The sequence below is a fragment of the Roseovarius gahaiensis genome (assembly GCF_011601345.1).
In the GTDB taxonomy this organism is placed as follows: domain Bacteria; phylum Pseudomonadota; class Alphaproteobacteria; order Rhodobacterales; family Rhodobacteraceae; genus Roseovarius; species Roseovarius gahaiensis.
In genome coordinates this window covers 1-56,741 of record NZ_JAAORB010000008.1, presented here as the reverse complement: position 1 = coordinate 56,741, position 56,741 = coordinate 1, and the positions used below count along the sequence as shown (strand labels likewise).

Here is a 56,741-nt window from a genome sequence, read left to right as displayed (position 1 = left end):
ATCAGCGGCCTGATCGGCGCTTTCATCTTCCAGCCAATCCTGCCACTCCATCGTGCCTTCGCCCTCGGAGCCGACCGTAGCGTTCAGCGAAGCATCGCCGCCCGACATGCGCCGGTTCATCGAAATCACCTCAGTCTCGGTGACGCCGAGATCATGGGCAATCTGCTTGACGTTCTCAGGGCGCAGGTCGCCCTCTTCCAAAGCGCCAATCTTGGCCTTCGCCTTGCGAAGGTTGAAGAACAGTTTTTTCTGGCCCGAGGTGGTGCCAAGTTTCACCATCGACCAACTGCGCAGGATGTATTCCTGAATGCTGGCGCGGATCCACCACATGGCATAGGTGGCAAGGCGAAAGCCTTTTTCAGGGTCAAACCGCTTGACCGCCTGCATCAGGCCAACATTCGCCTCGGAAATCACCTCGGCTGTGGGCAGGCCATAGCCGCGGTAGCCCATGGCAATCTTGGCCGCCAACCGCAGGTGGCTGGTGACCATCTTGTGTGCGGCCTCGGTGTCTTGTTCCTCGGCCCAACGTTTGGCCAGCATGTATTCCTCTTCCGGTTGCAGAAGAGGAAACTTGCGGATTTCCTGCATATAGCGGTTCAAGCCGCCTTCCGGCGTGGGGGCCGGTAGATTTGCGTAATTACTCACCAATGTCCCTCCCGATGTTTAGGATGTTAACATTCATCTGGGCGTCTAACGACCTGTTTTCAAGGGTCATGCCTTATGGATGTTAACGGAAAATGACGGGACTTGGGTTAATTTAGGATAAATGTGACAGGTCTTCACGCATCCGTGCGCGCAGCGCCGTCGCCCAGATAGCTTAGCAAATTTGCCATATCATCGGGCAAAGGGGCCTCAAACCTAAGGTTTTCGCCGGAAACCGGGTGTTCAAATCCCAAAACAGCGGCATGCAATGCTTGTCGTGAAAACCGGCCAACAGCATCCAGCGCCGTCTGCGGCAAAGCCCGCAGAGGCAGTTTGCGTCGCCCGCCATAGACCGGATCACCGATCAGGCCATGGCCCGCATGGGCCATATGCACCCTGATCTGATGGGTGCGCCCGGTTTCCAGCCAGCATTCCACCAGCGACGCGGCAGGCGGCTTGCCAAAACTTTGCACCACGCGCGCCCGGGTCACGGCATGGCGTCCGCCCTCGAAGGTCACGGCCTGTTTCTGCCGGTCGGTGCGATGGCGCGCCAGCCCGGTGGTGATTTTCATGATATTGCCTGCCTCAAAGCTGACGCCGCGCACACCGCGCAGGCGCGGGTCAGCGGCATTCGGCACACCATAAACCGCCGCCCGATAATAGCGTTCGACGCTGTGTTTTTCGAACTGCACCGCCAAGCCATGATGCGCACGATCAGATTTGGCCACCACCAGCAGGCCCGATGTGTCCTTGTCGATGCGATGCACGATGCCGGGGCGCTTGGCCCCGCCCACACCCGACAAACTATCACCGCAGTGATGCAGCAGCGCATTAACCAAGGTGCCGCCGGGGCTGCCGGGGGCGGGGTGCACGACCATGCCGGGGGGTTTATTGATGACGATCAGGTCGTCATCCTCGAACACAACGTTCAGCGTGATATCTTCGGGGGCGATATGGCTGTCTTGGGCTTGCGGCACGGTGATGTCGATCTGGTCGCCCTCAGTCACACGCGCCTTGGGGTCGGCCATGGCGGCACCGTTGACCTGCACCGCGCCCTCGGAAATCAGCCGGGCAAGCCGGGTGCGTGACAGTGCGGCCGCCTCTGGCACATCGCGGGCCAAAGCCTTATCAAGGCGCGGTGGCGGATCGGCAGCGATCCGAAAAGAAACAAGGGTAGACCCCATGGAAAACAGCCCCGAGCCTCAGCCGGAGATCGACCCGGCGATGATACGTTATCTGCGCCTATTGGTCACGATCCTGACGGGCACGATGATTGCTGGCCTTCTAGTGATCATCTTTCTGTTTGTCACCCGCTTCAGCAACACAGGCCCGGAGTTGCCCGGCACGATCACCCTGCCTGACGGGGCAAGCGCAGCAGCCTTTACCCAAGGCAACGGCTGGTATGCGGTTGTCACTGACGATGACCGGATATTGATCTACGACCGCGACAGCGGCGCGCTGCGGCAGACCATTACAATCGAAAAGTGATGGTACCGCCTCCCTGGCTTGAACAGGGGACCTCTGGATCCACAATCCAGCGCTCTAACCAACTGAGCTAAGGCGGCACTGCAGCGCGATTTAACTTTCCGCGCGGGCGATTGCAAGCCTGTTGATGGTTGAATTTTCACAAGTCACGGCGGGCGGGGGCCGCGACACGGCGGTCTGGCGCACAGCTTGCCTTTCGCGGCAGGCCAGAGTATCCCCAAAGCGCTTGAACAGGAGGCCGTTATGGGCATCAACACCGAACGCGACATCGAGGCGAACCTTCAGATCGGACCGACCGATCAGGGCATGGTGCGCCTGTTCATCGAGGCGGATGGCCTTGAGATTCCGATGGATTTCTCACCCGAGGAAGCCGAAGACATCGCCAGCGAGATCATGGCCGCTGTCAAAGCGGCACAGGCTAAGGGCTAAACCCGCCCGGATCGCGCAGCCCCTGCAAACGCAAGGCCGCATGGCGGGCAAATCGGCGGATCACAGCGTTGCGGCGCGCGCCTGCCAGCCGGGTTTCCGGCCCCCTTCGCAGAATTTCGGCGTCATACGCATCGGCGATGATCAGCCCGGTCTCGTCAGGCAACAGATCGGTCGGGAAATCCGCATCGACCGCCCAGAAAAATCGATCCGCCCATTCCAGATAGCCTTGCCATTTCGCATCGGATGTAAAATCGGCGCGCGAAGATTTGCATTCGATCACCCAGAGCTGGCCTTTTGGGCCAAGCGCCATGACATCAACACGCTTGCCGCGTTCGGGGCTGAATTCTTCAATACAAACAAAGTCATGGCCCAGTAAATGCCGGCAGACCCCACGCGCCAAAAGCTGTCCGGGTTGCAAAGTAGGATCGGTCGGCATAGTCATGCACCCAATATGAACAAAAGCAGAACGCATGCAACCCCTTGTCCGGTGCCACGATAAGCCCTACCTAGGGTCTGTGGCGGGTGCTGCCCTTCTCGTGATCGGTTGCATTCCGGTGGCCTTAAGCAATTCCGAGGGAGTTGGCTCTGGCCAGGCCCTGGTCTGGTTAATTCCGACACCCACCTGTATATACAGGTCCTCGGGAATGAGAGAACCAAACGGCCGCGTGCGGGCCCGTCACACCTTTCCATCTAGCACTGTCATTAACGCAAACTGAAACGGGCCGTGCGGTTGGCACGACCCGATCTATTCGTCATGTTTGGACCTCGCGCTTAGCGCTTTCCGAACAGGCTTTTGCGCTCTTCGTCCGCCGGGACAGGAATCGTCGCGTGTTCGGGGCGCATTACATGCTGGCGCAGCCCACCGCGCGGACCCTCGTCGTCATCGTCTTTCAGGCGCATCACGGCGATACCGAACTGCACCCCGGCAAAAATGACGCCGTTGGAAATCCACAGGATCACCACCGCCAATAGGCCCTTGTCGGATGTGCTGACCAGATGCCACAGGGTGGCAACATTAAAATACAGCAACATGCCCACAAAGGCCGCCGCGATACCAAAGCCGATGGCAACGTGAGTGATGTAAAGGCGGATGAGTTTTGGCATGTCTAAGACTCCCCTTGTTCACGTCCAAACGTAGCATGTTTGAGAACAGGCTCAAGCCCAGTGACCCGATCAGGGGCGCGACCGGCTGTCACCCGCCGATCCCGGCTGGGCAACATTTCGACGCTCAGACAACCCGTCTAGGCCTTATGCTAGACGCCCAGATACCGGTCGGTCACATCCGGGGTCAGAGCACCGAACGCGCCTTGCCAAACGCTGCGGCCTTTTTCAAGGATCACGGCGCTGTCGGCCACGTTCGACAGTTCGCGAATCGACTTGTCGATCACGATCAGCGCCATCCCGGTGTCCGCCTTGAGCAGCCGGATGGCAGCCCAGATTTCCTGACGCACCACGGGGGCCAGCCCCTCGGTCGCCTCGTCAAGGATCAAAAGCCGCGGGTTGGTCATCAGGGCGCGGCCAATGGCCAGCATCTGTTGCTCGCCCCCCGAAAGCGACGCCGCCCCCTGACCCGCCCGATCAATAAGCCGCGGAAAAAGACGACCCACGGCGGCCATATCCCAAGGGCCGGGCCGGGCCGCTGCGATCAGGTTTTCCTGCACCGTCAGGTTGGTGAAACAGCGCCGCCCCTCGGGCACAAGGCCGATCCCTGCCCGCGCCGCGCGATGCGCGGGCACGCGCGCCAGATCGCGCCCGTCGAACACCACAGTGCCGCCCTTGTGCGACAACAAGCGACAGATCACCTTGACCGTGGTCGATTTGCCCATGCCGTTTCGCCCCATCAGCGCCAGCACCTGCCCTTCGTCCAGCGACAGGTTCACGTCAAACAGCGCTTGGCTGGGGCCGTAAAAGGCCGATATGCGCGACAGGGTCAGAAAGCTCATGCGTCCTCCTCCTCGCCCAGATAGGCGGTGCGCACGTCGCGGTTGGCGCGGATTTCATCGACCGTGCCGGTGGCGATGATCTGGCCATAGACCAGCACGCTGATCCGGTCGGCCAAGGCAAACACCGCATCCATATCGTGTTCGATCAGCAAAATGGGCGCCTCTGCGCGCAGACCGTCCAGCAAATCCATCAACCGGCGCGACCCCTCGGCACCAAGCCCGGCCATGGGTTCATCCATTAGGAACACGCGGGGCGACAAGGTCAGGGCAACGGCGACTTCAAGCTGGCGGCGTTGGCCGTGCGACAGCTCGGAGGTGCGCAGCGCCTCAAACTCGTCCAAGCCCACGGTTGTCAGCGCCACGCGCGCCTGTGCCAGCAAATCTGCGTCGCGCATGACGGGGCGGAAAAAGCGAAACACATCGCCGCGCGCGCCAAGCGCGCCAAGCACCGCGTTTTGAAGCACGGTGTAGTCCATCGCCAGTGACGATATCTGAAACGTGCGCCCCATCCCAAGCCGCGCCCGCGCGGCGGTGCTGAGGCTGGTCACATCGCATCCGTCAAAAAGGACACGCCCTGCATCGGGGCGCAGCCCGCCCGCGATCTGCTGGATCAAGGTGGATTTCCCCGCGCCGTTGGGACCGATCAGCGCGTGAATCTCACCCGGCCGCACTGTCAGGTCGATATCCTGACTGGCCTGAAGCGCGCCAAAGGCTTTGCAGACCCCGCGAATATCAAGAATCGGGTCAGTCATGCGCACGCTCCCGCCCGGCCAGAAGGCCATACAGCCCACCACGCGCAAACAGCACCACACCCAGAAGGATTGCGCCAAGATAGATGTGCCAAAACTCGCTAAGGCCCCCAAGGCTGTGTTCCAGCACGATGAACAGGGCCGCGCCGGCAACGGGGCCGAACACGCGCCCCACCCCGCCAAGGATCACGAACACCATGATTTCCCCCGAGGTTTGCCACGAAAACATCGTTGGGCTGACAAAGCGGTTGAGATCAGCAAACAGCGCCCCCGCCAGCCCGGTGATCGCGCCCGAGATCACAAAGGCGGTCAGATACAGACGATACGGCACTTGCCCCAATGCTTGCGCGCGCGCCTGCGATTGCCGCGCCGCGCCCAGCATCAACCCAAAGGGCGACCGGGCAATGCGCCAGACGATGAACAGCACCAACAGCAATAACCCATAGCACAGACCGAAAAACTGGATCGGGTCCATGGTGTTCAGCCCCGGAAAGCCGTTTCGCACATAGATCGACATGCCGTCTTCGCCGCCATAGGCGGGCCATGAGATTGCGAAGAAATAGAACATTTGCGCAAAGGCCAGCGTGATCATGATGAAATACACGCCCGTCGTGCGCAGCGACAGCGCCCCGATCCCAAGCGCCGCGATGGCCGAGGCAACAACCGCCACCAGCCAGATCACCGGCATGGATTTTGTGCCCTCGATGGTCATGGGCCAGTCGATCAACGGCGCGTAGGTTTGGGCGTGAAAGGCCAAAATGCCCATGGCATAGCCGCCCACACCGAAAAACAGGGCATGCCCAAGGCTGACAAGCCCGCCCAGCCCAAGCGCCACGTTCAGCCCCACACCGGCGATGGCGAAAATCACCGCCCGAGTGGCCAGCGTGATGGTAAACGGCTCGTCCGTGAGATGCGCCCATAGTGGCACGGCCAGCAAAAGCACCATAAGGACCGCATTCAGGATGGGTTCACGCCTCATGTCGCGCGCGCCCCGAACAGACCCTGCGGGCGAAACAGCAAGACACCAGCCATCAGGATGTATATCGCCATCGACGCCAGCGAGGCCCCGACCGTGGTGGCAGCTGACGGCTCCATCACCAGACCGAACAGGACAGGCAGCAGAAAGCGGCCCAGTGTGTCGGTCAGCCCCACAAGGATCGCGCCAATAAACGCCCCCTTGATCGAACCGATCCCGCCGATCACGATCACCACGAAGGCAAGGATCAGCACCGGTTCCCCCATACCAACCTGCACCGTCTGGATCGCACCGATCAGCGCCCCTGCAAACCCCGCCAGCGCCGCGCCCAGCGCAAAGACAAGCGTGTAAAGCCGCGAAATATTGACGCCAAGCGCGCCGATCATCTCGCGGTCGTTTTCACCGGCGCGGATGCGAATGCCGATACGGGTGCGCGCAATCATCCAGAACAATCCAGCCGCCACCGCCAAACCGACCAGAATGATCGCCAGCCGGTAGCGCGAATATTCGATGCCAAAGGGCAGCATCACCGTGCCCGACAACCAGTCTGGCGTGTCAAGAAACAGCGGGAACGAGCCAAACACCCATCGCGTGCCTTCGGAAAAAATCAGGATCAGCGCGAAGGTGGCCAGCACCTGATCAAGGTGATCGCGATCATATAGCCGCCGGATCACCAGCATTTCCACGATCACCCCGGCCAGTGCCGCCGCGATCAGGCTGGCCGCCAAAGCCAACAGAAACGAGCCCGTCCACGCCGCCACGCCAGCGGCGGCAAAGGCCCCCACCATGTAAAGCGAGCCATGCGCGAGGTTGATCAACCCCATCACGCCAAAGATCAGCGTCAATCCGGCGGCCATCAGGAACAGCATGACGCCGAATTGCAGCCCGTTCAGCGTCTGCTCGATCAAAAGGATGGTGGACATCGTTTTGTTTGCCTGTTGTTGCCTGCCCCGGTGCCCCGCCCGCGCGGATGACCCCGTTTAGCACGCAAATGCAAAGGCCGGAAAGACCGGCCTTGCGTGGCGCAACCCTAACGGGATCAGAACGCCTCGGGCTTGGCCTCACGCGCCATGTGATCCAGCACGGCATTGACGAACTTGGGCTCGCGCCCCTCGGGGTAAAAGCTTTTGGCGATATCGACGAATTCCATGATCACCACCTTGGGGGGCGTGTCGGATTGCGTCATTTCTGCGCCTGCGGCCCGGAACAGCGCGCGCAGCGTCGGGTCGATCCGGCCAATGGGCCATTTGGCCACCAGTGCGCGGTCGGTCATCTGGTCAATGCTGGCCTGCCAATTGACCGCGTCGCGCATCAGCGACTCAAACAGATCGACATCACCCTCCTGCATGTCGCCTTCGTCGTAATGCGCGCCAAAGCGGTGATCTTCGAATTCGCGGATCACGGAATCAACGGTCTGCTGCCCCGCCTCCATCTGGAACAGCGCCTGCACGGCATAAAGCCGTGACGCCGAGCGCATCTTGCGCCGCTGGTTGCCGGAAACGGGTGTGTCGTCGGTCATCATGCCTTGGGGTTGTCCTTAAGCTCGCCTGCCAGCTTGTATTCCTCGGCGGCGGGCATAAAGCCCACGCCTTTGCGCTGGCCGCCCCACTTACGGCCGAGCGCGACCAGATGCAAGGCCGCAGCCGCCGCGCCCGCGCCTTTGTTCATCTGCCCCGGATCGGCACGCACTTCGGCCTGATTACGGTTTTCGACGGTCAGGATACCATTGCCGATGCAAAGCCCCTGAAGCCCCAACAGGGTGATCCCGCGCGAGCTGTCGTTGCAGACAGTTTCATAATGCGTGGTTTCCCCGCGGATGACGCAGCCAAGCGCAACATACCCGTCAAAGTTCGACATTCGGGCCGCGATGGTGATGGCCGTGGGGATTTCCAGTGCGCCGGGCACCTCGACCAATTCGAACGTGCCGCCCGCGGCCTCGATCTCGGCGGTGGCGCCGGCAATCAGGTTGTCAGCGATGTCACGGTAGAACGGCGCCACGACGACCAGCAATTTGACCGGCTCGGCAAACTCGGGGCGCGACAGGGTGTATTCTTTTTCGGCCATGGGTTTATCCTTCGCTTAAGGGGCGGGTGCCGGTGATGGAAATGCCATAGGCATCCAGCCCCAGATAGCGCGTGTCGGGGCTGTCTGTCAGCAAGATCAGGTCATAAAGCCCCATGGTTGACATGATCTGCGCCCCAAGGCCCGTCTGCTTGATGGTGCGCGGCGCGTCGTCATCTTCAAGCTCCTTGGCAATGCTGGGCCGCGGCTGGCGGAACAAAAAAACCGCGCCGCGCCCTTCGCGGGCGATGGCATTCATCGCCTTGGGAATTTTCGAGGTCGGACCACTTTCGGCAGGGCTCAGCCCGACGCCCAGCACGTCCTCCATCACGTTCAGCGCATGCGTCCGCGCCAAAACGGGCTGCCCGTCAAAGATATCGCCCTTGATCAGCACAACATGTTCGGTGCCGGTGATCTGATCGGCAAACAAGCGCATTTCCCATGCGCCACCATGGCTGGAATGCACGGTGTCGCGGCGCACTTCGCGCACAAGGTTGTCGTGCTTGTGGCGATAGGCGATTAGATCGGAAATCGTCCCGATCTTGAGGTTATGGGTTTGCGCAAACTCGACCAGATCGGGCAGACGCGCCATGGTGCCGTCATCCTTCATGATCTCGCAGATCACGCCCGCGGGCTTGCAGCCCGCCAGACGCGCGATATCGACGGCCGCCTCGGTATGGCCCGCGCGCACCAGCACGCCGCCGTTGCGCGCGCGCAGCGGGAACACATGGCCCGGCGTCGCGATCGACGCGGCGGTGTTCTGTTCGTTGATCGCCACGGCCACGGTGTGGGCGCGGTCCCCGGCGGAAATGCCGGTGGTCACGCCTTCGCGCGCCTCGATCGAGACGGTAAAGGCAGTTTCCATGCGCGACGAGTTGTTGACCGCCATCATCGGCAGGCCAAGCTGACCAATGCGCTCCTCCGTCATCGGCAGGCAAATCAGGCCGCGCCCATGGGTGGCCATGAAATTGATCACTTCGGGCGTCGCAAACTCGGCGGCAATCACCAGATCGCCCTCATTCTCGCGGTCTTCGTGATCGACAAGGATGAACATCCGGCCGACGCGGGCCTCGGCGATGATCTCTTCGGTCGGCGCGATATGCGCACTCAGGCTTTGTTCAACCTCGCCCGGTTTTTCAAAAGGGATCGTATCGGACATGGCAGTATTTCCTTGGGCTTTGATGAGGGGCGGGATAGCGCAGCGCACCTGCATTGGCCAGAGCCGATGTCGCAGAGGGTGTCAGTGCATCCGCTTTCGGATACGATGCACCATCCACCACACGGCCGCCACAACGGGAGGCGTGGCCATGGCCGTCAGCATGCCCTTGCTCACCTCTAGTGGCGCAGCCATAGGATACAGCAGATAGCCCACCAACGACACCGCGTAATAGCTGATGGCAACCACCGACAGGCCTTCGACCGTGCGTTGCAGGCGCAACTGCATGTCGGCGCGGCGGTCCATGCTTTCCAGCAGGGCCTGATTCTGCGCGCTGCGTTCCACATCGACGCGGGTGCGCAACAATTCGCCCGCCCGCATCGCACGGTCGGCCATGGCGTTCAGCCGCTCCTGACTGGATTGGACAGTGCGCATCGCCGGATCATAACGGCGCATCATGAATTCCGAGAAAGTCTGTCGCCCTTCGAACCGCTGTTCGCGCAGCACCTCGATTCGCTGCTGGACGATACTCTTGTAAGCCTCAGTTGCGCCGAACCGGAACGAGGATTGCGCCACCATGGCTTCCAGTTCCGCCGAGATCGACAAAAGGCTTGTCAGCGTATCCTCGGCGCGGGTCGTCTGGCCCGTCATGTCTCCGATCATCGCGCTCAACTGTGCGTCCAACTCGCCCATGCGCGCGCTTAGGTCGCGGGCCCGCGAAAAGCCCAACATCGACATCGCCTTGTAGGTCTCAATCTCGCACAAGCGCTGCACCACCCGGCCAATCCGGCGCTGGCCGGTATCCGGCGCAATCGTGACCGCAAAGCGCAAATGGCCGGCCGGGTCGATGCGAAAATCACCGGCCACCACGGCAGCATCATCCAGCACGCGGGCCACGGCCACGCTTTCGGCGACAAACCATTCCTTGATCTGTTCGCAGGTCGTGGCCTTGTCCGTCCACGGGGTGATGCGGATCAGGGCGGATGTCATCCGCACGCCCGGCGCATCGTTCAACCAATCCTCGGGGAACACCTCGAAATCCGCCGGATCAAAAGGCCGCGCGCTCAGCCCGTCGGTATAGGCGGTGTAGGTCACAAACTCGGTATGGCTTTCCCATTTCAGCATATGCCGCCCAATGCGGCCAAAATAATGCGTGGCGCCGGGCTGTGGATGCGGAGCGCCGTGGCGATCCAGCAGCGCCAGCAGGTGGTCCATATCCGCCGCCCGATCCCGAGCCGCCGCACCATCGGCCCGCTTGATCGCCAGATAGGCCGCTGTTGACGGGGCTTGCATCGTAGGAAACGGCCGCGCATGCAGCTCATTGGCAAGGCGATAACGCAGCGGATGGTCTTCGATAGGCGGCATGGGCGGGATCCTCTTGTTGGCCGCAATCTATCCTTTGCGACCCCGGCAAGAAAGGGAATTCTTGTTAAAAGGCAGATGCTTAGCTGCACACAGTCGCATACTGCACGCCCCACACCTTCATTGTTCCAAAAATACTCATATCACGACGGTCTGCCGCAGCCACAGACCAAAGAAAAAGGGCGCAGCCTTGCAACTGCGCCCTCTTCACGTGTCATATCAAACCCCAATCACTCGATCTTGCCCAAAAGGGCCGACATGCTGTCCTTGGCGTCGCCATAGAACATGCGCGTATTCTCCTTGAAGAACAGCGGGTTTTCGATGCCGGAATAGCCCGTTCCCTGCCCGCGCTTGGACACGAAGACCTGTTTCGCTTTCCAGACCTCCAGCACCGGCATACCGGCGATGGGGCTGTTGGGGTCGTCCTGTGCGGCCGGGTTCACGATGTCGTTCGAGCCGATGACGATGACAACATCCGTTTCGGGGAAGTCGTCGTTGATCTCGTCCATCTCCATGACGATGTCATAGGGCACCTTGGCTTCGGCCAGCAGCACGTTCATGTGCCCCGGCAAACGGCCCGCCACGGGGTGGATGGCGAAACGCACATTTTTGCCCTGTCCACGCAGTTTGTTGGTCAACTCGCTGACCGACTGCTGCGCCTGCGCCACCGCCATACCGTAGCCCGGCACGATGATCACGCTGTCGGCCTCGTTCAGGGCCTGCGCCACACCGTCGGCGTCGATGGCGATCTGTTCGCCCTCGACCTCGGCCGCCGGGCCGGTCGCGCCGCCAAAGCCGCCCAAGATCACGCTGATGAACGACCGGTTCATCGCCTTGCACATGATATAAGACAGGATCGCACCGGAAGAGCCGACAAGCGCGCCCACCACGATCAGCAGGTCATTGCCAAGGCTAAAGCCGATGGCCGCCGCCGCCCAACCCGAGTAGCTGTTAAGCATTGAGACCACCACGGGCATGTCGGCACCACCGATGCCCATGATCAGGTGATAGCCGATAAACAGCGCCAGCAGCGTCAACAAGATCAGCGTCCAGGTGCCCGCACCGCCCAGATACATCGCGGCAAAGATCACCGAAAGCGCCACGGCACTGGCGTTCAGTACATGCCCGCCCGGCAGCTTTTTCGCCGCCGAGTCGACCTTGCCCGCCAGTTTGCCATAGGCGATCACCGAGCCGGTAAAGGTCACAGCCCCGATCCAGACGCCCAGCACCAGTTCGACCTTGAGAATCCCCACCTCAACGGCGGTTTTCTTGGCCACGATGGCAGCAAAGCCCGAGAAGGTTTTGGCAAAGGCCGCAGCCTCGGCTGTTACCTCTTCGGGGCGGGGAAAGGCAAAGCCTTCACCGATGAATTGCGCGGCCACCCGGCCCAGTTCGATATGCGCGTTGAAGCCCACGAAAACCGCCGCAAGCCCCACAAGGCTGTGCATGATCGCCACAAGCTCGGGCATTTGGGTCATTTGCACCCGCGTGGCCAGTTGATAGCCAATCGCGCCGCCACCAGCGATCAGGACCAGCGACAAAAGCCACAGCCCCTGCCCCGGCCCGATCAACGTGGCGACAATCGCAATTGCCATGCCCACAATGCCATACCAGACGGCGCGTTTCGCGCTTTCCTGCCCTGACAGCCCGCCAAGGCTGAGGATGAAAAGAACGGCTGCGACCACGTAGGCCGCAATGGTAAATCCGTAGTCCATTGGTGCCTACCTCCTTAAGATTTCTGGAACATGGCGAGCATGCGCCGTGTCACGAGGAAGCCGCCGAAAATGTTGATCGCGGCCATGAAGACCGACAGGGCGGCCAATATTGTGATCAGGAACGAGCTTGACCCGATCTGCATCAGCGCGCCCAGAATGATGATCGACGAAATCGCGTTCGTGACCGCCATCAGCGGCGTGTGCAAGCTGTGGCTGACGCCCCAGATCACTTGGAAGCCGACAAAGACCGACAGGACGAAGACGATAAAGTGCTGCATAAAGCTGGCGGGCGCAATCAGGCCCACAGCCAGAACCAGCAGCGCGCCGACGCCCAAAAGCGTGACTTGGTTTTTGGTCTGCTGCTTGAAGGCCGCGATTTCCTGCGCGCGTTTTTCTTCCGGCGTCAGCTCTTTCGGCGCTTCTTTCTTGGGTTGCGCCGCGATTGCAGCCACCTTGGGCGGCGGCGGCGGGAAGGTCACGTCACCGCCATGCGCCACAGTGGCCCCGCGGATCACGTCATCTTCCATGTCGTGATTGACCTGCCCGTCTTTTTCCGGCGTCAGGTCGGTCATCATGTGGCGGATGTTGGTGGCGTAAAGCGAGCTGGCCTGCGTGGCCATCCGGCTGGGGAAGTCAGTGTAGCCGATGATCGTCACGCCGTTATCGGTGACGATCTTGTCGTCCATCACGGTCAGTTTGCAGTTGCCGCCCTTTTCAGCCGCCAGATCGACAATCACGCTGCCGCGCTTCATCGCCTTGACCATATCCTCGGTCCAAAGCTCGGGCGCTTCGCGGTTGGGGATCAGGGCCGTGGTGATGACGATATCCACCTCGGGCGCCAGTTCGCGGAACTTGGCCAGTTGCGCTTCCCGGAATTCCGGGCTGGAGGGGGCTGCATAGCCACCCGATGCCGCGCCGTCCTGGGTTTCTTCCTCGAAATCCAGATAGACGAATTCAGCGCCCATGGATTCGACCTGCTCGGCCACTTCGGGGCGCACGTCGAACGCGTAGGTGATCGCCCCCAGCGAGGTCGAGGTGCCGATCGCGGCAAGCCCCGCCACACCGGCACCGACAACCAGAACCTTGGCCGGCGGCACTTTACCCGCCGCAGTGATCTGTCCGGTGAAGAAGCGACCAAAGTTGTTGCCCGCCTCGATCACCGCGCGGTAGCCCGCGATATTGGCCATCGACGACAGCGCATCCATCTTTTGCGCGCGGCTGATGCGCGGCACCATGTCCATCGCGATGACAGAGGTGCCTTTCTTGGCCAATTGCTCCATCTGCGCTTCGTTCTGGGCGGGCCAGAAGAAGGAGATCAGCAATTGATCGGCACGCAGGCGCTTGGCCTCGGTTTCCGTCGGCGGGCGCACCTTGGCCACGATATCGCAGGCCTTGTATAGCGCTGCCGCCGATTTAATCACTTCGACGCCAGCCTCTTCATAGGCGGCGTCCGCGAAACCTGCCGCCTTGCCTGCGCCGCTTTCGATGGCGCAGTCATAACCCAGTTTCTGTAGCTGAAGCGCAGAGTCGGGCGTCATGGCAACCCGCGCCTCGCCCTCCATCACTTCTGTTGGTGTTCCGATTTTCAACGTCGCTTCCCCCGTTTTTCGTTTATTCTACTGCAAAGCCATAACGGCCAGATGCCCGTTCAGACTGCTATCTGACGGTTTATTTCATACTTTTCCACCGGTTTCGATGCCCGGAATGTCGCATTCGCTCAAATCCAACGCCGTGTCTTTTCGCAATAGCGTGCAAATTCCATACGAAAAGTGCGGCGCATGCGGTTTTCTTCCGGCTCGACAAAGCGCTTTTCGATGATCCAGAGAAAGACCGGCACCAAAGGCAGCGCCAAAACCGCGTCCCAACGCAGAATCAACCCCAGAAGAATCAGCGTATCACCCAGATAGATAGGGTTGCGCGTGCGGCTGAAGATGCCCGATTGCACCAGATGCTGCGGCACTTCGTGCGGGATGATGGTGGTCCGGTGGCGGCGCATTTCATAGACGGCCAGCAGCATCAGCAACAGCCCACCGCCCACCAGAACGCCACCCGCAAAATCGGACCATGCCCCGCCAAAGGACAAGCCCGCCGGGTAATACATGGCTTGCACCCATGCGATCACCAGACAGGCCACAAGCCACACAGGCGGAATATCAACCCATTTCAACATGGCTTATCCCGGTGCACTGGCGGTCACTCCCATTCCATTTCCTCGAACACGCGGCCGGCGTTTTTGGTGGCCAGTTCCTCGAACGTATCCATATACTCCCACTGCGACTGATCAACGTAATAGGCATCGGACAAGTCACCGCCATTGTCGATATGTTCGCCAATCTTGGCGCGCAGATCCTTCAGATAGCCGGTGGTGCCCTTGGTCACGGTCCCCATGTTGGTCGGATGACCGTGGCCGGGAATCACATAGGTGGCCCCCAGATCGGTAAATGGCCCATCAAAGGTTTCGATCCAGGCGTCCGTGTCAGCGCCGGGAAAGATCGGCGGCATGCGTTCATGAAAGGCGATGTCGCCCGCGATCACGATCTCCCATTGCGGAATCCAGACCTGCGTGTCGCCGGGGCCATGGGCCGGGCCAAGGTGCAGGACATGAAAGGTCACGCCACCCATCTCGATGATCTTTTCACCCTCGAAAGACATGTTGGGCACGACAACGGTGGTGCCTTCGGCCTTGTCCTCATTGTAGCGCTGCATGCCTTGGAGGATGAAATCGCCCTCTTCCTCGATCTCGTGAATCGCATCGACATGCGCCAAAATATCCACGCCCTGCGCGGCCCAATAGGAATTTCCCAACATGGCATGGCCTTGGCCGTTTTCGTTGATCACCAGCTTGACCGGCTGATCGGTGACGGCCTTGATCTCATCATGCAGGGCGTTGGCAAGGCGATAGGACGCGCCACCATTGATCACGACAACGCCATCCTGCGTGACGATGAAAGATAGATTGTTGTTATGGCCTGAGTTTTCATAGGTGGGTGGGGCCGTGGCCCCGATGGCCGAATAGACATTCGGGATGAATTCATAGGGTTTGGCATATAATTCGGACTGCGGGTATTGGTCCGCGATATCCTCAAAGGCCAAGGCGGGAGCCGCAAGGCTGGCGGCCACAAGAGCTGTAACAAACGGTTTCATCGTATCCTCCCTGAAAACGGTTGCGCGATCCTACGCATTCACCTTCGTGAATGTCTAGGGGGCGCCTCGGCATGGCTTGCCAACGGTAGACCAAATTATAGGCTAGCGTAGCAGTGAACGTTACAGGCACAAGGGAGGATCGGGCATGGAGCCTATGTTGAACGCCGCGCATGCGCTTGTCACCGGTGGGGGCACGGGGATTGGGCTGGCCATCGCGCAACGGCTGGCCGCACAAGGGGCCAAAGTAACCATCACCGGACGCCGTGCCGACGTGCTGGACGCCGCCGCCGCCGACACGCCCGGCCTGCACCCGCTGGTGATGGATGTCACCGACGAAGCCCAAGTGCAAAACGGGATCGCGCAGGCCGTGGCGGCGCGCGGGGCGGTGCAAATCTGCATTCCGAACGCCGGGATCGCCGAAGGCCGCGCCGTGCACAAGACCGATATGGCGTTCTGGCGGCGGATCATGGACACCAATCTTGACGGGGCGTTCCTGACGATCCGCGAATGCCTGCCCGCCATGCGGCAAGCCGATTGGGGCCGCGTTGTGGCGATATCTTCAATCGCAGGGCTGCGCGGATTGCAGGGCGCGGCGGCCTATTCGGCGTCGAAACACGGGCTAATCGGGCTGATCCGTGGCCTGAGCGAAGATTACATGGGCCGCCCGATGACCTTTAATGCGGTGTGCCCCGGCTATGTGGACACCGAGATTGTCAGCCGCAACACCGCCGCCATCCGCGAGCGTGCAGGCGTCAGCGAAGAAGACGCGCGGCAAATGATGATCAACCAGAACCGTCATCAGCGCTTGATCGCCCCTGACGAGGTGGCGCAAGCGGTCTTGTGGCTGTGCGGCCCCGGATCGAGCAGCGTAAACGGCCAATGCATTGAAATCGCGGGCGGTCAGGTTTGATCGTCCGCTTGTCGGCCCGCATGGGCCGCCGCGCAAGGCCTCGCAAAACACAGCCCGCCTTGAGATAAACGCCCCATCAGCGAGCGGTCGCATAATCGCCTCAATTCATCGCGAATTTGCCTAAAATCACTCCGTTTTCAGCCACACACAGTTTGTATCCATTTGGGAAACAACGGGCGCAAATCGTGCCCCACCGACCCAAAGCGGCGCAAGACCGCAAACGCGTATGAGTGCAGGGGGCACCCCCCAAACAGGCTGGAGTGAGAGATATGCCCGACGGGTATCTGGTACAACTTGGCGACACGTCGCTGGATCCAAACGACAGCATCGTTGATCCGCTGACATCCTTCACCACCGATACCATCATCGGCACGGGCGACTGGATCTGGTCTGGCACGTGGAATGGCCAAACTTTCACCAACACGTCCGCACCGGGCGTCTATTATCTGGCCACCAATGACAATGTCTATTTCGTGCCCGATTACGGCCCTGTGAATACGATCACCTCGGCCAGTGTCGAAACCGCGCCAAGTTTCTCGACCAATGACGGCATCGTGTCCGGCACAGCAGGCGACGACATCATTGATGACACCTATACCGACAGCGACGGCGACGTTATCGACGGCGGCGATGGCACCGGACCGGCGGGCAACGAAGATCTGGTTGAAGCCGGGGACGGGAATGACAGCGTGGCGTCCGGGCTGGGCAATGACACGGTGTACGGCGAAGCCGGGATGGACACGCTGGATGGCGGCGATGGCGACGACCTGTTGATCGGCGGCAGCGGCAACGATTCGGTTCTGGGTGGCGATGGCAATGACACGCTTTACGGCGATGACGCCCCGCAACAAGGGCAGTGGGACTACCAAGTTTTCAACTACGACTTTGACAGTAGCAACTTTCAGGCCTTCGACATTGAAAACGGAACTTTGGTCGGCGACGGGCAAACTGACGAGTTCGATTCAACCACGCTGGTCAATGACGCGCGCGGCACAACAGGCGACCCAAATGATTTTGGTGTGATCTATTCGTCGCAGCTTTTGGCATCAGAAGACGGCACCTACACATTTTCAACCACATCCGACGATGGCTCGACCATCCAGATATTCGACGAGAACGGCACGCCCCTGACTTGGACGAATCAGGGCGGCGGGACCGCCGATTTCATGGACAATGACCGCCATCAGGCCGCCACGAGCCGGTCTGGTGAAGTTACCCTTGAGGCTGGGCGGCTTTATACGATTGAGGTGCGCCATTGGGAAAACCTTGGCGGTCAGGAGATCTCGGGCACCGTGACATCGCCAAGCGGCACGACCGAAAACCTTGCCGACAGTGCGCTGGTGATCGGCCCCGAAAGTAATGCGGTAGGCGATGACGTGATCGACGGTGGGGCCGGTGATGACCTCCTGTTCGGCAACGGCGGCAACGACACGCTGATCGGCGGCACCGGGGCTGATACGTTGTATGGTGGATTAGGCGATGACGAGATGTATCTGGCCGAAGGTGACGTGGCCTTTGGCGGCGATGGCGATGACCTGTTTGTTCTGGGCAACCTGAACGAGATCGGCAGCAGCACCATCACGATCACCGGTGGCGAAACCGGTGAAACAAACGGCGACACCCTGCAACTCAACGCTGAAGTCACGCCGGACGACATCACCTTTACCAACACCGACGACGCGGCGGGCGGGTTGTCTGGGACATTCACCATGACGGACGGCACGGTGGTGAATTTCAGCGAGATCGAGAACATCATCTGCTTTACCCCCGGCACACGTATCCTGACCGAGCACGGAGACCGCGCGATCGAAACCTTGCGGGCGGGCGACCGCGTGCTGACCCGTGACCGGGGCTTGCAACCGATTCGCTGGATTGGTCACAGCACGGTCGAGGGACAGGGCAAGTTCGCGCCAATCGCGATCAATTCCAACGTTTTGGACGGCGCGCGGCGGCCCTTGCTGGTGTCACCGCAGCACCGGATGCTGTTCAGCGGATACAAAGCCGAGCTGCTGTTTGGCGACCCCGAGGTTCTGGTGGCTGCCAAGCACCTTGTCGATGGCCGGGCTGTGCGCGTGGCCCCGCGCCGCCGCGTGACCTATTTTCACCTGATGTTGGACCGGCACGAAGTGATTTTTGCCGAAGGTGCCGCGACCGAAAGCTTTCATGCCAACGATCTGGGCGTCGCCGCCATTGCGCAGCCTGCGCGCGAAGAAATGTTCAACGCCTTCCCGCATCTGCGTGCCGATCTAAATGCCTATGGCGACACAGTGCGCCAATGCCTGAAAGCACACGAAGCGCGCCTCTTGCTTGAGTCCAAGAACAGTTTTGCCCTTGCGGCCTGATTATTTCGCGTGCAGCGGGTAGCCAGACACAGCTTTGCCTAAATCACCTCGAAATTACGCCGTATGACTCGGTTAACCTAGGATGAAGGGATGGTGCCCGAGCAGTGTGTGCAAACCCATCCTTAACAAGATGATGAGACAATCCGCCCTGAGCAGTGTGCGTTTTGCCGGGGTGAAAAGGAGTGTGAGTGATGGCAACTGGATATCTGGTAACGCTTGGCGACGAATCGCTTGACGCTGGCGATTACATCTCGGGAACGCAGTCCACCTTTGCCATCGACTCCACCCTTGGCACAGGCCAGTGGAGCTGGAGCGGCGTCTTCGAGGGCGACGGTCGGTTTTATTCCGGCGTCACAGACACTGGCACCTATTACACGGGCACCGACGGCAACGTCTATTTCATTCCTGACACGTGGTTCACCACCAGCGGCGACGCCAGCGTGGTCAGCGCCCCGGCCTATACGTCCGGTCCTGTGACGGTGGATGGGACAACTGGCGACGACTTGATCAATAGCGATTATATCGACGCGCAAGGCGATCAGATCAGCAATCAGGCAGAATCCGTTTCGACCAGCGATGGCGACGATACAATCACAGGCAGCGGCGGTGCCGACACAATCAACGGCGGTGCCGGTCTTGATGTCGTGGATTATGCCGACTCGGACGCGGGCGTAGATGTCAATCTGGACACCAACAGCTTTTCGGGGGGTGATGCCACTGGCGACACGGCGACCGGGCTTGACGGAATCATCGGCTCTGCCTTCAACGATACGCTGACAGGTTTTGACCGCGAGTGGCTGACCGGCGGATCTGACGACTACACCAACATCCTTGACGGTGGTGCGGGCGATGACGTCATCGACGGCATGGCGGGACGCGACAGCCTGTATGGCGGTGTTGGCGACGACACGATCCTTGGCGGCGACGGGGCTGATTATATCGAGGGCGACGGCATGTCGTCCGTGTTCAACCCGGCGGCCCACCCAAGCGCAAGCAGTCTCACAGAGTCCAGTTTTGATCTTGTGAACGACAGCAACATCACGGTCGAACTGTTCTGGATCAACGAAAGCGGGACACCCGTCAGCTATGGCACCATTGCCCCCGGCGAGACGGTCACGCAGCCCACTTTTGTCGGGCATACATGGTATATCGCGGATGCCAATACCGGCGCGCCGCTGCAATATCTGGGCGCGCCTGCCGATGGCAGCACCATCACCTATGCCCAAGGCAATGACAGCATTGATGGCGGCGATGGCGATGACACCATCCTTGCGGGCGGCGGCGATGACACAGTCGATGGCGGCACCGGCAATGACAGCATTGATGGCGGCGCGGGCAATGATCTGATCGACGGCGGCACAGGTCAGGACACGCTGTTTGGCGGCGCGGGGCAAGACACGCTTGTCAGCACCGGCTTCAACGACAGTCTGGATGGCGGCGCCGATGCCGACCTGTTCGACATTGATCAATTGGACCCGGCAGGATCAATGAACCTGACGATTGATGGCGGGTCGACCGGCGACGACAATGATACGCTTGATATCTCGGGGCTGCTCGCCGATGGCTGGACCATCACCAATTTGACGCAGAACCCCGAAACCGCGGGCAACCCCGGGTTCAGCGGTCAGGTCCAGCTGTCACGCGGCTCTGACCCGGAGACGATCTGGGCGACGATCAATTACACGGATATCGAGAAACTGATCCTCGCGCCCAGCAACGATCTGGTCGAAGGCACCGAAGATGCCGACCTGATCGACGTCGATTACACAGGCGATCCCGAAGGCGACCGGGTGGATGCGGGCGACAACCTTGCCGGCAACGACGATGACGAGATCCTCGCAGGCGGCGGGGATGACACGGTTTTCAGCGGCGCAGGCGATGACATCGTCTATGGCGGGGCCGGCGAGGACAGCATTGACGGCGGCGACGGTGCCGACCTGCTTTACGGTGACGATATTCTGGCCGACCCGGTCACGGTGCAGAATTCCGGGTTCGATTCCGGGGCTACGGGCTGGACCGTCACGGGCGACGGCACATTTGTCTATGGCGTAGACGGTGACGATGCCATGGCGTTCAACGCCAATGATCAAGGCACCGGCGGCACGGTCGAACAGACCATCACCATGCAGGCGGGCCGGGACTACGAGCTTTCGCTGGACGCGTCTGAATACGATATCGCTGGCGGCGAAGGCGAAGAAGACGGAGAGGGCGAAGAAGACGGCGGGGGCGGCGTCGGGGACCACACGCTGTTGGTAGAGGTCATCGACAGCAACGGCACTGTCATCGCGACCCAGACGCAGGTCATCGCAGATGATACCGAACAGACAGTCACGCTTCCTTTCACCGCGACCACCGATGATGTCACACTGCGGTTCACCAATCCCACCTCAACCGCGACCGTGAATACAGATCTTATGATCGACAACATCACGGTCACCCCGGTTGAACCCACAGATGCGGGCAATGACAGCATCGACGGCGGCGCAGGCGATGATACCGTCTTTGGCGGGGATGGCACCGACACGATCTCGGGCGGCGACGGTGCCGATAGCATTGACGGCGGCGCGGGCGATGACACGATCATCGTCGATCAGGGCGACACGGCCCTTGGTGGCGATGGCGACGATACCTTTATCTTGCAGGATCTGGATACCACCGGCACCGGCAATGACCCGATCACCATTGTCGGCGGCGAAGGCGGCGAAACCAATGGCGACACGCTGATCCTGACACCGGATGTCACCCAGTCGGACATCACCTTCAGCAGCGAAGACGATGCCACAGGTGGCCTGTCGGGCAGCTTTACGATGGCCGATGGCACATTCGTGCAGTTCTCGGAGATTGAGAATATCATCTGCTTCACGCCCGGCACCAACATCCTGACCCAACATGGCGAACGCCCAATCGAAACCCTGCGCCTCGGCGACATGGTCGTGACCCGCGATCATGGGCTGCGCCCAATCCGCTGGATTGGAAAACGCAGCGTGCGTGGGCACGGCGATTTTGCCCCGGTGCGCATTGGCATCAATGCAATGGATGGGGCACGCTGCGGCCTGCTGGTTTCCCCGCAACACCGCATCCTTTTCACCGGCTACCGGGCCGAGCTTTTGTTTGGTGAATCCGAAGTGCTGGTGCCCGCAAAACACCTGATCGACGGGCAGGAGGTGGTGCAGGAAGATCACGATGAGGTGACATATATCCACATCATGTTCGACTCTCACGAGGTGATCTATGCAGACGGTATCGCCACCGAAAGTTTCCATGCAGGCGATGTGGGTCTGTCGGCGATCTGTGAAGCGGCCCGCGAAGAACTGTTCGCGATCTTCCCCGAGCTGCGCAGCGCGCCGGGCCACCATCTGGAAACCGCACGCACCTGCCTGAAGCGGCACGAAGCGCGGCTGTTGGTGCACCAAACCGGCAAGGATACCTTCCGTGAGCGTTGATCCGATTAGTCGCGCGATCGCATAACAGAAAATAGCGGCCGCGGTGGGTTAGGCCCCGCGACCGATCCGCCCAGCCCAATCCAGAACAAGCCCGCGCAACGCCGTCCAATCTGTGAATTCTGTGTCGGAGTGCGGGTCGATATCCTGCCCCTTGCGCAACGCGATCCATCGCATCGCCCATGACTTCAGAAAATCATACTGCGTAAAGCGAAACGCCCCGGCCACCTGCGCCACCTGCCCCGGCGTCCATCCTGTATCTTCGATGAACCGCGCAGTGATATCATCGAGATCGGCCAGTTCCTCTGGATCTTGGCCTACAATCGCCAGCGAGACCGACAAAAACAGCGTCGGGCGCGCGTTCAACGCATCTGCGTGGGTGACGGCAAAATGCGCCAGATCGGCCTGATAAGCCCCCATATGCACCGATCCGGCACCAATCGCCGCATCAAAGCGCGCCACATCGAAATCGCTTTCGTCGCCCGCGGGTTGCATGACCTCAACGGAATGCCCCGCACCGATCAGGGCATCGGCGCAAAATTGGCATATGCGCCGGGTTTGCCCCTCGGATGTGCCGTAAAAAATCAAGATTTTCATTCAGGCCCCCGCGTGGCTGGTTGCGCACGCCATATCACGCGCAGCACATATTTGGCTTTGTCGCCGATCAAACCGGGCCGCGGAATTTAGGCCGATTGACGGGCCGGGCGCAGCTTTCCCAAGGCCCAATCGCGGGCCGCGTCACCAAAGGCCGTAAACAGCGGACGGCTGACCGGATCGTTGGCGGCGTTATGTTCCGGGTGCCACTGCACCCCCAAGACAAAGCCGCGCGCACCTTGCACATAAAGCGCCTCGGGGGTGCCGTCGGGCGCATAGCCGTCAATCACGATATCGCGCCCCGGTTTCACCACGCCCTGACCGTGCAGCGTATTTGTCAGCACCTCTTGCGCGCCCATCAGACGGTGAAACACGCCGCCTTCGGTAAAGCGCACAGTGTGGCGCAGGGCAAACTTTTCCTCCAGCGTGCCATCGGGGGGCATGCGATGATTGTCGCGCCCCGGCAACTCGCGGATTTCGGGGTGCAAGGTGCCGCCAAGCGCTACGTTCACCTCTTGAAAGCCACGGCAGATGCCCAGAATGGGCTGACCGCGTTCCAGACAGGCGCGCACCAATGGCAAGGTGATCGCATCGCGCGCGCGATCAAACGCGCCATGCGCCTCGGTCGGGGTTTCGCCATATTCTTCGGGGTGGACATTGGGCCGCCCGCCGGTCAGCACAAAGCCGTCGCAGGCCTCAAGCAACTCTTCGACCGACACAAACCGCGGATCGCTTGGCACCAGCAGCGGCAGGCCACCCGCGACGCAGGCCACCGCTTCGGAATTCATCCGGCCGCCCGCATGAACGGGGTAATCGTCGTTGATCACATAGCTATTGCCGATAATGCCGATAACGGGGCGCTTTGTCATGATGATCCCTTGCTTGAGTCCCATCTGTTGTACCCTGCCTGTTCAGATAGGAAAATGCCCGTTGCCGCACAACGCCCCGCGCATATACGCAGAGGCGGACCAAATGCACGATTTCATAACACATTTTGACTATAAAAGACCCGCAAGGCGTGGCCATGGCATCGCTTGCGATGTGCGTGACCGATCAACATGCATCCCTGATCGGGTTTGCGCGCCACGTCTTGCACCTTTGGACCCTGCGCAGAAGGTCAGCGTCACCCTGTGTGATCGGTCCGCGCGTCGCGCGTTGTGCGCGCGCGCCTGCACCGGTCGGAACAATAGCGCACCTCGTCCCAGACTTTTGCCCATTTGCGCCGCCACGTGAATGGCCGCCCGCAGGTGGCGCAGATTTTCTGTGGCAGGTCAGATTTGCGCTTTTGGCGTGGCATCAGAACTCGAACCGCATTTGCCGGTCCGGCGCGGGCGGGTCCGCACGGCGGCTTTTGCGGCTGCCATGTTTGCGCACAACCTGCCGCGCGGTCGCGCCAAAGCCGTCCTGCTTGCGCACCGCCCAGACCCGTTCGCGCGCCGCCCGCGCCGCGCTTGCGACATCGACCAGCGGTTCGGGATAGGCCTTGCCCAAGACCTGACCTGCGCCCTGCCATAGCCAAGGCTCTTGCAAATGCGCGTCCGGGACATCGCGCAATTCGGGCAACCAATGCCGGGTGAACGCACCCGTCGGATCCTGATCATGGCCCTGCTTGACCGGGTTATAGATGCGGATCGTGTTGATCCCGGTGGTGCCGGATTGCATCTGCATTTGGCTCCAGTGAATGCCGGGTTCGTAATCGGTGAACAGCCGCGCCAGCACAGGCCCGGTGGCCCGCCAATCCAGCCAGAGGTGATACGACGCCACCGCCACCACCATCGACCGCATTCTGAAATTCAGCCACCCCGTGGCCCGCAAAGATCGCATGCAGGCATCAACAAAGGGCACCCCGGTTTCGCCCATTGCCCATGCCGCCAACCTTGCGGCATCCGGCGGCATCGGGCGCAGCCCCTCATAGGCCGGGTGAAGGCATCGCCGCTCAAGCGCCGGTTCATCCTCTAGCTTTTGGATAAAGTGATCGCGCCACGCTAGGCGCGACTGAAACGACCGCATCGACCCCGACCAGCCATTGCGCCCGCCTTTGACCTCGGCCGCGCGCGCGGCCCCGGATTGGGCGGCCTCGCGCACCGAGATCGTGCCAAAGGCCAAATGCGGGCTCAGCCGCGAACAGGCTTGCGCCCCGTCCAGCGGCGATGACATCGCCCGCCGGTAGTTTTGGCCACGGTGATGCAAAAAACTGCCAAGCGTCTCCAGCGCCGCTGCCCGACCGCCGGGTTGCCGCCTTGGGCAAGGATCGGGCAAGCCCAGATCGGCGGCGCTTGGCATGGGATCGCTTGACGCATCCACACCACGTAGTCCCTGCACAGGCCCAAGCGGTGCCTGCTGCACGAACCCGTCCCGCCGTGTTTGCCAGCGGTCACGGGTTTTCAGCCGCCGCACGACCCCGGATTGCGGCAGTTCATGCCACGCCACCCCTTGCGCGCGCGCCCATGCGGAAACGCGCTGATCGCGGCCATAGGTCCATGCATTGCCGGTTTCCTCGTGGCTGATCAGCGTTGTCGCCCCATGGTGGCGGCGCAAGGAATCCAACACCTCAACCGCATCGCCCACGCGCAGCACCAGCGACAGGCCGAGGCTGGCCAGATCGGCGCGCAAACTTTCCAAACACTCCGCGACGAAATCATACTGCCGGGCCGAGGCATCGGGTTGCCGCCATAACGCGGGCTCGATGATGTAAAGCGGCAGAACAGGCCCGGCCTGCGCCGCCCGATGCAGCGCCGGATGATCGGCAATGCGCAAATCACGCTTGAACCATAAGACCGCGGTATCCCTCATGGGTTAGGTTTTAGGCGCGCAAGCCGCCGGGGCAAGGGCTATTGCGTTTCAACCTCAGCTCCGGTGCGCGCGTCAATGCGGGTTTCGGGGGTCACAGGCTCTTGGCCCTTGGCGGCCAACCATGTGATCAGCCCCAATAGCAGAAGCACCGCGACTATGATCGCTCCCTTGATACCCAGAAGGGCGGGTTTGTGCTCTTTTTCCTGCTTTTCAACATCGGTGTTAGGTGCTGACATCTCAAATCCCTCCGTTTCAAATTCACTTTCGGCAGGCATTGCGTTGCACAGCCCGCCGCATCGCCCTACCGTCGGCAAAACTTCTCGCTGACCGACGGAGACGCCCGCGATGAAAGACGCCTCACCGCAGACAATATATTTGTCCGACTACACGCCGCCAACTTATCTGGTGGATCAGGTGCATCTGACCTTCCGCCTGCATCCGGAAAAAACCCGCGTTATCAGCCGGATAGAGTTTCGGCCCAACCCCGCCTCACAATCGCGCGAGTTCTTTTTACATGGCGAAGATCTGCGCCTGATTTCGGCCCGGATCGACGGCCAAGAGGTCTCGCCGGACATGGTGCAAGGTGGGCTGCGCTGCGATGTGCCCGACGCCCCGTTCGTGTGGGAGGCCGAGGTTGAGATTGCCCCGGCGCAAAACACCGCGCTTGAAGGGCTTTATATGTCGTCGGGCATGTATTGCACCCAATGCGAGGCCGAGGGCTTTCGCAAAATCACGTATTACCCCGACCTCCCCGATGTGATGGCCACCTTCACCGTGCGGATCGAAGGCGAAACGCCGGTGATGCTGTCCAACGGCAACCCCGGCGCAACCCGCGCGAGCTTTGCCGAATGGCACGATCCGTGGCCCAAACCGGCCTATCTGTTCGCGCTTGTGGCCGGGGATCTGGTCAGCCACCCCGGCGCGTTCACAACCCAATCGGGCCGTCAGGTTGAACTGAATATCTGGGTCCGTCCCGGCGACGAAGGCAAATGCGCCTTCGCCATGGAGGCGTTGAAAAAATCCATGACATGGGATGAACAGGTCTATGGCCGCGAATACGATCTGGACGTGTTCAACATCGTCGCCGTGGATGATTTCAACATGGGCGCGATGGAAAACAAGGGGCTGAACATCTTTAACTCAAGCTGCGTTCTGGCCAGCCCCGAAACCAGCACCGACGCCAATTTCGAACGGATCGAGGCGATCATCGCGCACGAATATTTCCACAACTGGACCGGCAACCGCATCACCTGCCGGGATTGGTTTCAACTGTGCCTCAAGGAAGGGCTGACCGTCTATCGCGATGCGCAGTTCACCGCCGACATGCGCAGCGCGCCGGTGAAACGGATCAGCGACGTGATCGCCCTGCGCGCCCGTCAGTTCCGCGAGGATAACGGCCCGCTGGCGCATCCGTTGCGGCCCGAAAGCTTTGTCGAGATCAACAATTTCTACACCGCCACGGTGTATGAAAAAGGCGCCGAGGTGATCGGCATGCTCAAGCGGCTGGTCGGCGATGCGGCCTATGCCAAGGCGCTTGATCTGTATTTCGACCGCCATGATGGGCAGGCCTGCACCATCGAAGATTGGCTGGCCGTGTTCGAAGAGGTCACAGGCCGCGACCTTGGCCAGTTCAAGCGCTGGTATTCGCAGGCTGGCACGCCGCGCCTGCGCGTCAGCGATGACTATCACGACGGCACCTATACCCTGCATTTCGAACAGGACACGCCGCCCACCCCCGGCCAACCCGACAAGGCGCCGCAGGTTCTGCCGATTGCCGTGGGCCTGCTTGGCCCCAACGGCGACGAGGTGCGCGCAACCACCGTTCTGGAGATGACCGAGGCCAAGCAAAGTTTCACTTTTGACGGGCTGGCCGCGCGGCCGATCCCGTCGATCCTGCGCGATTTCTCGGCCCCAGTGATCCTTGAGCGCGACACCGACAATGCCGAGCGCGCGTTTCTGCTGGCCCATGACACCGACCCTTTCAACAAATGGGAGGCGGGGCGCGCCTTGGCCCGCGAAGGGCTGATCGCGATGATCCTTGATGGCGCGGCACCCGATGCCGCCTATCTGGACGCGGTGCAGGCCATGGCCCGCGACGATAGCCTTGATCCGGCGTTTCGCGCGCTGGCGCTTGGCCTGCCCAGTCAGGACGATCTGGCACAGACGCTGCATGACCGGGGCCACACCCCCGATCCGCAAGCCATATGGGAGGCACTGGAAACCTTACGGCAAGCCCGCGCGCAACACTGTCAGGATCTGGCGGTGCGATTGTATGCGCAATATCAGGTGGATGCGCCCTATCGGCCCGATGCCGAACAATCCGGCGCGCGGGCGCTGGCCAATGCCGCGCTGGCCCTGATCACCCGCACCGATGGCGGCGCGCAGGCGCAACGCCAGTATGACGCTGCCACCAACATGACCCAGCAACTGGCGGCGCTGTCGTGCCTGTTGCAGGCGGGCAAGGGCGATGCGGCCACGGCGCAGTTCTACGATCAATGGCGCGATGACCGGTTGGTGATCGACAAATGGTTCATGATGCAGATCATCAATGCCGATCCCGAAGAGGCCGCCACCGTGGCCAAAAGGCTGACGCAACACCCTGATTTTGGGATGAAAAACCCAAACAGGTTCCGCGCCACCCTTGGTGCGCTTGCGGCCAATCCGGCGGGCTTTCATCATGCCAGCGGCGCGGGCTATCGCCTGTTGGCCGATTGGCTGATCTGGCTTGACCCGGTCAATCCGCAAACCACCGCGCGGATGTGTTCGGCGTTCGAGACATGGAAACGCTATGACGATCAACGCCAGACCATGATCGCGCAGGAACTGGACCGCATCCTTGCCACCCCCGACCTAAGCCGCGACACCACCGAAATGGTCAGCCGCATTCGCGGCACCTAAACGGGATCAATCGGCGGTGCTGTTCGCGGTGGGCGTCGTGGGCCGCGCTTGCGGACGCACAGCGCCCAACGGTTTGCAATAGCTTTGGCGGCGGACCCAAGCGCGCATATCCTCGCGCTTACTGCGGCTGTGAAACGGTCCCCAATCCGCGGCCACGCCGCGCATGCCTTGGGCCACAACCCCGTCGCGGGGCACGGTGCGGGCCATGATGCGTATTGCACAGCTCAGGTTGTCGGGGCCGTGTTTCAGCGCCGGACCGCTGCCCGCGCGGCACCCATAGCCGCGCGCGGTTGATGGTAAGATTTGCAGCAATCCATACCATTTCCCGCCGCCGCCCACGGCGTCAGCGCGATAAGTGCTTTCATGCTTGGCCAGTGCCGACAGGAACCCAACCCAAAAGGCCCGCCGCCCGTCGACATCAGAATTGCGATAAGCCGGGCACCAATCGCCGATATCACGCGGGACCATATCGGTCAGAACACGACCATGCGCTTTTAGCGCGGAAAGGGCCGCGCGCGTCCAGATCTGGCTTTGTGCGCCTTTATGTTCCCAGCGGGTGCGCGGCAGGTTGGCTTCGCGCGCAGCCGGTGGCTTGATCAAGGCAAGCGACGATGTGGCTGCCGGCTGTTCAGCCTGCACCCCCCCACCGCCAAAGGCGACCAGACACACAACACACAAAAGGACCGCAAAACGTCGCATGGGCGCAGTTTGTTCGCTTTTGCCACACAAGGCAATCCCGCCGATCATCGCCACAGTTTCCCCGGCATCATCGCACAAACGCCCTCTTTTGGCCGAAATCCGCGGGCATCTTGACGACAGTAGTTGTATTCGTGGAGCGCACATGCAGTTCACCTCTTTTTTGTCGGCAACCCGCGACGCAGCGCGCACCGTCTCTGCATCGCCAAAGCCACGCCTTGGGTGGAGCGGGGCGCTGGCGCGTCTGCGCCGCAAGCCGCAGCACGATCTTGAGGCGATGACCAAGCGCATCATCCTACCATCGCTACCAGTCAGCGACGAAGAAATGGCCCGCGCCACCCATCAAGATCTTGGCCAGAAACTCGTCCGGCAAGAAAAATGGGCCGAACTGGCCGCCCGAATCGAATATGCCGATGATTGCCGCCTGTCCACGCCGGGGGGCGAAGCGGCGTCGATGCTGCTGGCCTTTGGCGCGCGCAGCGATGTGCTTGCCGCGGCCGAAGACGCGATACACGATGGCACGATTCCTGATCCGGCCGGGGTCGAAGCGTTCGAGGAAATGCTGGGCGACCACTACGGCAACCCGGCCTGCGCGCTGGTCGTGGCCTTGACCCATTTCGATATCGGCTGGGCGTGGCAAACCGCCATCGGTACCGGCCATGTCGCCGATACAGCCGAAAGCAAACTACGGATTGCTGCCCATTTTCGGCGGGCAAACGATATCATGGCGCCGTTCGATCCGGTTGATCTGGACGCGCCATCGGTGGCCGCCGCGCAATGCGCCCTGCTGGCGGCGCATCCGCAGGCCCGCCACAAGCTGGCCAATGCCTATGAACAATTGATCGACCTTGACCCCGACAGCCCGGCCTACATGCGGGCCCTTGGCCGGCATTTGCTTCCGGCGCATTTTGGCGACTACGAACAACTAGAGCTTGAGGCACGCCGCACCGCCGCGCGCACGGCCGAATTCTGGGGCGCGGGGGCCTATGCTTGGGTCTATCTGGATGCGCTGACCCATGATGAAGGCGCCCTCCACACCGTCGATACGGGATTTTTCATCGACGGTCTGCGCGATATTCTGGCCCGCAAGCGCGACCAGCATGTCACCAACATGCTGGCGGCTTTTTGCGCCATTGCCATGGCCCCCGACCCTGCCCGAGACCGTGACCGTGACCGTCCAGCGCGACTGAGCGCTTCGGCCGATCAAGCCCGCAAAAAACTGCATGACTGCACCGATTGGATATTGTCCAACCATCTACAAGAGCTTCACCCGCTGATCTGGTCGCAGGCATTGCTGCCCGCACGCCTGACCCCGGCCCTGCCCTCGCGCCGCGCATTGATCACCAAGGGGCGGCAGGCGGCCTTGCGCGCCATCGCGCTGCGCTTTGCCGATGATATTGCCGATGGCAGTTCCATCGCCTTCTCGTCCTCGGGCATGTATCGCCTGCCTGCGTTGTAAAACATGCAGGCCACCCTTGCCCGCCGCGCGCCTCTGGCCTAGAACGCGCAAGTCACGAGCGATGGAGACAATCGGCATGCTGGACCTGACCTATGAAGCCCCGAAACCCAAGGTGATCGCAGGCGCGAAACACGATTGGGAACTGGTCATCGGCATGGAAGTGCATGCGCAGGTGGCCTCAAACGCGAAACTGTTTTCCGGGGCCTCCACGCAATTCGGGGCCGAGCCTAATTCAAACGTGTCCTTCGTTGATGCGGCGATGCCGGGTATGCTGCCGGTGATCAACGACTATTGCATCGAACAGGCCGTGCGCACCGGGCTGGGGCTGAAGGCCGAGATTAACCTTTGGTCCGCCTTTGACCGTAAGAATTATTTCTACCCCGACCTGCCTCAAGGCTATCAGATTTCGCAGCTGTATCACCCGCTGGTCGGCGAAGGCGAAATTCTGGTGGATATGGAACCGGGCATCGCCCGCAAGGTCCGGATTGAGCGGATTCACGTTGAACAGGACGCTGGCAAATCGATTCACGACATGGACCCGGCGATGTCTTTCGTTGACCTGAACCGCACCGGCGTGGCGCTGATGGAAATCGTCAGCCGCCCCGACATTCGCGGCCCCGAAGAGGCCGCCGCCTATGTCACCAAGCTGCGGCAGATCCTGCGTTATCTGGGCACCTGCGACGGCAACATGCAAAACGGCAACCTGCGGGCCGATGTGAACGTGTCCATCTGCCGCCCCGGGGCCTATGAAAAATACATGGAAACCCAAGATTTCGACCATCTTGGCACGCGCTGCGAGATCAAGAACATGAACTCGATGCGGTTCATCCAGCAGGCCATCGAATACGAGGCACGCCGCCAGATCCAGATCGTTGAGGGTGGCGGTGCGGTGGTGCAGGAAACCCGCCTGTATGATCCCGACAAGGGCGAAACCCGCTCGATGCGGTCCAAGGAAGAAGCGCATGATTACCGCTATTTCCCCGACCCCGATCTGTTGCCGCTTGAGATTGAGCAAGCGTGGGTGGATGGCATCAAGGCCAGCCTGCCCGAACTGCCCGACGAGAAAAAGGCGCGGTTCATCGCCGATTATGGCGTGACGGAATATGACGCCAGCGTTCTGACGGCGGATGTTGATCTGGCACAGTATTTTGAAGACTCGGTGGCCGGTGGCGATGGCAAACGCACCGCCAACTGGATCATCAACGAAGTTTTGGGCCGTGCCAACAAGGCCGAGGTGCCCCCCCGCCAAATCGCCGCCCCCGACGTCAACGCCGCGATCATGGCGATGGTCGGCAAGGATGAGATTTCCAGCAAAATGGCCAAGGACGTTTTGGAAATCCACATCGAGACCGGCGACGCGCCTGACAAGATCGTGGAGGACCGCGGCATGAAACAGGTCTCGGATACCGGCGCGATTGAGGCGGCGGTAGATCAGATTATCGCCGACAATCCCGCGCAGGTGGAAAAGGCCAAGGTCAATCCCAAGCTGGCAGGCTGGTTCGTGGGTCAGGTGATGAAAGCCACCGGCGGCAAGGCCAACCCAAAGGCGGTAAACCAGATCGTCGCGCAAAAGCTGGGGCTGTAAGGCCCCGCCACGGCGCGCGGTGGCGCCTGCTACCCTTTAGCCCTCCGGCGTAGGCCGATTTTTGCGCCCACACCTTCGGGGCGGGGCAATTGCGCGTGCGTGGCTGCCATCGCCGCCACACGGGCATGTATATCCGCGGGCATCGGCACCACCTTGGGGCCAGACAGATCGACATGCAGGGTCAGCCCTTCGCCGGTCGCAGCCAGCCAGCCGTCTTCGTGGTAAAGTTCCTGAAAGCTATGAAACTTCTTGTCGTCATGTTCGATCAACCAGAATGACGACCGAACCCTGTCGCGCAGCTTCAACTCGCGCAGGTAACGGATGTGAAATTCGGCGGAAAAGGTGCTGTGATTGTGCTTTTGAACATAATCAGGGCCAAAGCCAAAGCTTTCAAATGCCTGATCCGCAGCACGGTCGAACAACACGGTGTAATAGCCCATGTTCAGGTGGTTGTTGAAATCAATCCACCCGGTCTCGATCTCCATAAAGGACGACATGAAAGGCGCGGGCTGCAACATGGGAAACTACTCTGCTTGGTATAAACGCGCGCCTTATGGCCGCTGCGCCACGCAAAGTAAACCGCAGCGCCCTACCCCGCGCTGATTGCGGTGCCGACTTTGGCACTTTGTCGACCCGTGCTGGCGTCACGGCCCAAGGTTCGGCACAGTAACGCCACCGGGATCAACCCGAACGCCACCAGCACCAACGACGGCACCGCCGCCTCGGTCAACCGCTCGTCCGAGGCCAGCCGATGCGCCTGCACCGCCAGCGTCTGGAAGTTGAACGGGTGCAGGATCAGCGTGGCGGGCAGTTCTTTCATCACATCCACGAAAACGATCAACAGCGCGGTCAACAGGCTGGTGCGCGCCACCGGCAGATGCACCCGCCACAACAAGCGCGTTCCCGGCTGGCCCAAAGACCGGCCAATCGCGTCGTAATGCGCGGGCACCGTGGCCATCCCGCTGTCATAGGCATTCAGCGCGGCCGCCATGAAGCGCACGAAATAGGCCACGATCATCAGCCAGACCGACCCGGTGATCAAAAGCCCGGTGCCAAAGCCAAACCAAGCCTCGCTCAGGTCGTCGATCAGGTTGTCGAGCGCCGCCATCGGCACCATCAGCCCCACGGCGATCACCCCGCCGGGCACCGCATAGCCCAACCCCGCCGCGATCACCATCAGACGCGAGCGGCGTTCCGGCCGGGTGCGGGCGCGGAAACTGATCAGCACCGCGCCGATCACCGTCAGCACCGCCGCGACACTGGCCAGAACGACCGAGTTCTGCATCAGGTCCAAATAGCGGCTGTCGAACAGGTTCTGCCCCGATCCGACGGCCATCACCCCCAGCATCACCACCGGGATGAGAAACCCAAGCAAGACCGGCAACAGGCAAATCAGCATGGCCAGCCATCCCGCCGCACCGGTCAGGCGCGGTTTTTCCATGGTTTCAAACCGCGCCCCGCGGCCTGCGGTGCGGGCCTTGCCACGCTGCGCGCGCTCCAGCCCCGCCAGAAGTAGCGCAAAGGTCAGCAAGCACAGCGAAAGCTGCGCCGCCGCCGCGCGGTCACCAAGGCTGAACCACGCCTGATAAATACCGGTGGCAAAGGTCTGCACGTTGAAAAACGCCACGGTGCCGTAATCGGCGATGGTCTCCATCACCGCCAGCAGCGCGCCGCCGGCAATGGCGGGCCGCGCCATTGGCAGGGCCACGCGCAAAAACGCTCTCATCGGTGAACGCCCCAAGGTGCGGGCCACCAGAAAGGCGTTCGACGACTGCTGCCGGAACGAGGCCCGCGCCAGCAAGTAAACATAGGGATACAGCACGATGGTCAGCATCAAAGCCGCCCCGCCAAGACTGCGGATCTCGGGAAACCAGTAATCGCGCGGCCCCCATCCTGTCACATCGCGCAGCAGGGTCTGCACCGGGCCCGGATGATCCAGAAGCGAGGTATAGGCGTAGGCCAACACATAGGCCGGAAAGGCCAGCGGCAGCGCCAGCGCCACTTCAAGCCAGCGCACACCGGGAAAGCGATACACCGTGACAAGCCACGCCGTGATACTGCCGATGATTGCGGTGGACACCCCGACAATGGCCACCAGTGCCAGCGTGGTGCGCGTATAGCGCGGCAAGACCGACGACAAGACATTGCGCCATGTATCCAGATCCCCGGTAAACGCGGCCAACGCCGCCGCCAGAATGGGCGCAACGCACACGATGACAATGATCCACGCAAGACGATGCAGCAGGCTTTCCGACATGTCTGGGCCTTTCCAAGGGTCTGGCGCATGGCTGCCACAAAATGGTCGCCTGCACCAGCCCAATCCCGACCAAAACACTACGACACCTGCGCCGGGCTGCTATGCCTTAGCGGTCCAGCACTTCGGCCTTTTCAAGATACGCCTCGGCCACAGTCCGCAAACCCGCAGTGTCGTCGCCTTCCGAGGCAAGATGCACCTCTTCCAGAACCACGGGCAGCGCGCCCAGTTCTTCATTGATCTTGGCCAGTGCGATTTCCAGCGTATAGGTCAGTTGATGGATTTCCTCCATATCGGCCACGCTCAGGTCGTCGCGGGCCAGCACATCCTGCACCTTGTCGTTATACGTCACAAAGTTTTCAACCGCCTCGGCCAGCGTCTCGGATGGCTGTGCCTCATAATGCGACATGCCCTCTTCGGCGTCGGCCTGTGTCAGCCCGCCCAGTATGATCGCGGTGGCGGTCACCATCAGTTTGATGGAATGTTTCATTGTCTCGTCCTTGATATTTTTAGTTGCTGGCTGCCGTCCACGGATTGGCAGCGGCAGAACCCTGCCGCTTTCCCGTTCAGGTCGCTGTTTTCAGGTTTCAGTCACCAGACCGATTGCCGCATACCTGCAGGCAGACCGGCCCCGGTCCTAGCTTTCGCCCTCGTCCGCAGCCGACGCATTGAGCAGACCGTAACGTTCCGCACCAAGGCTTTCGTGCAGTTCGATCTGCGTTTCAAGAAAGTCGATATGCCCTTCCTCATCTGCGATCAGCTCTTCAAAGATGTTCTTCGACACATAGTCACCCACGCTGTCGCAATGCTGGCGAGCCTCGATATACAGGCTGCGCGCGTCATGCTCGGCGGCCAGATCGGCCTCCAGCGTTTCGCGCAATGTCTCACCAATGCGCAGCGCATCAAGTTTTTGCAGGTTCGGGTGCCCGCCCAAAAAGATGATCCGCTCGATCAGCTTGTCGGCATGGTGCATCTCTTCAATGCTTTCCTCGCGGCTTTTGTTGGCGATTTTGCCGTAGCCCCAGTCTTCTTGCAGGCGATAATGTAGCCAATACTGGCTGACCGCCGTCAACTCGCTGCGCAGTGCTGCGTTAAGAAATTCAATTACCTTTTCGTCGCCCTTCATGGTGTCTTTCCTGTGTCATGGCGCGGCGCAAACCGCGCAATTGCATTGGTACCTCAAAGTTGTCACATGCGCGCAACGTTTCAACGAAGTGCGGCAGACATCCGCCGCAATCCGCTTTCTTGCCCAAGGCGCGATACACCTTGCCGGGCGTGATCAATACCTGCGGGTCGGCGGCGCGCATCCAGTCGACCGCGCGGCGAATGTCGTGATCGGTGATCGACATGCAGTGACAGACAATCATGCTTATCCCTCTCTCCTAATGCCGGGTGACGCTGGCCGGTTCGGGAAAGGCCGGCGATTGCCGCAAACCCGCCTGATACAGGTACAGCCCCGCCTGACGCGCCGCATCGACCATCGGTAACAGCAGCGGGCCTTCGACCAACAGCGACGCGATCAGCATCGCGTCTTCACGCTCGCCCGTGGCGGGGACCATGACGAAATGCGCAAATATCGCCTCGTCCGAACCGACACAGGCACAGCGCGCCCCGTGGCGGATGATCGGTCGGCGGCCATGGCGCAGCACGATGGCCATCACGTCGCCCATCGCCCGCAGGCAGGCCCGCGCCTTGACCGGGCCAATCGCGGGCGACAGCAAGGCCATCACCGCCTCGGGGCCATCACTCCAGCCGCGCAAGCAACGAATTGCCAATACCTCGGCACCGGGCAGCCGCTCTATCGCGGCCACCGGGAATGCCCCGACCATATCGCGATCATGTATCATTTCGTCAAAATCAGCTTGCCAGCGCGGGTGATGCGCAGGGTGTAAATCTTGCCGTCCAGAATGATATTGGCGGTCGTGCCGCCTTGGGTCAGGTCGCGGGCATCATGACAGGTGGGGTCGGGCAGCAACTCGGGCTGCTGAGCGGTTTGCGCGCGAATCATTATCTTGCCTCCAGCCTGTCCAACAGGGCCTCCAGCCAGATGTCGCTGGTCACGCCGCCTTGAAACGCGGTGGCCAAAAGTTCCTTGCGCCACTGCATATGTTCTGCCGCCCGTTTGGACGACGCAGCGTTGCGCGGCGCGCGAGAAGAATCAGAGTGAACCATGCCAATGCTCCATGCCTAAAAACAAATATGCGATGCCGGCTGGCCCGAATGGGGTGGCTGGGCACGTCTTTTCTGACAAATTCACTTGGTTATGTCAATTCTGATTTTTTTACTCAGGCTATTTAATGAAACCAAAGCCATCCCATCCGGGTCAAAAATCGCCAAAACTGCGGGGAAACGGGCACATTCCACTGCATCCTTGATCCCGATGCGCATCCTTTTCTGGCCAAACATCGCCGTGCCTGACTATAATTTCACGTGAACGGCCCCGGCGACAGGGGGGCGCAACAAGTGACTGGGCACAAGAAAGGCCACCGCATGACCCTTCACACGCGAAGGAAGATGCCAATAAGCCTGCGCATGCGCAGCAAAAGCGACCTGCGCACGCAGTTTGGCGCATTGTGCTACCGCATTCGCAAGGACAAGCCCGAGGTTCTGTTGATCACATCGCGCGGCTCGGGTCGCTGGATCATCCCAAAGGGCTGGCCCATGTTGGGCAAGACCCCCGGCGAATGCGCCCTGACCGAAGCGTGGGAAGAGGCGGGTGTACAGGGCAAAGCGTCCGAGCAGTGCCTTGGTCTGTTTTCCTACACCAAGATTGACGAAACGCGCGAGAACCTGCCCTGCGTCGGGCTGGTCTTTCCTGTCAAGGTCAAGGCACTGGCCAAAACCTATCCCGAGGCTGGCCAACGCCGCCGCAAATGGCTGCGCCCGAAAAAGGCCGCTACACTTGTATCCGAGCCTGAATTATCTGTGATCCTGCGCCATTTCGACCCTGCCCACCTCCAGCGAAAGTAAATCCGTTTCACCTTGATATTTCCCCCTAACTGCATATTTTCGGTGAAATTCTACTGGGCAAAAAGATGATCCAATTTTCCCTTCAATGTGACGGAAATCACCGTTTTGACAGCTGGTTTCAATCGTCCGCTGCCTTCGACAAATTGTTGGCAAGCGGCATGGTGTGTTGCCCTGTGTGCGGATCGGACAAGGTGGAAAAGGCGATGATGGCCCCGCGCGTTTCGGACAGCCGGTCACAAGCCCATGCCGCCACGGACACCACGACCAGCCCTGCGCGCGGTGCCCTCAGCACCCCTGCAACAGCCGCCGAACGCGCCCTGACCGAGTTGCGTAAGCAGATCGAATCAAACTCGGAATATGTTGGCATGAATTTTGTCAGCGAGGCCCGCAAGATGCACAATGGCGAAACGCCCGACCGCACCATTCACGGGCAGGCCAAACCCGAAGAGGCCCGCAAGCTGGTTGAAGATGGCGTGCCGATCATGCCGCTGCCCTTCATGCCGGGTCGTAAAACCAATTGACGTTTCTGAAAGGACACACGCCATGCATATCGTGATCACCGGGGCCAACCGCGGCATCGGACAGGCGCTTTTGACGCGCTACCGTGCCGCCGGCCATGAGGTCACCGGCACATCGCGCAGCGGCGCGGACGGTTTGGCCAAGCTGGATGTGACCGATCCGGCCAGCGTCAGCGATTTTGCCCAACAGCTTGCCGGGCGGTCGGTTGATCTGTTGATCTGTAACGCCGGTATCTATCCGGATAAGGGCCACAGCCTGCCCGATGGATACCCCGCGCAGATGTGGGCCGATACTTTTGCCACCAATGTCACCGGCGTCTTTCTGACCATCCAGGCGCTTTTGCCCAATCTCAAGGCGGCTCAGGATGCCAAGATCGCGATCATGTCCAGCAGGATGGCCAGCCACGAGCACGCCCCCGGCGGCAGCTATATCTATCGCGCGTCCAAAGCGGCGGCGCTGAATCTGGGGCGCAATCTGGCGGTTGACCTGAAACCCGACGGGATCGCCGTCGGCATCTACCATCCCGGTTGGGTGCGCACCGATATGGGCGGCACAGCGGCCGATATCTCGGTGGACGACGCCGCCGATGGCCTGATTGATCGCTTCGCCGCCCTCGGCCCGGACAGCACCGGGTGCTTCCAGACGTGGGACGGCCAAGATCATCCCTATTGATCCTGCGCAAAAATAGCGCAAACCCTCGCGAAACCGCCTGTCAGGGCGGATAAGCGATATTGTCGCTCTTGCCCTTGTCCGCCAGCCCGCGTAAACCCCGCCCGATTATTGACAGGGACGCAGACATGCCCGTTCTCGTGATGAAATTCGGCGGCACCTCGGTCGCTACGCTTGACCGCATCCGCCGCGCTGCCAAACGCGTCGGCGTCGAAGTGGCCAAAGGCTATGACGTGATTGTCATCGTTTCGGCCATGTCAGGCGAAACCAACAAATTGGTGGGCTATGTCGGTGAAACCTCGCCGCTTTATGACGCGCGCGAATACGATGCCGTGGTCAGTTCTGGTGAAAACGTCACCGCAGGGCTGATGGCGCTGACCTTGCAGGAAATGGATGTGCCCGCGCGCAGTTGGCAGGGCTGGCAAGTGCCGGTGCAGACCACCTCGGCGCATTCTGCCGCACGCATCGAAGACATCCCGACCGACAATATCAACGTCAAGTTCGCCGAAGGCATGCGCGTGGCCGTTGTTGCGGGCTTCCAAGGTGTCAGCCCAGAAGGCCGGATCACCACCCTTGGCCGGGGCGGATCAGACACCACAGCCGTGGCCTTTGCCGCCGCCTTTGATGCCGAGCGCTGTGATATCTACACCGATGTCGATGGTGTCTATACCACCGACCCGCGCATTGCCGACAAGGCGCGCAAACTCGACCGGATCGCATTCGAGGAAATGCTGGAACTGGCCTCGCTGGGGGCCAAGGTGCTGCAAACTCGTTCGGTCGAGCTTGCGATGCGCTATAATGTTAAACTGCGCGTGCTCAGCAGTTTCGAAGAACAGTCAGACGCGGCAGGCACGCTGGTCTGCTCCGAGGAGGAAATCATGGAATCCAATGTCGTCAGCGGCATCGCCTATTCCCGTGACGAGGCGAAAATGACCCTCATCTCGGTCGCCGACCGTCCGGGCATCGCCGCCGCCATTTTCGGGCCGCTCTCCGAGGCGGGTGTCAACGTGGATATGATCGTGCAGAATATCTCGGAAGAGGGTCGCACCGACATGACCTTTTCTTGCCCCACCGATCAGGTGCTGCGCGCCGAAAAAGCGCTGGCCGCGGCGAAAGAGCGCGGCGACATCAATTACCATGACCTTGTTGCCGATACCAATGTCGCCAAGGTTTCGGCAGTGGGCATCGGGATGCGCAGCCAATCAGGGGTTGCCGCCAAGATGTTCAAAACGCTCAGTGACGACGGCGTGAACATCAAGGTTATTGCAACTTCCGAGATAAAAATTTCTGTTTTGATCGACCGGAAATACATGGAACTCGCCGTTCAGGCACTGCATGATGCGTTCGAATTGGACAAAACGGCCTGATCCCGGCACAGTCTGCCGAAACGGGACAAAGGCCGCGTGATCAAGATACGACGGCTTCGGGGACGGCATTTGCCATGACGCAGGACTTTCAAACCGACAGCCGCCAGATGCTGGGCCGCCTTCGCGCCGTCATGGCCGAAGACGCTGCCGGTCAGCAGCGTCTGGACCGGATTACCACCCTCATCGCCGAGGAAATGCATGTCGAGGTCTGCTCGATCTACCTGTTTCGCGATGAAGACACGCTTGAACTTTGCGCCACCGAAGGCCTGAACCCCGAAGCGGTGCACGAAACCCGCATGAAACTGGGCGAAGGTCTGGTGGGGCGCGTCGCGCGCACCGGCCAGATCATCAATACCGCCGATGCCCCCGGCACGCGCGGTTTCCGCTATATGGCCGAAACCGGGGAAGAGGCCTATTCCGGCTTTCTTGGCGTCCCGGTGCAACGGCTTGGTGAAATGCTGGGTGTTTTGGTGGTCCAGACCAAAAGCGCCCGCAGCTTTTCCGATGACGAGGTCTATGCACTTGAAGTGGTGGCCATGGTTATCGCCGAAATGGCCGAACTTGGCGCCTTTGTTGGCGAAGGCGCGGCCATGTCCGCGCGCCACCAACAGCCGGTTTTGTTTCGCGGCACCTGTGCGCAGGAAGGCGCTGCGCGGGGGCATGTCTGGCTGCACGAACCGCGCGTCGTGGTCACCAACCTGATTGCCGATGATCCACATCGCGAATTGGAACGCCTGCAAGACGCCGTCGAAGATCTGCGCGTCGGTGTTGACCGTATGCTGTCCACGGCGGCGAGCGGCGACAAGGATCAGCTTCAGGTGCTGGAAGCGTATCGGATGTTCGCCAATTCCAAGGGCTGGATGCGCCGCATGGAAGAGGACATCGGCCGCGGCCTGTCGGCCGAGGCCGCCGTGGAAAAAGAACAATCCACCGCCCGCGCCCGCATGGGTCAGGTCAGCGACGCCTACCTGCGCGAACGTCTGCACGATCTAGATGACCTGTCCAACCGCCTGTTGCGCATCCTGACCGGTCAGGGCAACCAGACCGGCGCAGAAATGCCCGCCGATCCGATCCTGATCGCGCGCAATATCGGCCCCGCCGAATTGCTGGATTACGGGCGATCGCTTAAAGGGATCGTGCTTGAAGAAGGCTCGGTCGGGTCGCACGCCGCGATTGTGGCGCGCGCGCTTGCCATTCCGCTCGTGATCCACGCCAGCCGGATCACCACCGAGGCGCTGAATGGTGATCCTATCCTTGTCGATGGCGATCAGGGGATCGTGCATTTGCGGCCCGACGATACCGTTGTCGGGGCGTTCCGCGACAAGATGGCGATGCAGGCGCAGGCACAGGAAAGCTATGCCTCGATCCGCGACAAGCCCGCCGAAACGCTGTGCGGGCAGCGCATTACGCTCAAGATGAATGCCGGCCTGATGGCCGATCTGCCCAGTTTGGAAAGTTCAGGCGCCGAGGGCGTGGGCCTGTTTCGCACCGAATTGCAGTTTCTGATCCGCAACCACATGCCAAAGCGCGCTGAACTAAGCCAGCTTTACGCCCGCGTGATCGATGCGGCCAAAGGCAAACGTGTGGTGTTTCGCACCCTCGATATCGGGTCGGACAAGGTGTTGCCCTATATGAAGGCCGTGGACGAGCCCAACCCGGCCCTTGGCTGGCGCGCGGTGCGCGTTGGATTGGACAAGCCCGGCGTCATGCGCATGCAGCTTCAGGCGCTGATCCGCGCGGCGGCGGGCCGCCCACTGACGGTGATGTTCCCGTTCGTGGCGCAGCGCGAAGAATTTACCGCCGCCCGCGCCGAGATGGACAAGGCGCTAGAGCGTGAACGCATTCTGGGCCACCCCCTGCCCGAAAGCCTCGAGGTCGGGGCGATGCTTGAAACGCCATCACTGGCCTTTGCGCCCGACAGCTTTTATTCCGAGGTCGATTTTCTGTCGATCGGAGGCAATGACCTCAAACAGTTCTTCTTTGCCGCCGACCGCGAGAATGAACTGGTCCGGCGGCGCTATGACACGCTGAATGTCAGTTTTCTGACCTTTCTGGAAAACATTGTGCAACGCTGCGCAACTACCGATACGCGCCTCAGCTTTTGTGGTGAAGACGCGGGCCGCCCGGTCGAAGCCGCCTGTCTGGCCGCCATCGGCCTGCGGTCGCTGTCAATGCGCCCGGCCTCAATCGGGCCGGTCAAATCGATCCTGCGCCGGGTCGACCTGTCCGAGATGCACCAAATCATCCACACCACGCGCGACGAGGGCCACCAATCTGTCCGCCCGGCCGTGATGGAATACCTGCGCGGCAAACTTTAGGACACGCGCACCGCCTGTCAGTGGTCATGGCCCTGAACACGGCGTTTCGTACAAATCTGTCACCGCTGCGCGACCCCGTCGCGCGCGACCTGCACCCGGAACTCTTCCAGCAGATCGGCATGGTCGCGGTCGGCCTCAATCGCCAGACGCCGCAGCCCGAAATGCACATGCGCCATCTGTTGATAATAGCTGGTATAGGCATAATTCGTGGCCGCCCCCGCCGCCGCCCCAAGCACAGGGATGGTCTGCGCGGCCAGTTTTTGGCCCAATACCGTCGCCAAACGGGGCGCAACGCGGGCAATCAGACCATGCACCGTGGCCCCCGTCACAGCCACGCGGGTGCTGAGAAAGGCAATATCGGCCCCATCGTCGTGATCCAGCGGCCCGGCTGCGGCGAAAACCTGAACACAATCAAAACGAACGCCTTGATCTTGCGGAGAAAAGCCGTGCTCTAACGCCACATCCTGTATCCCGCGCAACAAAATTGTCGTGGTAATCGGAAGCTCGGCCATGGCCGTGGGCAAGCCACCCCACCCACCGGCTGCCCCCATTGCGGTGGTCACCGCGCGTGTCATCCAGCCGGGGCTGTCGGCCACCACCCCGCGCGAGCGTTGCGCCGCCTCCATCGCATATGCAAGCGCTTGTTCGGTGGCATCGTTTAGCCTGCCGCGCACTGCTGGCGGCAGGCGATCCAACAGGCCCTCGGCCTGCCCGCCGATCAGGTTGAGCACCTGAATCCCGGCGTTCGAAGCACGGGCATGCCGCGCGACCAAGTCGGCGATCCGCACCGACACCTCATCGCTATCAATCTGCTTTTCAATGATTTCCATGAACCGCCCCGTTGCATCGTTGACGATAAGATCGGGCCTGCCAAGGCGCTTTTCAAGCCGCGCGTGTGACCTTGCCGGTTACTCCATCCCACGCCCCATCGGTCAGCGCCACACCCAAGATCCGGTCAGGGTTGGTGGGCGGGGGCATCTCGACCCCTGATAAGCGCCGAAAGCCGAACCTTTGGTAATAGGGCGCATCGCCCACCAAGATCACCCGGTCCCATCCCTTTTTCCCGGCCAAGCTCAGGCTTTCACGGATCAACCCAGCCCCCAAACCTTCGCCTTGCCGGGTCGGGTGAACGGCCACAGGCCCCAGCAACAAGGCCCGCGCGCCACCAACAGACACGGGCCAAAACCGGATGGCCCCGGCCAAAATCCCGTCAGGGTCGCGCGCCACAAGGCTAAGCCCGCGCACCGGCGGCACCCCATCCCGCAAACGGTATGACGACAACGCCTCGCGCCCCGGTGCAAAGCACAGGTCATACAGGGCCTCGACCTCCCACCAGTCATCATCTGTTTCAGGTCGCAGGTCGAACACGCTGCAACTCCTTGTGAAATCGGCTGGAATTGCGGGTAGCACGGCGTTACGACTTGCACAAACCCGTAAACCCCCGGAGGGACGCAATGTTCTATAAACCGCAAGACGGCCACGGATTGCCGCACAACCCGTTTAACGCCATCGTCACGCCGCGCCCGATTGGTTGGATTTCAACCCGCGGTTCCGATGGCCGGGACAACCTTGCGCCTTATTCCTTTTTCAACGCGGTCGCCTATGTGCCGCCACAAGTCATGTTTGCCTCGACCGGGGCGAAAGACGATCGCGGCGACACCAAGGACAGCGTTGCCAACATCCGCGACAGCGGCGTGTTTTGCGTCAACATTGTTGAGTTTGCCATGCGTGATGCAATGAACCGCACCTCGGGTCCGTGGGAAAAAGACAGCGACGAGTTCGAATTGGCCGACCTGGAAAAAGCCCAATGCGATACCATCGACTGCGCGCGCGTGATGGCGGCCCCGGCAAATCTGGAATGCAAACTGACCCAAATCGTGCAACTGCCCGGCGAGGCGAATTTTGCCGTGTTCGGTGAGGTGACAGGCGTCCACATGCGCGACGATTGCCTGAAAGACGGCAAGTTCGACGTGTTATCCTTCACCCCCTTGGCACGCTTAGGATACCGCGATTACACCACGGTCACCGAAACATTCAGCTTGCTGCGGCCGGGCGAATAACCGCGCGCGCCTTTTGGGGCTTGAACGCCGACCTCTTCAGTTGCGCAGGCGCGCGTTTGAAAATCCAGCGCCGCGCACGCGGGTCAGGGCGGTTTGTAGATCAGATTGCGTCCGGAACGGCCCGGTCGTCATCACGGTGTAGGATTTGCCACCGCGTGTCATCTTGGCCAGACGCGCGGGCAAGCCACGCGCCGCAATCTTTTGCGCCGCGCGCTGCGCTTGGCCGCGATCGGCAAAGACGCCGATCTGGATATAGCGGTGGCTGGCGGCTTTTTCCGGTGCCTTGGATCGGGTTGAGACAACCGCGCGCGGTGCCTGCCGTTCGGCCACCTTGCGGGTCGTGCTGCGAGTGCCGCGCGTCACACGAACCGGATCAGGCACCACTTGCCCGCGCGTCGAGATCGTCACCCCGGCGGCGCGCTGTTGCTCAAAGCTGGTATAGGGATATTGCAGGCCGGGGTATTTATAGGTGATGTCGCGGCCAGTCCTGCGGTCAATCAGATAGCGCGGCACGGTCTTGGACCACGCAACCTCCATCTGCGCCATGCCGTGCAGCGTTTGATGCGCGCGCTGCGGGTTCAGGCGATCATCATCCCAAACCGGCTTGTAGCCGTCCGGAATATACGTGCCCTTGGCATTCTGCTGATTTTCATAAACATGACGCGGCACCACGCGCACGGGTTGCCGTTGCGTTGCAGGCGCGCCTGGCCCCGTTTGGCTGTAGGAACGCGGCGCGGCGTGGGTGTTAGCCGACGCTGTCTGGCGAACGGGCTGCGTCTGGATCACACGGGCCGGACGGGTGGTTGCCCCTGATCCGCCACCGCCTTGCACGTAGGTCACATGCGGGGCCGTTTGCGGACCACACCGCACATCGCCCGACCCCATGTAACGGGTCGAGATCGCGCTGCCGCCCTGACAAGACGATACTTCCGTTTTCGCGGGCGCGCTTGGCGCTGTGCGGACAGGTTTCACTGTTTTAACGGCTGCAGGCGCGGTTTCCTGCGGCTTTTCAGTGCGGGCGGTCCGTGGCCGGGTTATCACAATCGGCTTTTTGCGGGCCGGGGCAGTGGCTGGCGCGCGCTTGTGCTCTGCGTTGCTCGGGGCCGGTTGGCTGGTTTTCTCAGGCCGCGATCTCGCAACCTTGCGCGCCGCAGGTTGTGCAGGTTCGGCGGCCGGTTTGGCCTTGGCGATCGACGGCTGGAAGCCACACAGCACCTCGCGTGATCGCGTCATACGCGGAATCCACGAGGTGTTCCCGTCAATTCCGGCGCGAATGAACACACAGCCCTTGCTGTCGACATATTGCCGCCCCTCGAAGGAGGAGGGCGGAAATTCTGCAGGAACGTCTTTGCTGGCCATGCTTTGCGCCTGCACAAACCCGACACCAACCGAGGCTGCGATCACGGCAATCGCCAAAACCCGTGTAACTTTCATAATTGCCCCCACAACTGTTGGGTGCAGAGTGCCTGATTTGTTACATCTAGTAAACAGTCTATCGCTTATTTAGTGCCATACATGCGATCACCCGCATCCCCTAGTCCCGGGAGGATATACCCCAAGTCATTCAGGCGTTCATCCAAAGACGCCGTGACAATGGGCACATCCGGATGCGCCTCTTTCATCCGCGCGACACCTTCGGGCGCGGCTAGCAAGCACAAAAAGCGGATATTCTTGGCACCGGATTGTTTCAGTAGATCCACCGCCGCCGCCGAGGAATTGCCGGTTGCCAGCATCGGATCGACCACAATGACCATACGCTCGTCCAGATGGTCGGGCACCTTGTAGTAATACTGAACCGGCTGCAACGTGGCCTCGTCCCGATAGAGGCCAACAAAGCCCACACGCGCCGACGGGATCAGCCCAAGCATTCCATCCAAAAGGCCATTGCCCGCACGTAGGATCGAAATCAGCGCAAGTTTGCGCCCAGCCAGAACCGGGGCATCCATTTCCTCAAGCGGGGTTTCGATACGCCGCGTGGTCATGTCCAGCTCGTAGGTGACCTCATAGGCCAGCAATTGGCTGATTTCGTGCAAAAGCTGCCGAAACACCGCCGTCGAGGTTTCCTTTTCGCGCATGATGGTCAGTTTGTGCTGTACCAATGGATGCGTCACGACGGTCAGGTGCTGTTTCATATGGGTGTCCTCGGCTTGCGAAAATCTGGCGTTTGCGCACTACATTTCAGAAACCACGCCACGGGGCAACGGTCATACGGTGCTGCGCTGCGGCAGAAAGCTGCGCCCCGGCCCTTGCGCGGGCACGCCAAGATGAGCCGCGACGCTGGCGGCCACGTCCACAAACGCCACCTGCCCGATCTGCCCCGCGCCATAGCCCGCGCCCAGAACCGGGACACGTTCGCGTGTATGGTCGGTGCCAGACCAGGTGGGATCATTGCCATGGTCAGCGGTGATCAGCATCAGATCGCCGCGGCGCAGTCGCGGCAACAACATGCCAATCTGGAGATCGAACCATTCAAGCGCCTGCGCATATCCATCAACGTCCCGCCGGTGCCCAAAAAGGCTGTCGAACTCGACGAAATCGGCGAAGGTCAGGCTGCCCTCTTCGGCATGGTCAATGGCGTTGGCCAGATGCGTCATCAGCTGTGCGTCAGAGCCTTTGTGGACATCATCAATCCCCTGCATGGAAAAGATATCGCCGATCTTGCCGATGGCATGCACCTTGCGCCCGGCCCCCTGCACCCAATCGCACAGCGTGGGCGCAGGCGGCGGCATGGCAAAATCACGCCGATTTTCCGTGCGGGCAAAGCCGCTAACGGCGTCTCCGACGAAAGGCCGAGCAATCACCCGCCCCACACGCATATCATGCAGCATCGGCGCGATATCGCGGCAAAGATCCAACAGGCGCTGCAAGCCAAACGCTTTTTCATGCGCGGCAATCTGAAGGACGCTATCCGCCGAGGTATAGCAAATCGGCCAGGCACATTGCAGATGCTGCGCGCCATAGCGCGCGATGATTTCCGTTCCCGATGCATTGCAATTGCCAAGGATTCCGCCAGTGCCAGCGGCCTGCGCAATGGCCGCGCTGACCGTGTCAGGGAAGGCCGGAACCGTGTCGGGGAAATAGTGCCACACCCAAGGCACCGGCACGCCTGCCAATTCCCAATGGCCCGACGGGGTATCCTTGCCTTGCGAGACTTCGTTCGCGCAGCCCCACAGGCCCTGCGGCACGCGCCCAAGACCGGGGGCCTGTGCCCCCGATGCCAATTCTATCGCCGCGCCAAGCCCAAGCCCATCCAACGTGGGCAGATGCAAACCGCCGGGCCGAGCCTGCGCGATATGCGCTACGGTGTTGGCCCCGGTGTCCGGCACATCCCCGCAAAAATACTGCGCCGCATCCGGCGCACCGCCGATCCCGACGGAATCCATCACGATCAGGAAGGCGCGGCTCATCCCGGCACCTGATTGAGGATCAGGGGCGATACCGAAGCGGCCTCATCGGTGATCGTGATCGCGTTCAGCAACGCCTTTGTTGCCCTGTCGGCCTGTTCGGGCGTGGCCGCGTGAATGCGCAGCAGCGGATCCCCTTTTTCGCGGTAAGCGCCAAGCGGGGCCACCCGATCCAATCCGACGGCAGGGTTGATTATGTCGCGTTCCACCTGCCGCCCCCCACCAAGAGCGATCACGGCCAGACCCATGGCCTCGCCCTGAATCGCGGTCACATAGCCTGCACGCGGGGCTGGCAGATCGCGGATCACAGGCGCTGACGGTAGGTGGTCTTGCCAGTGTTCGGCAAAATCTTTCGGCCCGCCCATGTCGGCCAGCATCCGGGCAAACCTGTCGGCCGCGCGACCACTTGCCAAAGCCGCCTGAATTTGCCCCTCACCGGCCTTGGGCGTGTCGGCCAGACCACCCAACACCAACGCCTGACCGCCAAGGGCGACCGACAGATCGAACAAGCGGCCATGGGTCTGCCCCGTCAAAACGCGCATCGCCTCGGCCACCTCCAAACCATTGCCAAGCGCCGGGGCCAATGGTTGGCTCATGTCGGTGATCATCGCCGTGGTCCGGCATCCAGCGGCATTGGCCGTATCGACAAGGGCAGTGGCCAACGCACGCGCGGCACCCGCATCTTTCATGAAGGCGCCAGAGCCGGTCTTCACATCCATCACCAACCCCTGCAATCCCGCCGCCAGCTTTTTCGACAGGATCGACGCGGTGATCAGATCAAGGCTTTCGACCGTCGCCGTGACATCGCGCACCGCGTATAGCCGCCGGTCTGCCGGGGCCATATCCGCGCTTGCGCTGACAATCGCACAGCCCACCCGCCCAACGATATCGCGCAAGCGCGCCTCGCTTTGGGTGGTTTGCAGGCCCGGGATGGCCTCAAGCTTGTCCAGCGTGCCACCGGTATGGCCCAAGCCACGCCCCGAGATCATCGGCACATACGCGCCACAGGCCGCCAAGGCCGGGGCCAGCACAAGGCTGACGCAATCGCCGATGCCACCGGTCGAATGCTTGTCGATGACCGGGCCATCGCAGTGCCATTGCAAAACCTTGCCGCTGTCGCGCATCGCCATGGTCAGGGCTGTGCGGCCCGCGTCCCCCAACCCTTTCAGCACGACCGCCATGGCAAATGCCCCGGCCTGCGCATCGCTGACACGCCCATCGGCCAGCCCTTTGGCGAACCATTGCAAGGCGTCGGCACTTGGTGTGTGTCCGTCCCGGATACCTGCGATGATCGTCCGGGCATCCATCAGCGGCCCTTTGCCATGCTGCTGGACGCAAAGGCGCCGGGCAATAGCGCCGACAGGGTTGCCGTGGCCTGCTGGCCATCGAGCGTGACCATGACAATCGGGGTTTCGTCACCGGCAAACTCGGCAAGGCGCTGACGGCATCCGCCACAAGGGCTGATCGGCTGCGGGCTGTCGGCGATGATCACCACCTCGGCAATCTGTGTCTCGCCAGCCGCCACCATCGCCGCAATCGCGCCGGTTTCAGCGCAGGTGCCTTCGGGATACGAGGCGTTTTCGACGTTGCATCCCACATACACCCGGCCCGAGGCCGCGCGCAGGGCGGCCCCTACCTTGAACCCGGAATAGGGCGCATGCGCATGGTCCCGGACGGCGCGGGCCTGTTCGATCAAACTCATTCTTGCGGCGCTCCTGTGCAGATCAGTTTTGCTGGCCGATAGGCCTTGACTGCCTTTCACATTGCGTCCCGTTCGCGCAGGATGCAAGCTGAGCCTATGGCTCGGGCAAAGCCGGATTGCGCGCACAGATTAATAGTTTAATACTAAACTAACACCAAAGGGAGGATTTCATGACCGACAGCCACAAGGAAAGCCTGCGACAAGCAGCCTTGACCTATCATGAATTCCCCAAGCCCGGAAAACTGGAAATCCGCGCCACCAAACCACTGGCCAACGGGCGCGATCTGGCGCGCGCCTATTCCCCCGGCGTGGCCGAGGCCTGTCTTGAAATCAAAGACGACGCGACCAATGCCAGCCGCTACACCGCGCGCGGCAACCTTGTAGCGGTTGTCACCAACGGATCGGCGGTGTTGGGCCTTGGCAATATCGGCGCGTTGGCCTCCAAGCCGGTGATGGAAGGCAAGGCGGTTCTGTTCAAAAAGTTCGCCGATATTGACTGTTTTGATCTGGAAATCGACGAAAAAGACCCCGAGAAACTGGCCGATATCGTGTGCTCGCTTGGTCCGACCTTTGGCGCGATCAACCTTGAAGACATTAAAGCCCCTGACTGTTTCATCGTCGAAAAGCTGTGCCGCGAGCGGATGGATATCCCCGTGTTCCACGACGATCAGCACGGCACGGCCATTGTCGTGGGCGCGGCGGCCACGAATGCTTTGTATGTGGCAGGCAAGAGATTTGAGGACATCAAGATTGTCAGCACCGGCGGCGGTGCGGCTGGTATCGCTTGCCTGAACCTGTTGCTGAAATTGGGCGTCAAACGCGAAAACATCTGGCTTTGTGATATTCACGGGCTGGTCTACAAAGGCCGGACCGAGGATATGAACCCGCAAAAAGCGGCCTTTGCCCAAGACAGCGATCTGCGCACCCTGGACGATGTGATCGACGGGGCGGATTTGTTTCTGGGCCTGTCGGGGCCTAAGGTGCTGACGCCGGATCATGTTGGCAAGATGGCCAAGCGGCCCATCGTGTTTGCCTTGGCCAACCCCACCCCCGAAATCATGCCCGACGAGGCCCGCAGCACCGCACCCGACGCGATTATCGCCACCGGGCGCAGCGATTTTCCCAATCAGGTCAACAACGTGCTGTGTTTTCCCTTTATTTTCCGTGGTGCGTTGGATGTGGGGGCAACCGAAATCAATGACGCCATGCAGATTGCCTGCGTGGATGGCATCGCCGAACTGGCCCGCGCCACCACCAGCGCCGAGGCCGCCGCCGCCTATCAAGGCGAACAACTGACCTTCGGTGCCGATTACCTGATCCCCAAACCATTCGATCCGCGCCTGTCGGGCATCGTCTCAAGCGCGGTGGCCCGCGCCGCGATGGAGTCTGGCGTCGCGACGCGCCCGGTGGAGGATCTGGCCGCTTACAAGGCCCGGTTGGATGCCAATGTTTTCAAGTCGGCCTTGCTGATGCGCCCAGTGTTCGAGGCCGCAGGCACGGCCGCCCGCCGGATTGTCTTTGCCGAAGGCGAGGACGAACGCGTTTTGCGCGCCGCACAGGCCATATTGGAAGAAACCACCGAAACCCCGATTTTGATCGGCCGACCTTCGGTAATAGATCGGCGCTGCGAAAGAATGGGGCTCGAAATCCGGCCCGGCCGCGATTTCAAAATCGTGAATCCCGAAGACGACCCCCGCTACCGCGATTATTGGGGCAGCTATCACGATCTGATGAAACGCCGCGGGGTGACGCCCGATCTGGCCAAGGCGATCATGCGCACCAACAGCACGGCCATCGGCGCGGTCATGGTGCATCGCGGCGAGGCCGACAGCCTGATTTGCGGCACGTTTGGCGAATACCGGTGGCACCTGAACTATGTCACACAGGTTTTGGGCACCGGTAATTTGCGTCCGCACGGGGCACTTTCGTTGATGATATTGGAAGACGGCCCGTTGTTCATTGCCGATACGCATGTGCATTCCCTGCCCACCCCGGAACAATTGGCCGAGGCGGCGATTGGTGCGGCACGTCATGTGCGCCGCTTTGGCCTGACGCCGAATGTGGCGCTGTGTTCGCAATCACAATTCGGCAATCAGGCCGAAGGGTCCGGCAAGCGGCTGCGCGCCGCGCTTGAGATACTGGATTCCGCGCCGCGCGATTTCGCCTATGAGGGTGAAATGAACGTGGATGCGGCGCTTGACCCGGACCTGCGTGACCGCTTGTTGCCCGAGAACCGGATGCAAGGCGCGGCCAATATCCTGATTTTCGCCCATGCCGATGCGGCGTCGGGTGTGCGCAATATTCTGAAGATGAAGGCCAGCGGCCTTGAAGTGGGGCCGATCCTGATGGGCATGGGCAACCGTGCGCATGTGGTCACACCGGGGATCACCGCGCGGGGCCTTCTGAACATGGCGGCCATTGCGGGCACCCCGGTTGCACATTACGGCTAAGGCTCGCCACTGCGGCGAATCTATGCGCAGGTGCGCCGCATCGCTTTGCAGAATAGCGCTTTGCAGATTTGCAGAACCGGCGTGATTTGCCGTGATAGCCCCCAAATTCATGGGGTTTGCAAAAATTTGCAGGCACTGCTGGGCTTTTTCTGCAAATGTCATGCGGTAATCTGTCCAACGCGGCGCCGCCTCTCTTGCCGCAAGGTGCTTGCGCCCGTAACACATTTGCAAAGGTTCGGAGGAGGACACCATGGTATACAATGACGTCTACGACAGCTGGAAACAGGATCCCGAAGGATTCTGGATGCGCCAAGCTCAAGCCATTGAATGGGACAAGCCTCCCAGCAAGGCCCTGTTCGACAAAGGCGACGACCTTTATGAATGGTTTGCCGACGGCATGGTCAACACCTGCTGGAACGCCGTGGATCGCCACGTTGAAAACGGGCGCGGCGCGCAGGCGGCGATTATCCATGACAGCCCTGTCACCGGCACCAAGCACAAGATCAGCTATGCTCAGCTGCGCTCACGGGTGGCACGGCTGGCGGGCGCGTTGCGCGCCAAGGGCGTCGAAAAAGGCGACCGGGTGATCATCTACATGCCGATGGTCCCCGAAGCGCTTGAGGCGATGCTGGCCTGCACGCGGATCGGTGCCGTGCATTCGGTGGTTTTTGGCGGCTTCGCGGCCCATGAACTGGCGGTGCGGATCGACGATTGCGCGCCCAAATGCATCATCGCCGCCTCGTGCGGGATCGAGCCGGGCCGGGTGGTGCATTACAAACCACTTCTGGACGGGGCGATTGACCAAGCCAAGCACAAGCCAGATTTCTGTGTGATCTTCCAACGCGAGGAAGAAGTCGCGCATCTGGAAGAGGGCCGCGATTTTGACTGGCACGGCTTCCAATACGGCGTTGAACCAGCCGAATGCCTGCCGGTCGAGGGCAATCACCCGGCCTATATCCTGTATACCTCGGGCACGACAGGCGCACCCAAGGGCGTGGTCCGCCACACCGGGGGCCACCTTGTTGCCCTGAACTGGACCATGAAAAACATCTACAACGTTGATCCCGGCGATGTGTTCTGGGCCGCGTCGGATGTGGGTTGGGTCGTTGGCCACAGCTATATCTGCTACGCTCCGCTGATCCACGGCAATACGACGATTGTGTTCGAGGGCAAACCCGTGGGCACCCCCGATGCCGGCACCTTCTGGAGGGTGATCAGCGAACACAAGGTGCGCAGCTTCTTCACCGCGCCCACGGCCCTGCGCGCCATCAAGCGCGATGACCCCAAGGGAGAATTGATCAAGGATTACGATATTTCCGGGCTGGGTGCCTTGTATCTGGCTGGCGAACGCGCCGACCCCGACACGATTGAATGGGCCCAAGAAGTGATGGGCGTGCCGGTCTATGACCACTGGTGGCAGACCGAAACCGGTTGGACCATCGCAGGCAACCCCGCCGGGATCGAGGCCCTGCCCGTCAAGATCGGGTCGCCCACAGTGGCGATGCCGGGCTATGATGTGCAAATCTTGGACGAAGCGGGCCACGAACTGCCCGCTGGCGAACTGGGTGCCATTGCCGTCAAACTGCCCTTGCCACCCGGCACCTTGCCAACGCTGTGGAATGCCGAGGATCGGTTCCGTAAATCCTACCTCAACACCTTCCCCGGTTACTATGAGACCGGCGATGCCGGGATGAAGGACGAGGATGGCTACCTGTGGATCATGGCGCGCACCGATGACGTGATCAACGTCGCGGGCCACCGTTTGTCCACCGGCGGCATGGAGGAAGTTCTGGCCGCGCACCCGGATGTGGCCGAATGTGCCGTGATCGGTGCCTCGGACCAGCTTAAGGGTCAACTGCCCATCGGCTTTCTGTGTCTGACCAAAGGCGTCAACCGCGATCACGCCGAGATCGTGCAGGAATGCGTCAAAATGGTGCGTGACCAGATCGGGCCAGTGGCGGCGTTCAAGCTGGCCGTGGTCGTGGATCGCCTGCCCAAAACGCGTTCAGGCAAAATCTTGCGCGCGATCATGGTCAAAATCGCTGACGGGGCCGACTACAAGATGCCCGCCACGATTGACGACCCCGCGATCCTTGATGAAATCAAGGACGCGCTTCAGACCATCGGGCTGGCCAAGACCTGACATCAGCACGGCTGAACCAAATCAGCGCCGCCGTCACGAATAACGGCGGCGCTGTTATTTTGCCGCACTCCAATTTTACGCGCCACCCCATATGTCGGGCGTGTATTGGAGGTTCGTCATGCTTATCCACCGCTTTATCGCCGCCTGCGCCCTGTTGTTTTTCGGCGTTCCGGGCCATGCTGGCCCTATCGAAGATTTCACACCACAGCCGCCGTCCGAATGGCGCTATTTCAGCGATCAGGTGATGGGCGGCGTCAGCGAGGGACAAGCCCGGCTACAAACCGTGAATGGGGAAGAGTGCATTCGCCTGACCGGCACCGTCAGCACCGAAAATCGCGGCGGATTCATTCAGGCGCGCGCCGATCTGGAGCGCGGTTTTCCCGCTGATGCAAACGGCGTTGTTCTGAAAGTGCGTGGCAATGGCCAGCGGTATTTCGTCCATCTGCGCACACAAGGGATGCTGTTTCCGTGGCAATATTACCAAGCGCCGTTCGACACCAAGGCCGAGTTGCAAACCATCCGCCTGCCCTTTAGCGCGTTCCAGCCATCGGGCCGGTTTCTGCGCAGCTCACCCCGGCCTGAAACGGTCACCAGCCTCGGCCTTGTCGCCTATGGGCGCGACCATCAGGCCGATGTGACCGCCCGGTGGATTGGGCTGTATTGAGGCGCATCAGCGATCCTGGACAGGGGTTTTACAGCGGCCCCGAAGCATCGGGCGTGCGCCTCAACCATGATGGGTTTCGCGCGGGTCCATCATGCCTTGTTTGATCCCCATGCGGATCAACAGGACATTCACAGGATAGGCCGCGATCAGACCACAGGTCAGCGACACGATCATGGATGACCAGAACAACACCTGACTTGGCCCCGCATCACCTGCCAGCGTCAAATCAACCCCGATCGCCACGACCTCCATCACCGTGATGCTGGGCGTCTCGGAATACAGGGCGTCTTTGGTCGCCGTGTAAAATTTGGTGCCTTCCTGCATCAACGGCCCCACCGTCAGGACAAACCCCGCCGCATAGGCAAACGCAAAGGTCATCAGCGCGGTGGCGGTTGTGCCAAGCGCAAGCACGCCCACAGCCAGCGTCAGCCCCACGATTTCCCCCGCCCCGCAGCCCGAATAACAATGCGCCACCGACCGCGCCGCACGGCGATACGTCCCGTCTTTGGGAATTTCCTTGCGCCCGGACCACCAGTAGACGCCTAAGCCGACGGGTCCGGAATACACCACGGTCAGTGCCCAAACCCATTTCATCAACGACATAAGATGCGCGTTGTTCAAACGCATGTCGCGGATCACGACCCAAAGGCTTGGCACCATCACAGCCGCCCAGCCAATCAAAAACCAAGGGCTGTGCAGCAGGGTCACAAAGAAGCCGTCACCATAATTCATACAGGAATCGTATCGTCAGACCTCTGGTCCCGAAACCCCCAAGCTCAATTTTTTGACAGGTTCAGACAAACTGCTCACGCAGCAGGCGTTCTTCCAACCCATGTCCCGGATCGAACAACAAGCGATGTTCAATGCTGGGGTCCGACTGGATTTCCACCCAAAGCACATTCTCGACCCAGATGCTGTCGGCATCGGCCATGACGGGCCGTCTGTCGGGGTTGATCACGTCAAACCGCACATGCGCCGTTTTAGGCAACAAAGCCCCGCGCCAGCGACGGGGGCGAAACGCAGCCACGGCCGTCAGCGCCAGAACATCCGACCCGATGGGCAGAATGGGGCCGTGGGCAGAATAGTTATAGGCGGTGGATCCGGCCGGCGTCGCCACAAGCGCGCCATCGCACACCAACTCTTCCAGCCGCAGCCGTTTGTCGATGGTGATCCGCAGTTTCGCAGCTTGCGGCCCGGCGCGCAGCAGCGACACCTCGTTGATCGCCAAAGCCTCATGCATCGAGCCATCGGCGCATTGCGCCGTCATCGACAAAGGGTTAATCACCTCTTCCTCGGCACAAGCCAGCCGCTCGCGCAGGTCGGTTTCCGAATATTCATTCATCAAAAATCCGACCGTGCCGCGGTTCATCCCGTAGACCGGCGCGCGTAGGTCTTGGGTGCGGTGTAGGGTTTGCAGCATGAAACCGTCCCCCCCAAGCGCCACAATCACATCGGCCTGGTCCTCAGGAACAGTGCCATACCGCCCAACCAGCGCGGCGCGCGCGGTTTGGGCCGATGGCGCGTCACTGGCGACAAAGGCGATTTTTCTATCCATCGGCGAACCGTCCCGTTTCCAAAGCGCGTCGTGTGGATCGGATCGAACCACATTTCCACCTGTTGCGCCAGTAATGCCGGTGGGACAAGCCCATTTGTCGCTTTACAACCTTCCAAGAGCGCTAGGTTTCCGATAGGAAATTGCAAAAGTCACACGGATGGAGTTGCCCGAATGCCTCATGATGGAAACCAAGCGTTTATCTCTGAAGGTTTTTTCACCGAATCCCTCGCGTCGCGCGATCCCGAGATTGCGCAGGCGATTGGCCAAGAGCTTGGCCGTCAGCGCGA

Annotated in this window: 56 protein-coding genes and 1 tRNA gene (1 of these 57 running past the window's edge); 17 read left to right on the top strand and 40 right to left on the bottom strand. The window is 61.0% G+C overall.

The genetic code is table 11. The features are described 5' to 3' along the window. Positions 1–645, bottom strand: partial view of an RNA polymerase sigma factor RpoH gene (rpoH, locus tag HAT86_RS06620; protein WP_167194736.1) — the 5' portion only. The gene continues 252 nt to the left of window position 1, outside the view; the window shows 645 of its 897 coding nt (coding positions 1–645); its start codon is at positions 643–645; the stop codon falls past the left edge of the window. A gap of 134 nt (positions 646–779) precedes the next feature. After that, a complete protein-coding gene (locus HAT86_RS06615) occupies positions 780–1,826 on the bottom strand; it encodes an RluA family pseudouridine synthase (RefSeq protein WP_167194733.1) in 1,047 nt (348 codons plus the stop codon). Between HAT86_RS06615 and HAT86_RS06610 the strand changes: the two genes are divergently transcribed. Then, positions 1,825–2,130, top strand: coding sequence for a DUF6476 family protein (locus HAT86_RS06610; protein ID WP_167194730.1), 306 nt, complete (start codon positions 1,825–1,827; stop codon positions 2,128–2,130). The two genes, HAT86_RS06615 and HAT86_RS06610, sit on opposite strands and share 2 nt — an antisense overlap. Here HAT86_RS06610 and HAT86_RS06605 read toward each other — a convergent pair. After that, positions 2,131–2,207 (bottom strand) — tRNA-His (locus HAT86_RS06605). A 163-nt stretch (positions 2,208–2,370) separates the two neighbouring features. Between HAT86_RS06605 and HAT86_RS06600 the strand changes: the two genes are divergently transcribed. Then, the gene (locus tag HAT86_RS06600; protein WP_167194727.1) at positions 2,371–2,556 is read left to right on the top strand and encodes a DUF6324 family protein; all 186 of its coding nucleotides are present in this window, start codon (positions 2,371–2,373) and stop codon (positions 2,554–2,556) included. Here HAT86_RS06600 and HAT86_RS06595 read toward each other — a convergent pair. From HAT86_RS06595 to HAT86_RS06530, 14 genes are all read right to left on the bottom strand, one after another. Beyond that, on the bottom strand, positions 2,546–2,998 hold the full coding sequence (locus HAT86_RS06595) for an MmcB family DNA repair protein (RefSeq protein ID WP_167194724.1): 453 nt from the start codon (positions 2,996–2,998) through the stop codon (positions 2,546–2,548). The genes HAT86_RS06600 and HAT86_RS06595 overlap by 11 nt on opposite strands. Before the next feature lie 329 nt (positions 2,999–3,327). Further along, positions 3,328–3,660: a hypothetical protein gene (locus HAT86_RS06590; protein WP_167194721.1), complete on the bottom strand. Its 333-nt coding sequence runs from the start codon at positions 3,658–3,660 to the stop codon at positions 3,328–3,330. A 149-nt stretch (positions 3,661–3,809) separates the two neighbouring features. Continuing rightward, entirely contained in the window at positions 3,810–4,499 is a 690-nt protein-coding gene (locus HAT86_RS06585; RefSeq protein ID WP_167194718.1) for an ABC transporter ATP-binding protein, read from the bottom strand. Beyond that, positions 4,496–5,251, bottom strand: coding sequence for an ABC transporter ATP-binding protein (locus HAT86_RS06580; protein ID WP_167194715.1), 756 nt, complete (start codon positions 5,249–5,251; stop codon positions 4,496–4,498). The genes HAT86_RS06585 and HAT86_RS06580 overlap by 4 nt, the downstream gene beginning before the upstream one ends. Further along, positions 5,244–6,227, bottom strand: coding sequence for a branched-chain amino acid ABC transporter permease (locus HAT86_RS06575; RefSeq protein WP_167194712.1), 984 nt, complete (start codon positions 6,225–6,227; stop codon positions 5,244–5,246). Before HAT86_RS06575 ends, HAT86_RS06580 begins: the two co-directional genes overlap by 8 nt. Then, a complete protein-coding gene (locus tag HAT86_RS06570) occupies positions 6,224–7,147 on the bottom strand; it encodes a branched-chain amino acid ABC transporter permease (RefSeq protein WP_167194709.1) in 924 nt (307 codons plus the stop codon). Before HAT86_RS06570 ends, HAT86_RS06575 begins: the two co-directional genes overlap by 4 nt. Positions 7,148–7,263: 116 nt before the next feature. Continuing rightward, complete coding sequence (gene nusB, locus HAT86_RS06565; RefSeq protein ID WP_231125841.1) at positions 7,264–7,746, bottom strand: transcription antitermination factor NusB; 483 nt, start codon at positions 7,744–7,746, stop codon at positions 7,264–7,266. Continuing rightward, on the bottom strand, positions 7,743–8,288 hold the full coding sequence (locus HAT86_RS06560; protein ID WP_167194706.1) for a 6,7-dimethyl-8-ribityllumazine synthase: 546 nt from the start codon (positions 8,286–8,288) through the stop codon (positions 7,743–7,745). Before HAT86_RS06560 ends, nusB begins: the two co-directional genes overlap by 4 nt. Before the next feature lie 4 nt (positions 8,289–8,292). Next, positions 8,293–9,444 (bottom strand): 3,4-dihydroxy-2-butanone-4-phosphate synthase, encoded by a 1,152-nt coding sequence (gene ribB, locus HAT86_RS06555; RefSeq protein ID WP_167194702.1) that lies wholly within the window; start codon positions 9,442–9,444, stop codon positions 8,293–8,295. Positions 9,445–9,525: 81 nt separating this feature from the next. Then, positions 9,526–10,806: a DUF3422 family protein gene (locus HAT86_RS06550; RefSeq protein WP_167194699.1), complete on the bottom strand. Its 1,281-nt coding sequence runs from the start codon at positions 10,804–10,806 to the stop codon at positions 9,526–9,528. Between the two features lie 227 nt (positions 10,807–11,033). After that, entirely contained in the window at positions 11,034–12,518 is a 1,485-nt protein-coding gene (locus HAT86_RS06545) for an NAD(P)(+) transhydrogenase (Re/Si-specific) subunit beta (protein ID WP_167194696.1), read from the bottom strand. Between the two features lie 14 nt (positions 12,519–12,532). Beyond that, positions 12,533–14,107 carry a Re/Si-specific NAD(P)(+) transhydrogenase subunit alpha gene (locus tag HAT86_RS06540; RefSeq protein WP_167194694.1) on the bottom strand — a complete coding sequence of 525 codons (1,575 nt, stop codon included), beginning with the start codon at positions 14,105–14,107 and terminating at the stop codon, positions 12,533–12,535. A 128-nt stretch (positions 14,108–14,235) separates the two neighbouring features. After that, a complete protein-coding gene (locus HAT86_RS06535) occupies positions 14,236–14,688 on the bottom strand; it encodes a methyltransferase family protein (protein ID WP_167194691.1) in 453 nt (150 codons plus the stop codon). Positions 14,689–14,711: 23 nt separating this feature from the next. Then, on the bottom strand, positions 14,712–15,662 hold the full coding sequence (locus HAT86_RS06530; RefSeq protein ID WP_167194687.1) for an MBL fold metallo-hydrolase: 951 nt from the start codon (positions 15,660–15,662) through the stop codon (positions 14,712–14,714). A gap of 154 nt (positions 15,663–15,816) precedes the next feature. Here HAT86_RS06530 and HAT86_RS06525 point away from each other — a divergent pair, with 154 nt between their 5' ends. From HAT86_RS06525 to HAT86_RS06515, 3 genes are all read left to right on the top strand, one after another. Further along, positions 15,817–16,572 (top strand): SDR family NAD(P)-dependent oxidoreductase, encoded by a 756-nt coding sequence (locus tag HAT86_RS06525; RefSeq protein WP_167194877.1) that lies wholly within the window; start codon positions 15,817–15,819, stop codon positions 16,570–16,572. A 269-nt stretch (positions 16,573–16,841) separates the two neighbouring features. Next, positions 16,842–18,914: a Hint domain-containing protein gene (locus tag HAT86_RS06520; RefSeq protein ID WP_167194684.1), complete on the top strand. Its 2,073-nt coding sequence runs from the start codon at positions 16,842–16,844 to the stop codon at positions 18,912–18,914. Between the two features lie 191 nt (positions 18,915–19,105). Continuing rightward, positions 19,106–22,357 (top strand): Hint domain-containing protein, encoded by a 3,252-nt coding sequence (locus tag HAT86_RS06515; RefSeq protein ID WP_167194681.1) that lies wholly within the window; start codon positions 19,106–19,108, stop codon positions 22,355–22,357. A 48-nt stretch (positions 22,358–22,405) separates the two neighbouring features. On the opposite strand, the gene HAT86_RS06510 is transcribed toward HAT86_RS06515, so the two are convergent. From HAT86_RS06510 to HAT86_RS06490, 5 genes are all read right to left on the bottom strand, one after another. Then, positions 22,406–22,951, bottom strand: a complete 546-nt coding sequence (locus HAT86_RS06510; RefSeq protein WP_167194678.1) for a flavodoxin domain-containing protein — start codon at positions 22,949–22,951, stop codon at positions 22,406–22,408. Between the two features lie 86 nt (positions 22,952–23,037). After that, positions 23,038–23,817 (bottom strand): gamma-glutamyl-gamma-aminobutyrate hydrolase family protein, encoded by a 780-nt coding sequence (locus HAT86_RS06505; protein ID WP_167194675.1) that lies wholly within the window; start codon positions 23,815–23,817, stop codon positions 23,038–23,040. A 254-nt stretch (positions 23,818–24,071) separates the two neighbouring features. After that, on the bottom strand, positions 24,072–24,245 hold the full coding sequence (locus HAT86_RS06500) for a DUF2256 domain-containing protein (RefSeq protein ID WP_167194672.1): 174 nt from the start codon (positions 24,243–24,245) through the stop codon (positions 24,072–24,074). Further along, positions 24,245–25,741, bottom strand: coding sequence for an FAD-binding domain-containing protein (locus tag HAT86_RS06495; RefSeq protein WP_167194669.1), 1,497 nt, complete (start codon positions 25,739–25,741; stop codon positions 24,245–24,247). Before HAT86_RS06495 ends, HAT86_RS06500 begins: the two co-directional genes overlap by 1 nt. 38 nt (positions 25,742–25,779) lie before the next feature. Continuing rightward, positions 25,780–25,977 carry a hypothetical protein gene (locus HAT86_RS06490; RefSeq protein WP_167194664.1) on the bottom strand — a complete coding sequence of 66 codons (198 nt, stop codon included), beginning with the start codon at positions 25,975–25,977 and terminating at the stop codon, positions 25,780–25,782. Between the two features lie 109 nt (positions 25,978–26,086). On the opposite strand from HAT86_RS06490, the gene pepN reads away from it, so the two are divergent. Next, positions 26,087–28,639, top strand: coding sequence for an aminopeptidase N (gene pepN, locus HAT86_RS06485; protein ID WP_167194660.1), 2,553 nt, complete (start codon positions 26,087–26,089; stop codon positions 28,637–28,639). Positions 28,640–28,645: 6 nt separating this feature from the next. Here the strand turns inward: pepN and HAT86_RS06480 are convergent, their stop codons facing one another. Next, entirely contained in the window at positions 28,646–29,338 is a 693-nt protein-coding gene (locus tag HAT86_RS06480; protein ID WP_167194657.1) for a transglycosylase SLT domain-containing protein, read from the bottom strand. Between the two features lie 142 nt (positions 29,339–29,480). Between HAT86_RS06480 and HAT86_RS06475 the strand changes: the two genes are divergently transcribed. Further along, on the top strand, positions 29,481–30,794 hold the full coding sequence (locus HAT86_RS06475; protein ID WP_167194654.1) for a hypothetical protein: 1,314 nt from the start codon (positions 29,481–29,483) through the stop codon (positions 30,792–30,794). Positions 30,795–30,870: 76 nt separating this feature from the next. Beyond that, positions 30,871–32,379, top strand: a complete 1,509-nt coding sequence (gatB, locus tag HAT86_RS06470; protein WP_167194873.1) for an Asp-tRNA(Asn)/Glu-tRNA(Gln) amidotransferase subunit GatB — start codon at positions 30,871–30,873, stop codon at positions 32,377–32,379. Positions 32,380–32,408: 29 nt separating this feature from the next. On the opposite strand, the gene HAT86_RS06465 is transcribed toward gatB, so the two are convergent. The 8 genes from HAT86_RS06465 to HAT86_RS06430 form a co-directional block, all read right to left on the bottom strand. After that, positions 32,409–32,897 (bottom strand): thioesterase family protein, encoded by a 489-nt coding sequence (locus tag HAT86_RS06465; protein ID WP_167194651.1) that lies wholly within the window; start codon positions 32,895–32,897, stop codon positions 32,409–32,411. A gap of 71 nt (positions 32,898–32,968) precedes the next feature. Continuing rightward, a complete protein-coding gene (locus HAT86_RS06460) occupies positions 32,969–34,636 on the bottom strand; it encodes an ABC transporter permease (RefSeq protein WP_167194647.1) in 1,668 nt (555 codons plus the stop codon). A 106-nt stretch (positions 34,637–34,742) separates the two neighbouring features. Next, a complete protein-coding gene (locus HAT86_RS06455) occupies positions 34,743–35,123 on the bottom strand; it encodes a DUF6746 family protein (RefSeq protein ID WP_196780536.1) in 381 nt (126 codons plus the stop codon). A 147-nt stretch (positions 35,124–35,270) separates the two neighbouring features. Continuing rightward, entirely contained in the window at positions 35,271–35,759 is a 489-nt protein-coding gene (bfr, locus tag HAT86_RS06450) for a bacterioferritin (protein WP_167194644.1), read from the bottom strand. Continuing rightward, the gene (locus tag HAT86_RS06445; protein WP_167194641.1) at positions 35,734–36,000 is read right to left on the bottom strand and encodes a (2Fe-2S)-binding protein; all 267 of its coding nucleotides are present in this window, start codon (positions 35,998–36,000) and stop codon (positions 35,734–35,736) included. Before HAT86_RS06445 ends, bfr begins: the two co-directional genes overlap by 26 nt. A gap of 15 nt (positions 36,001–36,015) precedes the next feature. Then, positions 36,016–36,480 carry a hypothetical protein gene (locus HAT86_RS06440; RefSeq protein WP_167194638.1) on the bottom strand — a complete coding sequence of 155 codons (465 nt, stop codon included), beginning with the start codon at positions 36,478–36,480 and terminating at the stop codon, positions 36,016–36,018. Then, a complete protein-coding gene (hemP, locus tag HAT86_RS06435) occupies positions 36,477–36,641 on the bottom strand; it encodes a hemin uptake protein HemP (RefSeq protein WP_167194635.1) in 165 nt (54 codons plus the stop codon). Before hemP ends, HAT86_RS06440 begins: the two co-directional genes overlap by 4 nt. Next, positions 36,641–36,805 carry a hypothetical protein gene (locus HAT86_RS06430; RefSeq protein ID WP_167194633.1) on the bottom strand — a complete coding sequence of 55 codons (165 nt, stop codon included), beginning with the start codon at positions 36,803–36,805 and terminating at the stop codon, positions 36,641–36,643. Before HAT86_RS06430 ends, hemP begins: the two co-directional genes overlap by 1 nt. A 360-nt stretch (positions 36,806–37,165) precedes the next feature. Between HAT86_RS06430 and HAT86_RS06425 the strand changes: the two genes are divergently transcribed. The 5 genes from HAT86_RS06425 to ptsP all read left to right on the top strand — a co-directional run bounded on the left by HAT86_RS06425 (position 37,166) and on the right by ptsP (position 42,476). Continuing rightward, positions 37,166–37,603, top strand: a complete 438-nt coding sequence (locus HAT86_RS06425; RefSeq protein WP_231125839.1) for an NUDIX hydrolase — start codon at positions 37,166–37,168, stop codon at positions 37,601–37,603. Positions 37,604–37,668: 65 nt separating this feature from the next. Further along, entirely contained in the window at positions 37,669–38,124 is a 456-nt protein-coding gene (locus HAT86_RS06420; protein WP_167194627.1) for a DUF1178 family protein, read from the top strand. Between the two features lie 22 nt (positions 38,125–38,146). After that, positions 38,147–38,794: an SDR family oxidoreductase gene (locus HAT86_RS06415; protein WP_167194624.1), complete on the top strand. Its 648-nt coding sequence runs from the start codon at positions 38,147–38,149 to the stop codon at positions 38,792–38,794. A gap of 125 nt (positions 38,795–38,919) precedes the next feature. Continuing rightward, positions 38,920–40,158 (top strand): aspartate kinase, encoded by a 1,239-nt coding sequence (locus HAT86_RS06410; RefSeq protein ID WP_167194621.1) that lies wholly within the window; start codon positions 38,920–38,922, stop codon positions 40,156–40,158. Between the two features lie 74 nt (positions 40,159–40,232). Continuing rightward, positions 40,233–42,476 (top strand): phosphoenolpyruvate--protein phosphotransferase, encoded by a 2,244-nt coding sequence (gene ptsP / locus HAT86_RS06405; protein ID WP_167194618.1) that lies wholly within the window; start codon positions 40,233–40,235, stop codon positions 42,474–42,476. Between the two features lie 59 nt (positions 42,477–42,535). Here ptsP and HAT86_RS06400 read toward each other — a convergent pair whose 3' ends face one another. Then, a complete protein-coding gene (locus HAT86_RS06400; RefSeq protein WP_167194615.1) occupies positions 42,536–43,306 on the bottom strand; it encodes an EcsC family protein in 771 nt (256 codons plus the stop codon). 52 nt (positions 43,307–43,358) lie between these two features. Further along, the gene (locus HAT86_RS06395; protein ID WP_167194612.1) at positions 43,359–43,844 is read right to left on the bottom strand and encodes a GNAT family N-acetyltransferase; all 486 of its coding nucleotides are present in this window, start codon (positions 43,842–43,844) and stop codon (positions 43,359–43,361) included. An 86-nt stretch (positions 43,845–43,930) separates the two neighbouring features. Between HAT86_RS06395 and HAT86_RS06390 the strand changes: the two genes are divergently transcribed. Then, positions 43,931–44,536, top strand: a complete 606-nt coding sequence (locus tag HAT86_RS06390) for a flavin reductase family protein (RefSeq protein WP_167194609.1) — start codon at positions 43,931–43,933, stop codon at positions 44,534–44,536. A 36-nt stretch (positions 44,537–44,572) separates the two neighbouring features. On the opposite strand, the gene HAT86_RS06385 is transcribed toward HAT86_RS06390, so the two are convergent. The 5 genes from HAT86_RS06385 to HAT86_RS06365 all read right to left on the bottom strand — a co-directional run bounded on the left by HAT86_RS06385 (position 44,573) and on the right by HAT86_RS06365 (position 49,702). Continuing rightward, positions 44,573–45,970, bottom strand: coding sequence for an SPOR domain-containing protein (locus tag HAT86_RS06385; protein ID WP_167194606.1), 1,398 nt, complete (start codon positions 45,968–45,970; stop codon positions 44,573–44,575). Positions 45,971–46,035: 65 nt separating this feature from the next. Then, positions 46,036–46,668: a uracil phosphoribosyltransferase gene (upp, locus tag HAT86_RS06380; protein ID WP_167194603.1), complete on the bottom strand. Its 633-nt coding sequence runs from the start codon at positions 46,666–46,668 to the stop codon at positions 46,036–46,038. 72 nt (positions 46,669–46,740) lie between these two features. Continuing rightward, a complete protein-coding gene (locus HAT86_RS06375) occupies positions 46,741–47,943 on the bottom strand; it encodes a phosphopentomutase (RefSeq protein ID WP_167194600.1) in 1,203 nt (400 codons plus the stop codon). Then, a complete protein-coding gene (locus HAT86_RS06370) occupies positions 47,940–49,247 on the bottom strand; it encodes a thymidine phosphorylase (protein WP_167194597.1) in 1,308 nt (435 codons plus the stop codon). The genes HAT86_RS06375 and HAT86_RS06370 overlap by 4 nt, the downstream gene beginning before the upstream one ends. Further along, a complete protein-coding gene (locus tag HAT86_RS06365) occupies positions 49,247–49,702 on the bottom strand; it encodes a cytidine deaminase (protein ID WP_167194594.1) in 456 nt (151 codons plus the stop codon). The genes HAT86_RS06370 and HAT86_RS06365 overlap by 1 nt, the downstream gene beginning before the upstream one ends. A 110-nt stretch (positions 49,703–49,812) precedes the next feature. Between HAT86_RS06365 and HAT86_RS06360 the strand changes: the two genes are divergently transcribed. The 3 genes from HAT86_RS06360 (at position 49,813) to HAT86_RS06350 (ending at position 54,899) form a co-directional block, all read left to right on the top strand. Then, positions 49,813–52,092 carry an NADP-dependent malic enzyme gene (locus HAT86_RS06360; protein WP_167194591.1) on the top strand — a complete coding sequence of 760 codons (2,280 nt, stop codon included), beginning with the start codon at positions 49,813–49,815 and terminating at the stop codon, positions 52,090–52,092. Between the two features lie 250 nt (positions 52,093–52,342). Further along, positions 52,343–54,235 (top strand): propionate-CoA ligase PrpE, encoded by a 1,893-nt coding sequence (prpE, locus tag HAT86_RS06355; RefSeq protein WP_167194589.1) that lies wholly within the window; start codon positions 52,343–52,345, stop codon positions 54,233–54,235. Between the two features lie 118 nt (positions 54,236–54,353). Then, positions 54,354–54,899: a CIA30 family protein gene (locus tag HAT86_RS06350; RefSeq protein WP_167194585.1), complete on the top strand. Its 546-nt coding sequence runs from the start codon at positions 54,354–54,356 to the stop codon at positions 54,897–54,899. A gap of 60 nt (positions 54,900–54,959) precedes the next feature. Here the strand turns inward: HAT86_RS06350 and HAT86_RS06345 are convergent, their stop codons facing one another. Together HAT86_RS06345 and HAT86_RS06340 are read right to left on the bottom strand one after the other, a co-directional pair. After that, entirely contained in the window at positions 54,960–55,631 is a 672-nt protein-coding gene (locus HAT86_RS06345) for a DUF4396 domain-containing protein (protein ID WP_167194582.1), read from the bottom strand. Positions 55,632–55,692: 61 nt separating this feature from the next. Then, entirely contained in the window at positions 55,693–56,454 is a 762-nt protein-coding gene (locus tag HAT86_RS06340) for an NAD kinase (protein ID WP_167194579.1), read from the bottom strand. Positions 56,455–56,741 lie beyond the last annotated feature (287 nt).

Coding starts and splice junctions, on each gene's coding strand:
- HAT86_RS06610 (WP_167194730.1), top strand. CDS start 1,825: ATGGAAAACAGCCCCGAGCCTCAGCCGGAGATCGACCCGGCGATGATA.
- HAT86_RS06615 (WP_167194733.1), bottom strand. CDS start 1,826: ATGGGGTCTACCCTTGTTTCTTTTCGGATCGCTGCCGATCCGCCACCG.
- HAT86_RS06600 (WP_167194727.1), top strand. CDS start 2,371: ATGGGCATCAACACCGAACGCGACATCGAGGCGAACCTTCAGATCGGA.
- HAT86_RS06595 (WP_167194724.1), bottom strand. CDS start 2,998: ATGACTATGCCGACCGATCCTACTTTGCAACCCGGACAGCTTTTGGCG.
- HAT86_RS06590 (WP_167194721.1), bottom strand. CDS start 3,660: ATGCCAAAACTCATCCGCCTTTACATCACTCACGTTGCCATCGGCTTT.
- HAT86_RS06585 (WP_167194718.1), bottom strand. CDS start 4,499: ATGAGCTTTCTGACCCTGTCGCGCATATCGGCCTTTTACGGCCCCAGC.
- HAT86_RS06580 (WP_167194715.1), bottom strand. CDS start 5,251: ATGACTGACCCGATTCTTGATATTCGCGGGGTCTGCAAAGCCTTTGGC.
- HAT86_RS06575 (WP_167194712.1), bottom strand. CDS start 6,227: ATGAGGCGTGAACCCATCCTGAATGCGGTCCTTATGGTGCTTTTGCTG.
- HAT86_RS06570 (WP_167194709.1), bottom strand. CDS start 7,147: ATGTCCACCATCCTTTTGATCGAGCAGACGCTGAACGGGCTGCAATTC.
- nusB (WP_231125841.1), bottom strand. CDS start 7,746: ATGATGACCGACGACACACCCGTTTCCGGCAACCAGCGGCGCAAGATG.
- HAT86_RS06560 (WP_167194706.1), bottom strand. CDS start 8,288: ATGGCCGAAAAAGAATACACCCTGTCGCGCCCCGAGTTTGCCGAGCCG.
- ribB (WP_167194702.1), bottom strand. CDS start 9,444: ATGTCCGATACGATCCCTTTTGAAAAACCGGGCGAGGTTGAACAAAGC.
- HAT86_RS06550 (WP_167194699.1), bottom strand. CDS start 10,806: ATGCCGCCTATCGAAGACCATCCGCTGCGTTATCGCCTTGCCAATGAG.
- HAT86_RS06545 (WP_167194696.1), bottom strand. CDS start 12,518: ATGGACTACGGATTTACCATTGCGGCCTACGTGGTCGCAGCCGTTCTT.
- HAT86_RS06535 (WP_167194691.1), bottom strand. CDS start 14,688: ATGTTGAAATGGGTTGATATTCCGCCTGTGTGGCTTGTGGCCTGTCTG.
- HAT86_RS06530 (WP_167194687.1), bottom strand. CDS start 15,662: ATGAAACCGTTTGTTACAGCTCTTGTGGCCGCCAGCCTTGCGGCTCCC.
- HAT86_RS06525 (WP_167194877.1), top strand. CDS start 15,817: ATGTTGAACGCCGCGCATGCGCTTGTCACCGGTGGGGGCACGGGGATT.
- HAT86_RS06520 (WP_167194684.1), top strand. CDS start 16,842: ATGCCCGACGGGTATCTGGTACAACTTGGCGACACGTCGCTGGATCCA.
- HAT86_RS06515 (WP_167194681.1), top strand. CDS start 19,106: ATGGCAACTGGATATCTGGTAACGCTTGGCGACGAATCGCTTGACGCT.
- HAT86_RS06510 (WP_167194678.1), bottom strand. CDS start 22,951: ATGAAAATCTTGATTTTTTACGGCACATCCGAGGGGCAAACCCGGCGC.
- HAT86_RS06505 (WP_167194675.1), bottom strand. CDS start 23,817: ATGACAAAGCGCCCCGTTATCGGCATTATCGGCAATAGCTATGTGATC.
- HAT86_RS06500 (WP_167194672.1), bottom strand. CDS start 24,245: ATGCCACGCCAAAAGCGCAAATCTGACCTGCCACAGAAAATCTGCGCC.
- HAT86_RS06495 (WP_167194669.1), bottom strand. CDS start 25,741: ATGAGGGATACCGCGGTCTTATGGTTCAAGCGTGATTTGCGCATTGCC.
- HAT86_RS06490 (WP_167194664.1), bottom strand. CDS start 25,977: ATGTCAGCACCTAACACCGATGTTGAAAAGCAGGAAAAAGAGCACAAA.
- pepN (WP_167194660.1), top strand. CDS start 26,087: ATGAAAGACGCCTCACCGCAGACAATATATTTGTCCGACTACACGCCG.
- HAT86_RS06480 (WP_167194657.1), bottom strand. CDS start 29,338: ATGCGACGTTTTGCGGTCCTTTTGTGTGTTGTGTGTCTGGTCGCCTTT.
- HAT86_RS06475 (WP_167194654.1), top strand. CDS start 29,481: ATGCAGTTCACCTCTTTTTTGTCGGCAACCCGCGACGCAGCGCGCACC.
- gatB (WP_167194873.1), top strand. CDS start 30,871: ATGCTGGACCTGACCTATGAAGCCCCGAAACCCAAGGTGATCGCAGGC.
- HAT86_RS06465 (WP_167194651.1), bottom strand. CDS start 32,897: ATGTTGCAGCCCGCGCCTTTCATGTCGTCCTTTATGGAGATCGAGACC.
- HAT86_RS06460 (WP_167194647.1), bottom strand. CDS start 34,636: ATGTCGGAAAGCCTGCTGCATCGTCTTGCGTGGATCATTGTCATCGTG.
- HAT86_RS06455 (WP_196780536.1), bottom strand. CDS start 35,123: ATGAAACATTCCATCAAACTGATGGTGACCGCCACCGCGATCATACTG.
- bfr (WP_167194644.1), bottom strand. CDS start 35,759: ATGAAGGGCGACGAAAAGGTAATTGAATTTCTTAACGCAGCACTGCGC.
- HAT86_RS06445 (WP_167194641.1), bottom strand. CDS start 36,000: ATGATTGTCTGTCACTGCATGTCGATCACCGATCACGACATTCGCCGC.
- HAT86_RS06440 (WP_167194638.1), bottom strand. CDS start 36,480: ATGATACATGATCGCGATATGGTCGGGGCATTCCCGGTGGCCGCGATA.
- hemP (WP_167194635.1), bottom strand. CDS start 36,641: ATGATTCGCGCGCAAACCGCTCAGCAGCCCGAGTTGCTGCCCGACCCC.
- HAT86_RS06430 (WP_167194633.1), bottom strand. CDS start 36,805: ATGGTTCACTCTGATTCTTCTCGCGCGCCGCGCAACGCTGCGTCGTCC.
- HAT86_RS06425 (WP_231125839.1), top strand. CDS start 37,166: ATGCGCAGCAAAAGCGACCTGCGCACGCAGTTTGGCGCATTGTGCTAC.
- HAT86_RS06420 (WP_167194627.1), top strand. CDS start 37,669: ATGATCCAATTTTCCCTTCAATGTGACGGAAATCACCGTTTTGACAGC.
- HAT86_RS06415 (WP_167194624.1), top strand. CDS start 38,147: ATGCATATCGTGATCACCGGGGCCAACCGCGGCATCGGACAGGCGCTT.
- HAT86_RS06410 (WP_167194621.1), top strand. CDS start 38,920: ATGCCCGTTCTCGTGATGAAATTCGGCGGCACCTCGGTCGCTACGCTT.
- ptsP (WP_167194618.1), top strand. CDS start 40,233: ATGACGCAGGACTTTCAAACCGACAGCCGCCAGATGCTGGGCCGCCTT.
- HAT86_RS06400 (WP_167194615.1), bottom strand. CDS start 43,306: ATGGAAATCATTGAAAAGCAGATTGATAGCGATGAGGTGTCGGTGCGG.
- HAT86_RS06390 (WP_167194609.1), top strand. CDS start 43,931: ATGTTCTATAAACCGCAAGACGGCCACGGATTGCCGCACAACCCGTTT.
- HAT86_RS06385 (WP_167194606.1), bottom strand. CDS start 45,970: ATGAAAGTTACACGGGTTTTGGCGATTGCCGTGATCGCAGCCTCGGTT.
- upp (WP_167194603.1), bottom strand. CDS start 46,668: ATGAAACAGCACCTGACCGTCGTGACGCATCCATTGGTACAGCACAAA.
- HAT86_RS06375 (WP_167194600.1), bottom strand. CDS start 47,943: ATGAGCCGCGCCTTCCTGATCGTGATGGATTCCGTCGGGATCGGCGGT.
- HAT86_RS06370 (WP_167194597.1), bottom strand. CDS start 49,247: ATGGATGCCCGGACGATCATCGCAGGTATCCGGGACGGACACACACCA.
- HAT86_RS06360 (WP_167194591.1), top strand. CDS start 49,813: ATGACCGACAGCCACAAGGAAAGCCTGCGACAAGCAGCCTTGACCTAT.
- prpE (WP_167194589.1), top strand. CDS start 52,343: ATGGTATACAATGACGTCTACGACAGCTGGAAACAGGATCCCGAAGGA.
- HAT86_RS06350 (WP_167194585.1), top strand. CDS start 54,354: ATGCTTATCCACCGCTTTATCGCCGCCTGCGCCCTGTTGTTTTTCGGC.
- HAT86_RS06345 (WP_167194582.1), bottom strand. CDS start 55,631: ATGAATTATGGTGACGGCTTCTTTGTGACCCTGCTGCACAGCCCTTGG.
- HAT86_RS06340 (WP_167194579.1), bottom strand. CDS start 56,454: ATGGATAGAAAAATCGCCTTTGTCGCCAGTGACGCGCCATCGGCCCAA.